Annotated in this window: 49 protein-coding genes, 1 tRNA gene, 1 pseudogene and 1 riboswitch (1 of these 52 running past the window's edge); of the genes and pseudogenes, 31 read left to right on the top strand and 20 right to left on the bottom strand. The window is 72.7% G+C overall.

Annotated elements, in window-relative coordinates:
* The 4 genes from DQ392_RS02275 to DQ392_RS02260 all read left to right on the top strand — a co-directional run.
* On the top strand, positions 1-124 hold the end of the coding sequence (locus tag DQ392_RS02275; protein WP_114013760.1) for a beta-N-acetylhexosaminidase. 1,502 nt of this gene lie to the left of the window's left edge; 124 of the gene's 1,626 nt are visible here — the last part of the coding sequence; its start codon lies off the left edge, out of view; its stop codon occupies positions 122-124.
* A gap of 345 nt (positions 125-469) precedes the next feature.
* The gene (locus DQ392_RS02270; protein WP_114013759.1) at positions 470-1,342 is read left to right on the top strand and encodes an FAD binding domain-containing protein; all 873 of its coding nucleotides are present in this window, start codon (positions 470-472) and stop codon (positions 1,340-1,342) included.
* Complete coding sequence (locus tag DQ392_RS34980) at positions 1,339-4,050, top strand: 2Fe-2S iron-sulfur cluster-binding protein (protein WP_245981079.1); 2,712 nt, start codon at positions 1,339-1,341, stop codon at positions 4,048-4,050. The genes DQ392_RS02270 and DQ392_RS34980 overlap by 4 nt, the downstream gene beginning before the upstream one ends.
* A 48-nt stretch (positions 4,051-4,098) precedes the next feature.
* Complete coding sequence (locus DQ392_RS02260) at positions 4,099-6,456, top strand: xanthine dehydrogenase family protein molybdopterin-binding subunit (protein ID WP_114013758.1); 2,358 nt, start codon at positions 4,099-4,101, stop codon at positions 6,454-6,456.
* Between the two features lie 83 nt (positions 6,457-6,539).
* On the opposite strand, the gene DQ392_RS02255 is transcribed toward DQ392_RS02260, so the two are convergent.
* The 6 genes and pseudogenes from DQ392_RS02255 to DQ392_RS02230 form a co-directional block, all read right to left on the bottom strand.
* The gene (locus tag DQ392_RS02255) at positions 6,540-7,649 is read right to left on the bottom strand and encodes a YeiH family protein (protein WP_114013757.1); all 1,110 of its coding nucleotides are present in this window, start codon (positions 7,647-7,649) and stop codon (positions 6,540-6,542) included.
* Positions 7,649-8,218 carry a cysteine dioxygenase family protein gene (locus DQ392_RS02250; protein ID WP_114013756.1) on the bottom strand — a complete coding sequence of 190 codons (570 nt, stop codon included), beginning with the start codon at positions 8,216-8,218 and terminating at the stop codon, positions 7,649-7,651. The genes DQ392_RS02255 and DQ392_RS02250 overlap by 1 nt, the downstream gene beginning before the upstream one ends.
* Positions 8,219-8,326: 108 nt before the next feature.
* Positions 8,327-9,232, bottom strand: coding sequence for a LysR family transcriptional regulator (locus DQ392_RS02245; RefSeq protein WP_114013755.1), 906 nt, complete (start codon positions 9,230-9,232; stop codon positions 8,327-8,329).
* A gap of 58 nt (positions 9,233-9,290) precedes the next feature.
* Positions 9,291-10,910 carry an MFS transporter gene (locus tag DQ392_RS02240; RefSeq protein WP_114013754.1) on the bottom strand — a complete coding sequence of 540 codons (1,620 nt, stop codon included), beginning with the start codon at positions 10,908-10,910 and terminating at the stop codon, positions 9,291-9,293.
* A gap of 356 nt (positions 10,911-11,266) precedes the next feature.
* Positions 11,267-12,385 (bottom strand): annotated as a pseudogene (locus tag DQ392_RS02235) (N-acetylmuramoyl-L-alanine amidase); the annotation flags it as partial.
* Between the two features lie 276 nt (positions 12,386-12,661).
* A complete protein-coding gene (locus DQ392_RS02230) occupies positions 12,662-14,128 on the bottom strand; it encodes an FG-GAP and VCBS repeat-containing protein (protein ID WP_245981077.1) in 1,467 nt (488 codons plus the stop codon).
* Between the two features lie 388 nt (positions 14,129-14,516).
* Between DQ392_RS02230 and DQ392_RS02225 the strand changes: the two genes are divergently transcribed.
* From DQ392_RS02225 to DQ392_RS02205, 5 genes are all read left to right on the top strand, one after another.
* Positions 14,517-15,002, top strand: coding sequence for an NUDIX domain-containing protein (locus DQ392_RS02225; protein WP_114013843.1), 486 nt, complete (start codon positions 14,517-14,519; stop codon positions 15,000-15,002).
* Between the two features lie 82 nt (positions 15,003-15,084).
* Positions 15,085-16,884 carry a DEAD/DEAH box helicase gene (locus DQ392_RS02220; RefSeq protein WP_114013842.1) on the top strand — a complete coding sequence of 600 codons (1,800 nt, stop codon included), beginning with the start codon at positions 15,085-15,087 and terminating at the stop codon, positions 16,882-16,884.
* A gap of 398 nt (positions 16,885-17,282) precedes the next feature.
* Positions 17,283-17,927: an IclR family transcriptional regulator gene (locus tag DQ392_RS02215; RefSeq protein WP_114013751.1), complete on the top strand. Its 645-nt coding sequence runs from the start codon at positions 17,283-17,285 to the stop codon at positions 17,925-17,927.
* Positions 17,928-18,102: 175 nt separating this feature from the next.
* A complete protein-coding gene (locus tag DQ392_RS02210; RefSeq protein ID WP_114013750.1) occupies positions 18,103-18,945 on the top strand; it encodes a S16 family serine protease in 843 nt (280 codons plus the stop codon).
* Between the two features lie 128 nt (positions 18,946-19,073).
* Entirely contained in the window at positions 19,074-20,021 is a 948-nt protein-coding gene (locus tag DQ392_RS02205; RefSeq protein WP_220182583.1) for a CPBP family intramembrane glutamic endopeptidase, read from the top strand.
* Positions 20,022-20,051: 30 nt separating this feature from the next.
* Here the strand turns inward: DQ392_RS02205 and DQ392_RS02200 are convergent, their stop codons facing one another.
* Positions 20,052-20,531: an Lrp/AsnC family transcriptional regulator gene (locus tag DQ392_RS02200; RefSeq protein WP_114013749.1), complete on the bottom strand. Its 480-nt coding sequence runs from the start codon at positions 20,529-20,531 to the stop codon at positions 20,052-20,054.
* 151 nt (positions 20,532-20,682) lie between these two features.
* On the opposite strand from DQ392_RS02200, the gene hppD reads away from it, so the two are divergent.
* On the top strand, positions 20,683-21,843 hold the full coding sequence (gene hppD, locus DQ392_RS02195; protein ID WP_114013748.1) for a 4-hydroxyphenylpyruvate dioxygenase: 1,161 nt from the start codon (positions 20,683-20,685) through the stop codon (positions 21,841-21,843).
* Between the two features lie 133 nt (positions 21,844-21,976).
* Positions 21,977-23,344, top strand: a complete 1,368-nt coding sequence (locus DQ392_RS02190) for an FAD-binding oxidoreductase (RefSeq protein ID WP_114013840.1) — start codon at positions 21,977-21,979, stop codon at positions 23,342-23,344.
* Positions 23,345-23,948: 604 nt separating this feature from the next.
* Here DQ392_RS02190 and DQ392_RS02185 read toward each other — a convergent pair.
* Positions 23,949-24,359 (bottom strand): SsgA family sporulation/cell division regulator, encoded by a 411-nt coding sequence (locus tag DQ392_RS02185; RefSeq protein WP_114013747.1) that lies wholly within the window; start codon positions 24,357-24,359, stop codon positions 23,949-23,951.
* 368 nt (positions 24,360-24,727) lie between these two features.
* Here DQ392_RS02185 and DQ392_RS02180 point away from each other — a divergent pair, with 368 nt between their 5' ends.
* The gene (locus tag DQ392_RS02180) at positions 24,728-26,707 is read left to right on the top strand and encodes an RDD family protein (RefSeq protein WP_114013746.1); all 1,980 of its coding nucleotides are present in this window, start codon (positions 24,728-24,730) and stop codon (positions 26,705-26,707) included.
* 309 nt (positions 26,708-27,016) lie between these two features.
* Complete coding sequence (locus tag DQ392_RS02175; protein WP_114013745.1) at positions 27,017-27,760, top strand: RDD family protein; 744 nt, start codon at positions 27,017-27,019, stop codon at positions 27,758-27,760.
* Between the two features lie 37 nt (positions 27,761-27,797).
* On the opposite strand, the gene DQ392_RS02170 is transcribed toward DQ392_RS02175, so the two are convergent.
* The gene (locus tag DQ392_RS02170; RefSeq protein ID WP_114013744.1) at positions 27,798-28,124 is read right to left on the bottom strand and encodes a hypothetical protein; all 327 of its coding nucleotides are present in this window, start codon (positions 28,122-28,124) and stop codon (positions 27,798-27,800) included.
* 910 nt (positions 28,125-29,034) lie between these two features.
* On the opposite strand from DQ392_RS02170, the gene DQ392_RS34975 reads away from it, so the two are divergent.
* Positions 29,035-29,301, top strand: coding sequence for a hypothetical protein (locus DQ392_RS34975; protein WP_245981112.1), 267 nt, complete (start codon positions 29,035-29,037; stop codon positions 29,299-29,301).
* Between the two features lie 140 nt (positions 29,302-29,441).
* On the opposite strand, the gene DQ392_RS02160 is transcribed toward DQ392_RS34975, so the two are convergent.
* Positions 29,442-30,035, bottom strand: coding sequence for an isochorismatase family protein (locus DQ392_RS02160; RefSeq protein WP_114013742.1), 594 nt, complete (start codon positions 30,033-30,035; stop codon positions 29,442-29,444).
* Positions 30,036-30,450: 415 nt separating this feature from the next.
* Positions 30,451-31,770 (bottom strand): nicotinate phosphoribosyltransferase, encoded by a 1,320-nt coding sequence (locus DQ392_RS02155; protein ID WP_114013839.1) that lies wholly within the window; start codon positions 31,768-31,770, stop codon positions 30,451-30,453.
* Between the two features lie 178 nt (positions 31,771-31,948).
* Between DQ392_RS02155 and clpS the strand changes: the two genes are divergently transcribed.
* From clpS to DQ392_RS02125, 7 genes are all read left to right on the top strand, one after another.
* Positions 31,949-32,263 (top strand): ATP-dependent Clp protease adapter ClpS, encoded by a 315-nt coding sequence (gene clpS / locus DQ392_RS02150; RefSeq protein WP_114013741.1) that lies wholly within the window; start codon positions 31,949-31,951, stop codon positions 32,261-32,263.
* The gene (locus DQ392_RS02145; protein WP_114013740.1) at positions 32,263-32,958 is read left to right on the top strand and encodes a DUF2017 domain-containing protein; all 696 of its coding nucleotides are present in this window, start codon (positions 32,263-32,265) and stop codon (positions 32,956-32,958) included. The genes clpS and DQ392_RS02145 overlap by 1 nt, the downstream gene beginning before the upstream one ends.
* A gap of 358 nt (positions 32,959-33,316) precedes the next feature.
* Positions 33,317-34,849: an amino acid permease gene (locus tag DQ392_RS02140; RefSeq protein WP_114013739.1), complete on the top strand. Its 1,533-nt coding sequence runs from the start codon at positions 33,317-33,319 to the stop codon at positions 34,847-34,849.
* 270 nt (positions 34,850-35,119) lie between these two features.
* On the top strand, positions 35,120-35,545 hold the full coding sequence (locus tag DQ392_RS02135) for a M67 family metallopeptidase (protein WP_114013738.1): 426 nt from the start codon (positions 35,120-35,122) through the stop codon (positions 35,543-35,545).
* A 90-nt stretch (positions 35,546-35,635) separates the two neighbouring features.
* Positions 35,636-35,746 (top strand): putative leader peptide, encoded by a 111-nt coding sequence (locus DQ392_RS35950; protein WP_341483251.1) that lies wholly within the window; start codon positions 35,636-35,638, stop codon positions 35,744-35,746.
* A 122-nt stretch (positions 35,747-35,868) separates the two neighbouring features.
* Positions 35,869-36,162 carry a MoaD/ThiS family protein gene (locus DQ392_RS02130; RefSeq protein WP_114013737.1) on the top strand — a complete coding sequence of 98 codons (294 nt, stop codon included), beginning with the start codon at positions 35,869-35,871 and terminating at the stop codon, positions 36,160-36,162.
* A complete protein-coding gene (locus tag DQ392_RS02125; protein WP_114013736.1) occupies positions 36,162-37,112 on the top strand; it encodes a PLP-dependent cysteine synthase family protein in 951 nt (316 codons plus the stop codon). The genes DQ392_RS02130 and DQ392_RS02125 overlap by 1 nt, the downstream gene beginning before the upstream one ends.
* A gap of 57 nt (positions 37,113-37,169) precedes the next feature.
* Here DQ392_RS02125 and DQ392_RS02120 read toward each other — a convergent pair whose 3' ends face one another.
* Positions 37,170-37,583, bottom strand: a complete 414-nt coding sequence (locus DQ392_RS02120) for a type II toxin-antitoxin system PemK/MazF family toxin (protein WP_114013735.1) — start codon at positions 37,581-37,583, stop codon at positions 37,170-37,172.
* 234 nt (positions 37,584-37,817) lie between these two features.
* Between DQ392_RS02120 and DQ392_RS02115 the strand changes: the two genes are divergently transcribed.
* Positions 37,818-38,579, top strand: a complete 762-nt coding sequence (locus tag DQ392_RS02115; RefSeq protein ID WP_114013734.1) for an MBL fold metallo-hydrolase — start codon at positions 37,818-37,820, stop codon at positions 38,577-38,579.
* 92 nt (positions 38,580-38,671) lie between these two features.
* Here DQ392_RS02115 and DQ392_RS02110 read toward each other — a convergent pair whose 3' ends face one another.
* Both DQ392_RS02110 and DQ392_RS02105 read right to left on the bottom strand, forming a co-directional pair.
* Positions 38,672-39,919, bottom strand: coding sequence for a PTS transporter subunit EIIC (locus DQ392_RS02110; protein WP_114013733.1), 1,248 nt, complete (start codon positions 39,917-39,919; stop codon positions 38,672-38,674).
* Between the two features lie 204 nt (positions 39,920-40,123).
* The gene (locus DQ392_RS02105; protein WP_114013732.1) at positions 40,124-41,437 is read right to left on the bottom strand and encodes a PTS transporter subunit EIIC; all 1,314 of its coding nucleotides are present in this window, start codon (positions 41,435-41,437) and stop codon (positions 40,124-40,126) included.
* Between the two features lie 280 nt (positions 41,438-41,717).
* On the opposite strand from DQ392_RS02105, the gene DQ392_RS02100 reads away from it, so the two are divergent.
* The 4 genes from DQ392_RS02100 (at position 41,718) to rdgB (ending at position 44,053) form a co-directional block, all read left to right on the top strand.
* Positions 41,718-41,951, top strand: coding sequence for a PTS sugar transporter subunit IIB (locus DQ392_RS02100; protein ID WP_114013731.1), 234 nt, complete (start codon positions 41,718-41,720; stop codon positions 41,949-41,951).
* Between the two features lie 122 nt (positions 41,952-42,073).
* On the top strand, positions 42,074-42,799 hold the full coding sequence (gene rph / locus DQ392_RS02095) for a ribonuclease PH (RefSeq protein WP_114013730.1): 726 nt from the start codon (positions 42,074-42,076) through the stop codon (positions 42,797-42,799).
* 147 nt (positions 42,800-42,946) lie between these two features.
* Positions 42,947-43,327, top strand: a complete 381-nt coding sequence (locus DQ392_RS02090; protein WP_114013729.1) for a hypothetical protein — start codon at positions 42,947-42,949, stop codon at positions 43,325-43,327.
* 111 nt (positions 43,328-43,438) lie between these two features.
* Positions 43,439-44,053 (top strand): RdgB/HAM1 family non-canonical purine NTP pyrophosphatase, encoded by a 615-nt coding sequence (gene rdgB, locus DQ392_RS02085; RefSeq protein WP_114013728.1) that lies wholly within the window; start codon positions 43,439-43,441, stop codon positions 44,051-44,053.
* 62 nt (positions 44,054-44,115) lie between these two features.
* On the opposite strand, the gene DQ392_RS02080 is transcribed toward rdgB, so the two are convergent.
* From DQ392_RS02080 to bcp, 3 genes are all read right to left on the bottom strand, one after another.
* Positions 44,116-44,197 (bottom strand) — tRNA-Leu (locus DQ392_RS02080).
* A 130-nt stretch (positions 44,198-44,327) separates the two neighbouring features.
* Positions 44,328-45,836 carry an MFS transporter gene (locus DQ392_RS02075; RefSeq protein ID WP_114013727.1) on the bottom strand — a complete coding sequence of 503 codons (1,509 nt, stop codon included), beginning with the start codon at positions 45,834-45,836 and terminating at the stop codon, positions 44,328-44,330.
* 62 nt (positions 45,837-45,898) lie between these two features.
* Positions 45,899-46,375: a thioredoxin-dependent thiol peroxidase gene (bcp, locus tag DQ392_RS02070; RefSeq protein ID WP_114013726.1), complete on the bottom strand. Its 477-nt coding sequence runs from the start codon at positions 46,373-46,375 to the stop codon at positions 45,899-45,901.
* Between the two features lie 226 nt (positions 46,376-46,601).
* Here bcp and DQ392_RS02065 point away from each other — a divergent pair, with 226 nt between their 5' ends.
* Positions 46,602-46,955, top strand: a complete 354-nt coding sequence (locus tag DQ392_RS02065) for a DUF3618 domain-containing protein (protein WP_114013725.1) — start codon at positions 46,602-46,604, stop codon at positions 46,953-46,955.
* A gap of 73 nt (positions 46,956-47,028) precedes the next feature.
* Positions 47,029-47,331 (top strand): GroES family chaperonin, encoded by a 303-nt coding sequence (locus DQ392_RS02060; protein ID WP_114013724.1) that lies wholly within the window; start codon positions 47,029-47,031, stop codon positions 47,329-47,331.
* Positions 47,332-47,388: 57 nt separating this feature from the next.
* Here the strand turns inward: DQ392_RS02060 and DQ392_RS02055 are convergent, their stop codons facing one another.
* Together DQ392_RS02055 and DQ392_RS02050 are read right to left on the bottom strand one after the other, a co-directional pair.
* Positions 47,389-47,709 (bottom strand): DMT family transporter, encoded by a 321-nt coding sequence (locus DQ392_RS02055; protein WP_114013723.1) that lies wholly within the window; start codon positions 47,707-47,709, stop codon positions 47,389-47,391.
* Between the two features lie 29 nt (positions 47,710-47,738).
* Positions 47,739-47,807, bottom strand: a riboswitch (guanidine-III (ykkC-III) riboswitch).
* Between the two features lie 59 nt (positions 47,808-47,866).
* Positions 47,867-51,373, bottom strand: a complete 3,507-nt coding sequence (locus DQ392_RS02050; protein WP_114013722.1) for a transglycosylase domain-containing protein — start codon at positions 51,371-51,373, stop codon at positions 47,867-47,869.
* A gap of 218 nt (positions 51,374-51,591) precedes the next feature.
* On the opposite strand from DQ392_RS02050, the gene DQ392_RS02045 reads away from it, so the two are divergent.
* The 3 genes from DQ392_RS02045 (at position 51,592) to DQ392_RS02035 (ending at position 54,324) form a co-directional block, all read left to right on the top strand.
* On the top strand, positions 51,592-52,398 hold the full coding sequence (locus tag DQ392_RS02045) for an ABC transporter permease (RefSeq protein WP_114013721.1): 807 nt from the start codon (positions 51,592-51,594) through the stop codon (positions 52,396-52,398).
* Between the two features lie 103 nt (positions 52,399-52,501).
* The gene (locus DQ392_RS02040) at positions 52,502-53,266 is read left to right on the top strand and encodes an ABC transporter permease (RefSeq protein ID WP_114013838.1); all 765 of its coding nucleotides are present in this window, start codon (positions 52,502-52,504) and stop codon (positions 53,264-53,266) included.
* A gap of 92 nt (positions 53,267-53,358) precedes the next feature.
* Complete coding sequence (locus DQ392_RS02035) at positions 53,359-54,324, top strand: ABC transporter ATP-binding protein (protein ID WP_114013837.1); 966 nt, start codon at positions 53,359-53,361, stop codon at positions 54,322-54,324.
* Between the two features lie 197 nt (positions 54,325-54,521).
* On the opposite strand, the gene DQ392_RS02030 is transcribed toward DQ392_RS02035, so the two are convergent.
* Positions 54,522-55,820, bottom strand: coding sequence for an SGNH/GDSL hydrolase family protein (locus DQ392_RS02030; RefSeq protein ID WP_114013836.1), 1,299 nt, complete (start codon positions 55,818-55,820; stop codon positions 54,522-54,524).
* Between the last annotated feature and the right edge of the window lie 1,017 nt (positions 55,821-56,837).

Here is a 56,837-nt window from a genome sequence, read left to right as displayed (position 1 = left end):
CGTCGAGAGGCTCGTGGGGGCGCACCTTCCCCGTCTGGACGCCGCCGGTGTCGAGTACCGCCCCCTGGACGGGCCCCGCCCCTGGCAGCGGCGGCCCGGCATCCCCGGCCGCCCCCTCGACTGAGAACAGCCGAAAACCCGCCCCCGTCACGGGGCTTCGCCCCGCCGGCCCTGCCCGTGCCGCCCAGGCCGCTCCCGTCCGTGACCCGGTTCCGTGGTTGCGGACGGAGCCGGGTGGAAAGGGAGAACGAGGAGAACTGGGCTCTTACCGCGCGAAAGGGCCCATTGCTGGCCCTCGTGTCGGCCACGGGCCGAGATATGCCAGAGTTGCCTCGTCCGGGCTGTGAGCACGTACCGTACGGCAGTGCAGCCGGGAAGCCCGGTAGGTCGGGGAAGGGGCAGCAGGTTGAGCACGCACGTACGGCATGCACCAGGCGGCGGCCGGGCCGCGCAGGCTGTGCCCCCTGTCATGCTGCCGACCACCCTGGACGAGGCCGTCTCGGCGCTGTCGACGGTCCCCGCCGCCGTCCCCGTCGCGGGCGGCACGGATCTGATGTGCGAGGTCAACTCGGGGCAGCTGCGCCCGGCCGCGCTCGTGGGACTCGGCCGGATCAGCGAGATCCGCGGCTGGTCGTACCAGGACGGGCACGCGGTGCTCGGCGCCGGCCTCACCCACGCCCGGATGGGCCGCCCGGACTTCGCCGCGCTGATCCCCGCGCTGGCCGCGGCCGCCCGCGCCGCGGGACCGCCGCAGATCCGGAACGCCGGAACGCTGGGCGGCAACATCGTCAGCGCGTCACCCACCGGCGACGCGCTGCCGGTGCTGGCAGCGCTGGAGGCGACCCTCTCCATCGCGGGCCCCGAGGGCGCCCGCCGTGAGCTGCCGGTCAGCCACCTGCTGGCCGGGATGGAGATGCTCCAGCCGAGTGAGGTCGTCGGCTACGTGAAGGTGCCGCTGCTGCACGCCCCGCAGACGTTCTTGAAGGCCACCAGCCGCACCGGGCCGAGCCGCGCGCTGGCCTCCGTCGCCGTCGTGCTCGACCCGATGCGGCGCAACGTGCGCTGCGCCGTGGGCGCCGTGGCGCCGATGCCGCTGCGCCCGCTGGAGGCGGAGAGCTGGATCGCCTCGCTCATCGACTGGGACGGCCGGCGGGCTCTGGCCCCCGAGGCGTTGAGCGCCTTCGGGGAGTACGTGGCGATGGCCTGCATCCCCGATCCGCCACCCGAGGAGGGGGAAGAGGGGGCCGCGGGCGCGGTGCCCCAGCTTCCGCCCGCTGCGCTGCACTTGCGGCGTACGGTGGCGACACTGGCCCGCCGAGGACTCGGGAGGGCTCTCGCATGAGCGGTACACCACAGGACAACGGGAACGGGGGCGCGGGGCCGCACGCGGGTGCGGACCCGCACGGACGACACGTGAACGCGCACACGGACGCAGACGAGGGCGGCAACGGCACCGGCGCCTGGGGCGACGACCCGTATGTCACACATGGCGGAAGTGCCCCGTACGGCCCCTACGGGGGTCAGGCCGCCGACCCGGCGTACGGGCAGCACGTGCCGCGCAGTTGGGGCGGCGGCGAGTACGACGCCGACGCGACCGCGTTCGTGCAACTGCCGCCCGGCGGCTTCCAGGACGACGTACCGCTGGCCGCTCCCGGCACGGGCCAGGGCGGTTACACCCCGCCCGCCATCGACCTGTCGCAGACCTCGGCCGACGCGCCGGCGGGCGGCACCGCCGGCGTGCCGCTGCCGCCCGCGGTCGGCACCGACCCCGCCTCCGCGGGGCACTGGGTGCTGCCGTTCGCCGGGCCCGAGTCCGGCTACCAGGACGAGGCGCCGGGCGCGGGCCAGCAGGGAGCGGGCCAGCAGAGTGCCGGGCACGGGTCCGTGTTCGGTGGCGAGCCCGCGTACGGCGGCGAGAGCCAGGCGGAGAGCCACGGCGCAGGCCACGTCCCCGGCGGCTCGGCGGCCGCCGCACTCGCCGGTTCGCACGAGGCCCGTACCGGCCGCCGCCCCCTCGGCACGGGCGTCGCCCGTGAGGACAGGGCACAGGACGCCCCCTCGGCGAGCGGCCCCGGCGACCACCCGGCCGCCCCCTCACCGTCACCGTCCCCGTCGCCCTCCGCGGCCCCTCCCGGCCCGCCGTCGGCCGAGGCCGCTGCCGCGGACCTGGGCGCCGGGGAGCGCTCCTGGGTGCCCTCGTCGCCCGCGCCGGCCCCGCACTGGGGCGAGCCGGGCCCGGGGCCCATGCCGTCCCAGGAGCCCGCCGGGCCGGCCGGCACCGCCGGAACCGCTGTTCCCGGCCTGCCGCAGGAGGGCGAGCCGGTGTCCGCGCACCCGGCGTCGCACTACGCGTTTCCCAGCGCTCCGTCGAGCGAGCGGGGCGGGTCCCAGGACCCCGGCGTGCCGGAAGACAGCGCACCGGGTCACCCGGGCGACGACGGCTCCGCGGCCGCGCCCGTGCCCGGCCTCTCGCCGACCATCCCCGCGCAGGCCGGTCCCGGCAGTGCCGAGGGGACGGCCGGATCCGACGGATCCGACGGGCCTCCCGCGCAGATCGTCGCGACCGAGCCGCCCGCGCCGCCCGCCGAGCCGGAGAGCCGCACCGACGCGGAGGTGACATCGCTGGGCGCGGCCGCCCCCGAGCCGCAGGCGCCCGGGCAGGCGCCTGAACCGGCGGTCGCCCAGCCGGTCCCGGCCGCCGGCACGGAGGGGCAGGAGTCCGGCGGGGACACCGCCGGCGGTGCCGCTCCGCAGACAGACGAGATCCCCGGGTCCCGCACGGACGGCGGGGAGAGCGAAGAGTCCGGGAAAATCGGGCAGGCCGGGGCCCGTGAGGCGCCGGAGTCCGAAGGGAGGACCGGCCCCGCCGGCACCGCGGCAGAACCGGGTGCCGAGGGCGGACCGGGCGCCGAGGGCGCACGTGCCGGCGGTGCGGGCGCCGGTGTGAGCGGTGCTGCCGAGACCGAGGCCGTCGTGGACGCCGTGCCCGAGGCCGTCGAGACGGAGGACGAGCACCCGCACGTCTCCTACGTCCTGCACGTCAACGGCGTGGACCGGCCCGTCGCCAGCGCCTGGATCGGCGAGTCGCTGCTGTACGTGCTGCGCGAACGGCTGGGCCTGGCCGGGGCCAAGGACGGCTGCGCGCAGGGCGAGTGCGGTGCCTGCTCGGTGCAGGTGGACGGGCGGCTGGTGGCCGCGTGCCTGGTGCCCGCCGCGACGGCGGCCGGCAGCGAGGTGCGGACCGTCGAAGGGCTGTCGGCCGACGGCGGGCCCTCCGACGTGCAGTGCGCACTCGCCGAGAGCGGTTCCGTGCAGTGTGGTTTCTGCGTGCCGGGGCTCGCGATGACGGTGCACGACCTGCTGGAGGGCAACCACGCGCCCACCGACCTGGAGACCCGCAAGGCGATCAGCGGCAACCTGTGCCGGTGTTCGGGCTACCGCGGGGTGCTGGACGCCGTCCACACGGTCGTCGAACAGCGCGCGGCCAAGGCGGAGCGCGAGGCCGCCGAGGCGGAGGCGGCGCACGCGGCGTCCCGCGAACAGACCGCGGCGCCGGGCCAGGACCCGCACGGACAGCACCCGCACGGACAGCACCCGCCGCACACCGCGTACGGGCAGGACGCGTTCCAGCAGGGGACGTACGCCCACGGCCCGCACGACCAGGGCTCGTACGGTCAGCAGCACGGCGACCCTGGCTCCCACCAGGACGGCCCCCAGCAGAACGGCCCCCAGCAGAACGGCCCCCAGCAGAACGGCTCCTACGGGCAGGACGCCTGGGGGCAGGGCGCGTACGAACAACAGCACGGCGCCTACGAGCAGGGCCCGCACGAGCAGGCCCCGTACGAGCAGGGCCCGCCCTACGAGCACGGCACCTACGGTGACGGCGGCCACCTCGCTCCCGAGTCGGGACAGCAGGGCGCCTACGGGTACGACGCCTACGGCCCACCGCAAACCGAGGGCTACGGGTACGATCCGGCGGCGCAGATCCCGCACCAGAACCGGCACCCCGGACACCCCGACCACCCCGCGCACGGTGGCGGCGGCTCGTGAGGCGGCGTGGGACCCGCACGCACGGAAAGGGCACAGGAAGGCGGCGGTATGACTCAGACGGCTGACGGCCACACCGGCGCCGGGCAGGGCGCGGGCGCCGGCGCCGCGACGGCGACGCCCCCCGGGGGAACTCCCCTGCCCCCGAGCGCGCGTTCGGAGCCCGAGCCGCACGGCTTGGGCGCCTCCGTGCTGCCCACCGACTCCTACGCCAAGGCGCAGGGCACCTTCCCGTACGCGGCCGACCTGTGGGCCGACGGGCTGCTGTGGGCCGCGGTGCACCGCTCGCCCCACCCGCACGCGCGCATCGTGGCGATCGACACGGAGGAGGCCGCCGGGATGCCCGGCGTCCAGGCCGTGGTCACGCACGCGGACGTCACCGGTGACGCCGCGCACGGGCGCAAGATCGCCGACCAGCCCGCGTTCGCCCGGGACGTGGTGCGCTACCACGGCGAGCCCATCGCCGCCGTCGCCGCCGACCACCCGGACACCGCACGGCTGGCCGCCGCCGCCATCGCCGTCGAGTACGAGGTGCTGGAGCCCGTCACCGACCCGGAGAAGTCGTTCGAGGCCGAACCGCTGCACCCGGACGGCAACCTGCTGCGCCACATCCCGCTGCGCTACGGCGATCCGGACGTGACCGGGGACGTCGTCGTGGAAGGGCTCTACCGGGTCGGCCGCCAGGATCCGGCGCCGATCGGGGCCGAGGCGGCGCTCGCGGTGCCCCGCCCGGACGGCGGCGTGGAGATCTACACCGCCACCACCGACCCGCACACCGACCGCGACCTGGCCGCCGCCTGCTTCGGGCTGCCGCCGGAGCAGGTCAAGGTCGTGGTGACCGGCGTGCCGGGGGCCATGGGCGACCGCGAGGACGCCGGGCTCCACGTGCCGCTGGGGCTGCTGGCGATGCGCACGGGCTGCCCGGTGAAGATCGCCCTCAACCGCGAGGAGTCCTTCCTCAGCCACACCCACCGCCACCCCACCCTCCTGCGCTACCGCCACCACGCGGACAGCGAGGGGAAGCTGGTGAAGGTCGAGGCGCAGATCCTGCTCGACGGCGGCGCGTACGCCGACACGTCCGCGGACGCGCTGGCCACCGCGGTCTCCTTCGCGTGCGGTCCCTACGTCGTGCCGCACGCGGTGATCGACGGCTGGGTGGTGCGCACCAACAACCCGCCGTCAGGACACGTACGCGGCGAGGGCTCACTCCAGGTGTGCGCCGCCTACGAGGGGCAGATGGACAAGCTCGCCGAACGGCTGGGGCTCGACCCGGCCGACGTGCGGGCCCGCAACGCGCTGGCCACCGGCGACCTGCTGCCCACGGGCCAGACGGTGACCTGCCCGGCCCCTGTGGCCGAACTGCTCGACGCCGTACGCGAGGCGCCGCTGCCGCCGCTGCCCAAGGACGCCCCCGAGGAGGACTGGCTCCTGCCCGGCGGGCCCGAGGGCGCGGGCGACCCCTCGGCCGTCCGCCGCGGCGTCGGCTACGCGCTCGGCATGGTGCACCTGCTCGGCGCGGAGGGGACCGACGAGGTCTCCACGGCGACGGTGAAGGTCAACGGGCCCGTCGCCACGGTGATGTGCGCCGCCGTCGAGGCCGGGCAGGGATTCGACACGCTGGCCCGGCAGATCGTGCAGGACGTCCTCGGTATCGACGAGGTCCACGTGGCCTCCGTCGACACCGACCAGCCACCGTCCGGCGCGGGCGGCCGCGGCCGGCACACCTGGGTGTCGGGCGGAGCCGTCGAACGGGCGGCGAAGATGGTGCGCACGCAGCTGCTCCAGCCGCTGGCCGCCAAGTTCGGCATGTCCACGGAACTGCTGAGCGTCGCGGACGGGAAAATCACCTCGTACGACGGTGTCCTCTCGACGACGGTCGCGGAGGTGCTGGAGGGCAAGGAACTGTGGGCCACCGCCCAGTGCCGCCCCCATCCGACCGAACCGCTGGACGCGTGGGGGCAGGGAGACGCGTTCGTCGGCCTCGCCTTCGCCGCCGTACGGGCCGTCGTCGACGTCGACATCGAACTCGGCTCCGTGCGGGTGGTGGAGGTCGCGCTCGCCCAGGACGTCGGAGCCGTCCTCAACCCCCGGCAGCTGCGGGCCAGGCTGGAGGCCGGGATCACGCAGGGCATCGGCGCGGCGCTCACCGAGCACCTGCGCGTCGCCAAGGGACAGGTGCGCCACCCCGACTTCACGGCCTACGCGCTGCCCACGGCGTTGGACGCACCCGACATCCGGATCGTGAAGCTGATCGAGGAGCGCGACGTCGTCGCGCCGTTCGGCGCGAAGGCCGCCTCGACCGTGCCGGTCGTCACGGCGCCGGCGGCGGTGGCCTCGGCGGTGCGGGCCGCCACGGGCCGGCCGGTCAACCGCCTGCCCATCCGGCCCCAGGCAGCCGTGAGCGGATAACTCCCGTCACCCGCTCACGGCGCGGCCCGTGGGCGGTCAGCTGGTGTGAGGAGGGCGCCGCTCACGGCGCGGCCCGTGGGGGCTCAGGTGGTGATCAGGACGCCGCCGTAGGAGGCGCCCGCGACGACGATCCAGGAGCACAGGCCCAGGGCGGCCACCCTGCCCCCGGTCCTGGCCAGCGTCGGCAGGTGCACCGCGCTGCCGAGCCCGAACAGCGCGGCGGCCAGCAGGACTTCCCTGAGCCACCCGGCACCGTCGACGGCGGCGTTCGGGAGCCACCCGGTGGTGCGCAGCGCCACCAGGGCGAGGAAGCCGACGACGAACAGCGGCACGAGCGGCGGCCGTTTCGCCCCCGCGGGTGTCCTCCTGCGCTGCCGCAGGGCGAGAGCCGTGGCGGCGACGAGCGGGGCCAGCATCATGACGCGGAGGAGCTTGACGAGGACGGCCTGGCCGAGCGCCGTGGGCCCTGCCGTCTGCGCGGTGGCGACGACCTGTCCGACGTCGTGGACCCCGGCACCGACCCAGCGCCCGAACTCGTCCGCGTCCAGGCCGAGCGGCGCCTGGAGCACGGGCAGGACGGCGATGGCGAGGGTGCCGCACAGGGTGACGAGGGCGACCGAGGTGGCGACGTCCTCCTCCTCGCTGCCGCGTACGTCGCCGACCGCGCCGATGGCGGAGGCGCCGCAGATCGAGTAGCCGGTCGCGACGAGGACGGGCTGGTCGCCGCGCAGGCCGAGCCTGCGGCCGAGCCAGACGGTGCCGGCGAAGGTCGCGGCGACGACGCACAGGACCATGGCGACGGTCGTCCAGCCGAGGCCGAGTACGTCACCGAGGCTCAGCTCCAGGCCGAGCAGCACGATGCCGAGCCGCATCAGGCGCTTGCCCGCGAGGGTGAGCCCCGGGCGCGCGGCGCCGCGCACGAGCCCGCGTACGCCGGGGAGGTGGGCGGCGGCGATGCCGAGGACGACCGCCGCGGTGAGCACCGGCACGGCGGGCAGCAGCAGGTGCACGGCCCAGGCGGCGACGACGCCGAGAGCCGCCAGGGCGAGCCCGGGCAGCCGGCTGGGCCCCCGGTTTTTGGCCGGGGACGCGGGAGACCGCGCCCCCGGTGACCCGGTCGGTTCCGATGACTCCGCCGATCCCGCCGACGCCGGGGAGGCGCCCGCGTCGGCGCGGTGGCCCAGCAGGGCCATCAGGCGTCGGCAGGCAGGTCGTAGACGCGGCGCACGCTGCTGCCGAGCCGCGAGATGTCCGCGCCGTAGACGTGCAGGGAGACGGCGAGCCCGTCGCAGCCGTTCCACACCCGGTGGATGTCGCCGGGCGGCGCGAACCCGCACACGGAGCCGAGCGGGTTGACGACGTCCTCGGTGGCGACGAGGCGGGCGCTGCCGCCCGCCGCCTCGGCGGGCAGCAGCCGGTAGCGGCGCTCGTGCTCCTCGCCCTGGTGGACGCCGGTCACGCACCAGGAGACGTGGTCGTGGACGGCGGTGCCCTGCCCCGGCAGCCACACGAGGGCGACGAGCGAGAAGCTGCCGTCGCCCTCGGCGTGCAGCACGTGCTGGCGGTAGTGGGCGGGGTCGGGCTCGCACTGGGCGGGTGTCAGCAGACCCTCGGCGCCGAGGTGGGGCGCGAGTTTCTCCCCGACCAGGTAGGCGGTCACGTCCGGCGGCAGTCCCCGGCCGACGGCCTCGCGCACGTCCGCGATGAGGGCGCGCAGGCGCTCCGTCGTGGGGGTGGGTGTCTCGGTCGTCGTCGCTGTCATACGGGCAGCGTCGTGCCGGGTTTCCCCGGCGTCCAACGACGGTTCTTTGGGGTTTCCCTCAGCGGCGCTTATGGGTGGGGCGGTGCCACGGGGGCCCGGCGCCGGGGCTCAGCAGCCCACGCGCCGGTCAGCCGCCCGGCGGAGGGCGTCCAGCACGCGTGCGGTCGCCGGGACGCGGAGGTGTTCGCGCAGCACGTAGGCGGAGACCTGGCGCCGGGACGCGGGGTCGAGGGCGCGCCCTGTGACCTTCTCGTGGACGAGGAAGGAGAGGACGAGCCCCGGCACCATGGCGATGCCCAGACCCTCGGCTACCAGGCTCTGCACCACGAGGTTGTCGTCGGTGGTGAACGCGATCTTCGGCGCGAAGCCGAGTTCGGCGCACTCGTGCAGGAAGTTGGTCCGGCAGCGCAGGCACCCCGCGATCCACCGCTCGTCGGCCAGCGCGTCGAGTTTCACGGCGCGGCGCCGGGCCAGGGGGTGCCAGGCCGGGAGCAGGACGGTGAGCTGGTCCTCCAGGAGGGGGATCTCGACGAGCTCCTCGGGCACCTGTTCGCGCAGCCCGGGGTAGGTGAAGGCGAGGGTGATGTCGCACTCGCCGCGTACGACGCGCAGCAGCGACTCGGGGGGCTCTTCCTCCCGCAGCTCGACCCGTATGCCGGGGTGCTCGGCGGCCAGTGCGGCGAGGGCCTCGGGGACGAGCGTGGCGCCGGCGCTGGGGAAGGAGCAGACGGTGACCTTGCCGGCGCGCAGCCGGGTGAGGGACTCCATCTGCTGCTGGGCCGTGCTGATGCTCTCCAGGATCACCTCGGAGTGCCGGGCGAGCGTCTCGCCGGCTTCGGTGAGCCGCATCGTCCGCCCGACGCGGAGGAACAGCGGGGTGCCCACGGACCGCTCCAGCGCCTTCATCTGCTGGGTGATCGCGGGCTGGGTGTAGCCCAGGGCGCGGGCGGCGGCGGAGTAGGAGCCCGCGCGCACGACTTCGTGGAAGGTCTGGATGTGCCGCGAGTCGAACATGACCGCACCATAAGCGGAATTTGGGTACGGGGGTCGGGCCGGGTTCCGGGCTTTGGGTTCAGCCGTTCGGTTCGAGGGGGACGGCGGTCGGCGCGGCCGCGCCGTCGGACGGCCGTTCCCCGGACGCCGCCTGACGCGGCTGGGCACCGGCTCCGGCCCCGCCCCCGCCCCCGCCGTCGGCGGCGGGGGCGGGGGCGGCGGTCTCGCGGGGGCGGAGCCGTCCCGCCACCCACACCCCGGCCAGGGCGACGAGCGCCGAGACGGCGTACACGGCGGCGAACGCACCGGGCTCGCCGGCCGTCGCGGCCTCCGACCCGCCGTGCGGTCCCGACGCGCCGACGGTGACGGAGCCGCCGCCGAGCGCGGCGAAGAGGGCGCCGGTCACCGCGAGCAGCAGCACGTTGGACAGGCCGTCGGAGAGCTGGAGCGCGGCGGAGTTGCGGCCGGCCTCCTCGGGGGCGGAAAGACGCAGCATCAGCACGCTCAGCGAGGAGATCGTCAGTCCCATGCCGAAGCAGCCCACTCCCATGGCGACGGCGAGGGTCCACACGGGCACCGAGTGGACGAGCACGAGCGGTGTGTACCCGATGCCGACGACGACCAGGGCCATGCCGAGCCGTACGAGGCGGCGCCGGTGGGGTTCCATCCGGGGCCGCGACTGGGCGAAGGAGCCCAGGGCCCACAGGGCGCCGCCGGCGGCGAGGGTGAGCCCCGCCATCGTCACGGACAGGCCGCGCTGGGTGACCAGCATCAGGGGGACGAAGCTCTCGGCGACGACGTAGGACCCCGCGGCCACGCCGCGCAGCAGGATGACGGCGGGCAGACCGCGCGCCGCGCGGGCGGTCCCGCGCGGCAGCAGCACCCGCAGGGAGGGCACCAGCAGGGCGACACCCGCGGCGGCGGGCACCGCGGCGATCCAGCTGCGGTCCTGGCCCGCGTACTGGAGCAGCCCCGCGCCCAGTGCGACGGCGAGGGCGAGCCGGATGCGCCGCGCGTCGCCGTCGACGGGCTTGCCGGCTCCGGCGGCCGCCGGACGCGCCGCGGCGCCCCCGGGCGGCCCCGAGGCCCGGCGCCTGAGCGGCGGCAGCATCACCAGCAGCGGCACCACGACGAGCGCCGGGATGCCCAGGAACACCCAGCGCCAGCCGAGGTGCTGGGTGACGGTTCCCGAGATCAGCGGGCCGACGACGGAGGGCACCACCCAGGAGGCGGCGAAGGACGCCATCACGGTGGGGCGCAGGTGTTCGGGGTAGGCGCGGCTGACGGTCACGTAGAGCGCGACGATCACGAGTCCGCCGCCGACGCCCTGCACGGCGCGGCCGAGCACGAAGGTCCACATGGCGGCGGCCGTACCGGAGAGCACCAGGCCCGCGGCGAACAGCACGATGCCGGTGGCCAGCGGGGGCAGCGGCCCGCGCCGGTCGCACCACTGCCCCGAGGTGACCATGCCGACTATGGAGGTCGTGAAGAACGCGGAGAACGCGTACGCGTACAGGGAGATGCCGTCCAGTTCGTCGGCGGCCGGCGGCATCGCCGTCCCCACGGCGGTCGCCTCGAAGGCGATGAGGAGGACGACGGAGACGATGCCGAGTGTCAGCGGCCGGTGCGCGGCGCTGAGTACGGACTCCTTGGGGAGGGCGGCCGGGCCTGCGGCCTGCGGGGTCTCGGACGCTGACATGCGCCCTACGGTAGGCGCCCGGCCCGTCGCCCGGCACCTGCCGATGGGTCGACGCCCGCTCGTTCCCCGGTCCTAGGTCGTGTCGTCAAAGTCCCGCCTGCCTGGCGGTGTCTGGCACGCACGCTCGCGGCGTTGTCGTCGGTCGCCGCTTCCCCCAGGGCTCGGCTTCGCTCGCCCCGGGAGGTGCCCCCACGCAGGGACTCCCTCCTCCGCCTTGCGAGCGCACGCACCAGACACCGCCAGGCCCGCCCTCCGGGCGGACGCCGCTACTGGGAAGACACTCCCTAGGGCGCTGGCGCCGGCGCCGGGTCGAGCGCCGCGGGGACCCGGCACGAGCCGGGTCCCCGCGGTTCTCAGCCCTTGACCAGTTTCATGTAGGCGTCCCAGTCCCAGTACTTGCCCGGGTCGGTGTGGTCGTTGCCGGGCGCTTCGCTGTGGCCGATGATGTGCTCCCGGTCCAGCGGGATGCCGTGCTTGTCGGCGAGGTGGCGGGTCAGCTTCGCGGAGGAGCGGTACATGGCGTCGGTGAACCAGGACGGATCGTCGACGTAGCCCTCGTGCTCGATGCCCAGCGCGGAGGCGTTGGCGCTCCTGGCGTGGTAGGCGGTGTCCGCGTCGCGCACCATCTGGGTGACGTCGCCGTCGGAGGAGCGCACGACGTAGTGGGCGCTGACCTTGGCCTCGGGGTTCTGGAACCAGCTGATGGAGCCCGCGTAGGAGCCCTGGGTCACGTGAATGACGATCTTGTCGAGCGTCTCGGCGCGGCCCGCGCGGTAGTTGGCGGGGTCGGCGGGGGTCCAGGTGGCGTCGGGGTAGTCGGGGCTCTTCGCCGCGGGCGCCGACGCGCCGGCGGTGCCCTTGTCGGGGTGGACGTCGCGAGCCGCCACCGTGATCTTCTCGCCGCCGGGGCCTGTGCCGCGCACGCCGTCTTCCAGCAGGTCGTAGACGGTGTCGGCGTACAGCTTCGCGGTCGCGCCCGAGGCGCCGCCGTAGCGGGCGACGGCCGGGTACCAGGCGTCCACGTCGTGGCGTTCCTTGGCGCTCATGTCCAGCTTGTCGGCGTAGGCGCGCAGCACGGCGGCGCCGCCGTGGATGTTGGCGTCGGTGTCCTCGCGGAGCTCGGAGACGGGCTCGCCCGTGAGCTGCGCGGCCTTCTCCAGCGTGTGTCTGGTGGGGTTGCTGACCAGGTGCATCACGCCGTACCCGCCCGCCTGGCTGGGCTTGCCGTCGTGGCCGTCGAAGTGGGTCTCGCCGTAGCCGACGGCGGCCAGCAGGTCGCGCGGGACGCCGTACTCCTCGGCGGCGTCGGTGAACGACTCGTTCATGGAGGGGCCGCTGCCGTCGGATGGTCTGGCGGTGGCCGACTGGCCGCCGACCCCGGTGACCAGGAGGGCCGCGGCGGCGGCGACGGAGAGGGCGGCGACGCTCAGCCGGCCGCGCCGTCGGACATGAAGGTGAGGGGACTGAGGGGACATGGCTGCTCCTGTTGTGGGGGGAGGGAGCTGAGGCGCCTGAGCCCGTCACAGTACCGACGTGGTTGGGACATGACAACGACTTCGCGGTGCGCCGCCGCGACCTCACCCGTAAGGTGACGCCACCTCAGTAACTCCCGCGCCACGCGCAGTTGAACGCGGAAAAAGCCGGGGCCCGACCTCGAGGAGGTCGGGCCCCGGCACCCGGGTGTCCCGCCTACGGGGACACCCGAGCCGTCTCGGAGGGGCGTGGTGCCCGGTGCCGAGCGATACCCGCGGTCAGCGGGAGAAGGCGGAACCCAGCCCGGAGCCCTTCTCGGGGCCACCGAGCGTCTTCGGACCGTAGGAGACGACGCCGTCGGCCGTCAGGCCGCCGTCGGCGCCCCGCAGCACCCACACCGCGCCCGCGTCGGTGGCCGAGGCGTCGCCGTCCTCGCCCGGGGCGCCGATCGCGAGGTCGTCACGGCCGTCGTTGTCGGTGTCGCCGAAGCCCAGCGCCGCGCCGAAGCGGTCCCCGGCCTCCACGGCACCGGGCACGCCCGCGCTGCCCTGGTCCCAGTTCTTCGCGCCGGTGCCCGTCAGGCCGTTCTTGCCGCCCAGCAGCTGGACGACCGCGCCGGTGTCCTTGCCCGCCGCGCCGCTGCCGATGTCCTCACCGGGCACGCCGACGGCGATGTCCGCGTACCCGTCACCGTTGACGTCGCCCGCGGCCAGCGCCTTGCCGAACTCGTCGCCCTCCTCGTTGGCGCCGGGCACGCCCGGGCTGTTCTGGGTGAGGGTGGTGGTCTTCTCGGTGCTCGGGCCCTGCGCGGAGCCGTAGAGGACCTTGACGGTGCCGTGGTCGTGCGGCAGGTCCTCCACCACGCCGCCGGGGACGGTACGGATCACCAGGTCGCCGAAGCCGTCCTTGTTCACGTCGGCGATCACGGCGGTCTCCGCGTCGTCCACGTCCTTCGCCTTGTCGACGAGGCCGTCCTTGGAGCCCGTGTAGAACTCGCTGGACTCGGACATCTCCTCGAACGCGTGCGTGGTGACGAGGTCGTCCGCGCCGTCTCCGGTGACGTCACCCGCCGTCAGCGAGGTGGGCGCGAAGGTGTGGCCGGTCTTCACCTGGCCGGTCCTGGCGGGCTTGCCCTCCCGGGTGAAGCCGCCGTAGAGCACCTCCACCGTGTCGTCGAACTGTCCGCCCGCCAGGGCCAGGTCCGGCTTCTTGTCGCCGTCGAAGTCGCCGGCGGCCAGCTGGGCGCCGCCGTCGGCGGAGACCTTGGTGCCGCCGGTCAGGCCCTTGCCCTTCTCGCCCCACAGGATGACGGCGCCCCCGCCGCCCGCGACGGCCAGGTCGGTGACGCCGTCCCCGTCGAAGTCGCGGGCGGCGGTCTGGCCGCCGAAGTTCCCGTAGTCCTCCACGCTGCCGGGCACGGCCTCGCTGTTGGCGCTGAAGAGCTGCCGCTTCGTGGTGCTCGTGCCCTTGGCCGAGCCGTAGGTCACGGTGAGATAGCCCGCGTACTGCTTGCCCCCGACGGTCGCCTTCGGGGCGCCGCTGACGGTGTCCGCGTATCCGTCCCCGTCGAAGTCCGCCTTCGGCGCGGCGGCCCCGGACGCGGCCGCGGCGCTGTCGTCGGCCGCCGCGGCGGGTGCCGCGTAGGCCGGTACCGCCACGGCGGTGGTGCCTGCCAGCAGCACGGCCGTCACCCCGATGGCGCGGGCGACGGTGGCCGTGGCTGTGGCTTTGCTGCGGTGGAGCACGTGTCCTCCTTGGTCGGACGCTCCGAACCCCCGGCGCAGTAAGCGGGTGTTGCCTGCGGGGACGGGCCGGGACCGGTGCGATGGTCGTTCATACATGAGACACACGAGGCGGCCGCAGGGTTGCCCCTCCTTCACCAACTCCCCCCGGAACCGCACACAACCGCGCGCGCACGAACGCGAGGCGGGGGGTGACGGGGGCCGGCCCCGGTCACCCCGGCTCCGCCCGGTCCCTCCGGCCCCGCCCGGGGCAGTCCGGTTTCCGGGACAATCACTCACCGAGGAGCGCGGCGCCCGCCGCCCCGGGACACCGGACACCGAGCACCGGAGGAAAGGACACCCCGTGGCACTCCCCGCCCGACCGGAAGGACTGGAACCCGCCCTGGGGGCCATGACGTTGCTGGCCGCTGCCGTCGTCGTGCACGACCGTGCCGCCGGACGTGTCCTCCTGCTCGAACGCGGCCCCGCGGCGAAGTTCGGGCAGGGCCTGTGGGACCTGCCCACCGGCAAGAGCGAACCGGGCGAACCGGTGACCCGCACCGCCGTGCGCGAACTGTGGGAGGAGACCGGGCTCACGGTGGCGCCGGAAGACCTGAGTCTCGCCCACGTCGTCCACGGACCGTGGGGCGTGGAGGCCCCGAACGGCTACCTCGTCGTCGTCTTCGAGGCGCACCGCTGGCGCGGCGAACCGTGCAACCGGGAGCCGGACAAGCACGCGGCGGTCCGCTGGGTGTCCACCGGCGAGCTCCCCGGCACCATGGTGCCCAGCAGCGGGGCGGCGCTCAGGCGCTGCCTGGCGGAGGGCCCCGGGGTGTGGCTGGCGGGACGTTGGTCACAGCCCCCGGCAGCCGGCCAGGACACCCCGCGCCCCCGGTAGGGTTGCGGACGGCCACGCCCCGCCGGCCGCCGAGCCGGCGGCCGCCGTGCCGCCCGTACCCGCACCCGTCGCCCCGGAGACCGTGACTACCACCCCCACCACCCCCAGCAACAACACGCACCTGTCACCCGCCTTCCCGGGCCGGGCCCCCTGGGGCACGGCCAACAAGCTGCGGGCCTGGCAGCAGGCGGCGATGGACGCGTACCTGGAGCGGCAGCCGCGCGACTTCCTGGCGGTCGCGACCCCGGGCGCGGGCAAGACCACGTTCGCGCTGACGCTCGCCTCCTGGCTGCTGCACCACCACGTCGTGCAGCAGGTGACCGTCGTCGCGCCGACCGAGCACCTGAAGAAGCAGTGGGCCGAGGCGGCGGCGCGCGTGGGGATCAAGCTGGACCCCGACTACAGCGCGGGGCCGCTGAGCAAGGAGTACCACGGGGTCGCCGTCACCTACGCGGGCGTCGGAGTGCGGCCCATGCTGCACCGCAACCGCGTCGAACAGCGCAAGACCCTCGTCATCCTCGACGAGATCCACCACGCCGGTGACAGCCGCTCCTGGGGCGAGGCGTGCCTGGAGGCGTTCGAGCCGGCGACCCGGCGCCTGGCACTGACCGGCACGCCCTTCCGCTCGGACACCAACCCGATCCCGTTCGTCGAGTACGCCGAGGACGGCGACGGGGTGCGCCGCTCGGTGGCCGACTACACCTACGGCTACGGCGACGCGCTCGCCAACGGCGTCGTACGGCCGGTCATCTTCCTCTCCTACAGCGGCAACATGCGCTGGCGCACCAAGGCGGGGGACGAGATCGAGGCGCGGCTCGGCGAGCCGATGACCAAGGACGCCGTCTCCCAGGCCTGGCGCACCGCGCTCGACCCGCGCGGCGAGTGGATGCCCGCGGTGCTGCGCGCGGCCGACCACCGGCTGAGCGAGGTCCGCAAGGCGGTGCCCGACGCCGGCGGCCTGGTCATCGCCTCCGACCAGGACCAGGCCCGCGCCTACGCCAAGCTGCTGCGCGAGATCACCGGAAGCCGGCCCACCGTCGTCCTGTCCGACGACACGGGGGCTTCGCAACGCATCGAGGACTTCCGGCACTCCACGGACCAGTGGATGGTCGCCGTCCGCATGGTCTCCGAGGGCGTCGACGTGCCACGCCTCGCGGTCGGGGTGTACGCGACGACCGTCTCCACGCCGCTGTTCTTCGCGCAGGCCGTCGGCCGCTTCGTCCGCTCCCGGCGGCGCGGCGAGACCGCCTCGGTCTTCGTGCCGACGATCCCCACGCTGCTGACCTTCGCGAACGAGATGGAGGTCGAGCGCGACCACGTCCTCGACAAGCCCAAGAAGGACACCGAGGACGACCCCTACGCCGAAGAGGCCGACCTGCTCAAGGAGGCCGAGCAGGAGAAGGACGAGGACACCGGGGAGCAGGACCAGCTGCCCTTCGAGGCGCTGGAGTCCGACGCCGTCTTCGACCGGGTGATGTACGACGGCGCCGAGTTCGGCATGCAGGCGCACCCGGGCAGCGAGGAGGAGCAGGACTACCTCGGCATCCCCGGACTGCTGGAGCCCGACCAGGTGCAGATGCTGCTCCAGAAGCGGCAGGCGCGGCAGATCGCGCACAGCAGGAAGAAGCCGGACAGCGAGGCCGACCTGCTGGAGAAGCCCGCGGAGCAGCGCCCCGTCGTCACGCACAAGGAACTGCTGGAGAAGCGGAAACAGCTCAACACCCTCGTCGGCGCCTACGTCCACCAGAGCGGCAAGCCGCACGGTGTCGTCCACACCGAGCTGCGCCGCGTCTGCGGCGGGCCGCCCAGCGCTGAGGCGACGGCCGGGCAGATCGAGGCCCGGATAGCCAAGGTCCGCGAGTGGGCGACGCGCATGAAGTAGCGTGCCCTGCCCGATCGGGCCCGCGCTTTCTCCCGAAAGCCCGTTTCCGTACCTCCCGAGAGCCCGTTCCCGCACGCCGCGAGGGCGGCTTTTTCGGGATGTTCACGGCGAACGCGGGCACCCGAGGACCGGATTCTGGACAGACTCTTCCGGTCAGCGGTGCGCCTCGCTACATTCCCCGGACACACGACCCGTGGCGGTGCCGCCACGGGCGGCCGGTTACTCGTTGACACTCAGCTTGCCCAGCTTGTGACGGAACAGCTCTTGCAAGTGCCACCGCGACCGGCGGCCTCCAGCGCTGCGCTCGGGGTGCCGACCCAGGCCGGGGGGCCGGGGAGGAGGCCCCTCACGCGTCGGCATCCGCGGCTGCCGTCACTCACCCGAGGGAGGGGGGCGTCGTGACCGCGGAGACCTCTCAGACGCTCGACCGAGGGCTGCGTGTCCTCAAATTACTGGCCGACACCGACCACGGCCTCACCGTCACCGAGCTGTCCAACAAGCTCGGCGTCAACCGCACGGTGGTCTACCGGCTGCTCGCCACCTTGGAACAACACGCCCTGGTCCGCCGCGACCTGGGCGGCAGGGCCCGCGTCGGACTCGGTGTGCTCCGCCTCGGACGACAGGTCCACCCGCTGGTCAGAGAGGCGGCACTGCCCGCGCTCCGCGCGCTGGCCGAGGAGGTCGGCGCCACCGCGCACCTCACCCTGGTCGACGGCACCGAGGCACTGGCGGTCGCGGTCGTCGAGCCGAGCTGGACGGACTACCACGTGGCCTACCGCACCGGCTTCCGCCACCCCCTCGACAAGGGGGCCGCGGGCCGGGCGATCCTCGACGGGCGCAGACCCGACGACGAACGGGAGCCCGGGTTCGTCCTCACCCACGGCGAACTGGAGGCGGGCGCCAGCGGTGCCGCCGCCCCCGTGCTCGGGGTCGGCGGCATCGAGGGCAGCGTGGGCGTGGTCATGCTCTGCGAGACGGTGCCCGAACGCATCGGGCACCGCGTCGTCCGCGCCGCCAACCAGGTGGCGGACGCGCTGCGCTGACGGGCTGCGCTGCTCGGCTGTGCGAGTCGCTGTGCTTCACGGCTGTGCCGAGTCGCGGCGCCGCGCTGCGTCACCGGGGGTCCTTCCCTCCGTGCCGCGCGCCGCGTCGCCGGGGGCAGGGCACCGTGCCGCCCCGCGCGCGCTCCGCCCCTGCCGGAGTCGGTAGATTGCGGGGGTGTCCGAATCCAGCCCCCGCACCCAGGGCCCCGGCAGCCCGCGCCCGCGGCTGACCCGTGGCCGCGTCCTCGCGCTGTGCGCGCTGCCCGTCGTCCTGCTGTTCATCGTGGTGCTGTGCGCACCGCTGCCGTACTCGCTCGCCCAGCCGGGGGAGACCGCGAACGTGCTCGGCAAGCGCGGCGGCAAGCCCGTCATCTCCGTCGAGGGCACGCGGCCGGGGGGCGAGGACGGCAACGACAAGGGGCGGCTGCTGTCGGTGACCATCGCCGCCACCCAGCCCGAGGCCACCGTGCGCCTCCCCGACGTGGTGCGCTCCTGGTTCCGCGACGACCGGGCCGTGATGCCCCGGGAGGCCGTCTACCCCGGCGGCGGCGACACCCGGGACGCCGAGCGGCGCATCGCCCAGGAGATGAAGAACTCCCAGGACGAGGCCGTCACCGCCGCCCTGCGGCAGCTGAACAGGTCCCCGGACGACGTCGATGTCACGCTGCGCCTCGGCGATGTGGGCGGGCCCAGCGCCGGCCTGTTCTTCGCGCTCGGCATCGTCGACAAACTGGACGGCGACGGTACCGGCACCGGAGGGCTCACCGGTGGCCGCACCATCGCGGGCACGGGCACCATCGACGGGAAGGGCGAGGTCGGCCCGGTCGGCGGCATCCCGCTCAAGACCCAGGCCGCACGGCGCGACGGAGCCACCTACTTCCTGGTACCCAAGTCGCAGTGCGGCGAGGCGGGCGCCCAGCTGCCCGCGGGGCTGCGGCTGGTACCGGTGAGCACACTGGACGGCGCGCTCGACGCGCTCAAAAAGATCCGCACGGACGGGAAGATCCCGCACTGCTGAGTGCGTGGGCGGCCGTCCGGGCCCCCGTCCAGTAGGCAGGGCCTCGCGCGGACGGGGTGCTACGTACACCGCCGACAGGCGCCCCAGCCGGATTCGTCGCCGGTGCGCCGCTCCATAGCCTCGGCGTCATGACGCTCTCAACCGGGCCCTCGTCAACCGGGTCCTTACCGCTCGTTGTCCGCCGGCGCGGCCTGCTGGTCTACCTCGGCGTCGCCTACGCCGGCATGTGGGCGGCCATGTCACCCCTCCTGGCCACTGCTTACCGGCGTGGCGACGCACGCGAGGAGACCGGCGCGCTGGAGGAGGTGTGTATCGCGGCCGCGATGGTGGCCCCTGCCCTGGCGGCGATCCTCGTCGTCCGCTGCGTCGAGCGCAGCGCACGGGTGCGGGACACCCTCGCCCTGCGGTGGCCGAAGCCCTGGGGGCGTACCGCACGGGCATGCCTGGTGGCCTTCGCCGTCCCCGCGGTCCTCACCGCCGCCGCCCTTGCCCTCGGTGCGCTCGCCGGCCGCTACCCGTTCGGGGGAGTGCACTGGGGCGGGTCCGGCGCGTGGGCCGCCGGAGCCGTGCTGAACATGCTGGTGTCGCTGCCACTGTTCTTCGGCGAGGAACTGGGCTGGCAGGGCTATCTTTTCCCGCGCCTCGCCGGGGACGGCGGTCGCCGGAGTCTGATACGGGCCTACGTACTCACCGGCACGGCCTTCGCCCTGTGGCACATGCCCACGCTGCTGATGGGCGGCCAGTACCCGGGCCATCCCTGGTACGTGTCGGTGCCCGCCATGCTGGCGAGCTGCCTGCTCATACTGCCGGTCTTCACCTGGCTGCGGCTGCGCTCCGGCTCGGTCGTACCCGCCGTCATCGGCCACGCGTTCGTGAGTTCGGTGAGCGTCGGCATGGTCAAGCAGTTCGCTGATCCGCAGGCAGCGCTGGACCCCCTGCACATGGGTGTCGCGGGCTGGCCCGGCTGGATCGTCACCGGCGCGTTCGTCACCTTCCTGGCCCTGACCGGCCGACTGGATCCGTCCTTCTACGGAGCCGGCAGCACCGCCCGCCGCGTACCGGCCCGCAGCCGGTGAGCGCACCCGCTCCGGCCCGTGCGGGCCTCCTCACCGGTGCTCGCTGTCGTCGGCGGCCTGGCGGACGAGGGGGACGATGCGCGGGGGCACCGGGTTCTCCATGACGATGGCGGTGGACGCGCGGACGATGCCCTGGATGCCGACGACCAGGTCGATCACCCGTTGCAGGTCGGCGTTCGAGCGGGCCACCAGCCGGCAGAGCATGTCGCCGCTGCCGGTCGTGGTGTGCAGCTCCAGCACCTCGGGCACCGTCGCCAGGTGCGCCCGTACGCCGGCGCCCTGGCCCTGTTTGATCTCCAGGGTGGCGAACGCGGTGACCGGATAGCCGAGGGCGGCCGGGTCGACCTCGGGGCCGAAGCCGCGGATGACCCCGCCCGAGGTCAGCCGGTCGAGCCGTGCCTGCGCCGTCCCGCGGGCCACACCGAGTCGGCGGGACAGCTCCAGCACGCCGATTCTGGGCTCCTCGGCGAGCAGTTCCAGCATGCGCGCGTCCAGCCGGTCGATGCCCATGGCGTCCTCTCCCTGCGGCGTGGGCGTTCGGGCGGAGCGAGGGTGCACAGATTGCGCACATCGTCCGCCCGAACCCGGGTCCTGCTGAACAAGGTGCCCAGTGAAAACGCAAACTATTGCGCACCTTGCGGACCGGCGGGACGCTTCCGCCATGACTGCATCCCCGGGAACACCCACCAGCGCAGCAGCCCCGCAGACCGCACGGCAGGCAGACCCCTTCCCGGTCAAGGGGATGGACGCGGTCGTCTTCGCCGTCGGCAACGCCAAGCAGGCAGCGCACTACTACTCCACCGCCTTCGGCATGCGGACCGTCGCCTACTCAGGTCCCGAGAACGGCAGCCGGGAGACGGCGAGTTACGTCCTGGAATCCGGCTCGGCCCGGTTCGTCTTCACCTCCGTCATCCGCCCCGCCACCGACTGGGGCCGCTTCCTCGCCGAGCACGTCGCCGCCCACGGGGACGGCGTCATCGACCTGGCCATCGAGGTCCCGGACGCCCGCGCGGCGTACGCGTACGCCGTCGAACACGGTGCTCGCGGCATCGAGGAGCCCTACGAGACCAAGGACGAGCACGGCACCGTCGTCCGCGCCGCCATCGCCACCTACGGCGAGACCCGCCACACGCTCGTCGAACGCACCGGCTACGACGGCCCCTACCTGCCCGGCTTCGCCACCGTGGAGCCGATGGTCGCGCCGCCGGAGAAGAGGGTCTTCCAGGCCGTCGACCACTGCGTCGGCAACGTCGAACTCGGCCGGATGAACGAGTGGGTCGCCTTCTACAACAAGGTCATGGGCTTCACGAACATGAAGGAGTTCATCGGCGACGACATCGCCACCGAGTACTCCGCGCTCATGTCGAAGGTCGTCGCCGACGGCACGCTCAAGGTCAAGTTCCCCATCAACGAGCCCGCCGTCGCCCAGAAGAAGTCCCAGATCGACGAGTACCTGGAGTTCTACGGCGGCGCCGGCGTCCAGCACATCGCGCTCGCCACGAACGACATCGTCTCCTCGGTGCGGGCCATGCGGGCCGCGGGTGTCCAGTTCCTCGACACCCCCGACACGTACTACGACACGCTGGGGGAGTGGGCGGGCGAGACCCGCGTGCCCGTGGAGACCCTCCGCGAGCTGAAGATCCTCGTCGACCGGGACGAGGACGGCTACCTGCTGCAAATCTTCACCAAGCCGGTCCAGGACCGTCCGACCGTCTTCTTCGAAATGATCGAGCGGCACGGCTCCATGGGCTTCGGCAAGGGCAACTTCAAGGCGCTGTTCGAAGCCATCGAGCGGGAGCAGGACCGGCGCGGCAACCTGTAGGAGGGGAGCCTGGGCCCCGCCCTCCCACCGCCCGTGACAGCGGTCAGGTGACAGGGCGGTGCCCAGACCGGAACAGCGGGAACAGCAGGTCCGGGGCCTTCCCGTGCCGTCCGCCGACTGCCAGGCTGGGGGCATGAGCGAGCTGATCGAACGGCTGGCCGAAGGCCTCCCCGAGGACGCGCTGCTGACCGACCCCGACGTCCTCGCCTCCTACGCGAAGGACATGGCCGGCTTCTGCCCCGCCGGCGCCCCGGCGGCCGTCGTCGTACCGCGCACCGTCGAACAGGTCCAGCACACCATGCGCACCGCGAACGGCCTGCGGACCCCCGTCGTCGCGCAGGGCGCCCGCACGGGCTTGTCCGGGGCGGCGAACGCCACCGACGGATGCGTACTGCTGTCCCTCGTACGGATGGACCGCATCCTGGAGATCAACCCGGTCGACCGGATCGCGGTCGTCGAGCCGGGCGTCGTCAACGCCACGCTCTCCCGCGCCGTGAACGAGCACGGACTCTTCTACCCTCCCGACCCCTCCAGTTGGGAGATGTGCACGATCGGCGGCAACATCGGCACCGGATCCGGCGGGCTGTGCTGCGTCAAGTACGGGGTGACGGCCGAATACGTGCTCGGGCTCGACGTCGTCCTCGCGGACGGCCGGCTGCTGACCACCGGACGCCGCACCGCCAAGGGCGTGGCCGGATACGACCTCACCCGGCTGATCGTCGGCTCGGAGGGCAGCCTGGGCATCGTCGTCCGGGCCACCCTCGCACTGAAGGCCGAACCCTCACGGCAGCTCGCGCTCGCCGCCGAGTTCCCCTCCACGGACGCGGCCTGCGACGCGGTCTGCCGGATCATGGAGGCCGGTCACACGCCCGCACTGCTGGAGCTGATGGACCGCACGACGGTGCGGGCCGTCAACGACATGACGAAGATGGGACTCCCCGAGACCACCGAAGCCCTGCTGCTCGCGGCCTTCGACACGCCGGACCCCGCACCGCAGCTGCGCGCGGTCGGCGACCTGTGCGCGGCGGCCGGGGCCAGCGAGGTGGTGCCGGCCGAGGACCCGGCCGAGTCCGAGATGCTGCTTCAGGCGCGGCGGGCCGCGCTCACCGCCCTCGAGGCCGTCAAGGGCACCTCGATGATCGACGACGTCTGCGTCCCGCGCACCCGCCTCGCGGACCTGCTGGGCGGCACCGCCGAGATCGCCGAGCGGCACGGCCTGACCATCGGGGTCTGCGCCCACGCAGGGGACGGCAACACCCACCCCACGGTCTGCTTCGACGCCACCGACGAGGACGAGTCCCGCCGCGCCCGGATCTCCTTCGACGAGATCATGGAACTGGGGCTGCGGCTGGGCGGCACCATCACCGGCGAGCACGGGGTCGGCCTGCTGAAGAAGACCTGGCTGGCCGAGGAACTGGGCCCGGTCAGCCTGGATCTGCACCGCGCCGTCAAGAGCGCCTTCGACCCGCACGGCATCCTCAACCCGGGCAAGCTGTTCTGAGCCCTTGAGCCCTTGAGCCCTTGAGCCCGAGCCCTTGAGTGCCCGAGAGCGAGGGTGACGTGAGCGAATGCGGCCGGAGGCGACCGGACGTGAAGCGGGCCGGATCGGCGACGGGGGCGCCGACCCGGCCCGCTGACCACCGGCGCGTCAACCGTGGAACGCCGACCGGTACGTGAGGTGAGATGGCGGGCACCGGGCAAAAGTTCACGGTGCTGTGGAGAAACAGATCACCGGAGCGGGGAGCGACAGGTCACGGGGCGGGGCCTGCTCGCAGCGGCGGCGCTCCCCCACTCCGGACTCGGTCGGCGTCCGCAGCCGGATGGGCCGGGAGGAGAGGACGGCGCGAGGGAGGCCGAGGCCCCGTCTTTGGACCGGTGCCCAGGGAAACCACCGGCCCGGCGCCCACGGACACCGGCGGGCCGGCGGGCCACCCGAACGAGTGTCGGGGCACGTCCGGAGGGCCTCCGTGCGGTGCTCTTTCGCGGGACGGGGCCCCGCCGGTCCGAACGGGCCCCGCCGGTCCGAACGCGCCCCGCGCCGCCCCGCGATTCGACCCGACTGGAACCGACGGCACTCGGGGCCGGCCGGCCCCGAGTGCCTCGCCTCATGGCCGCAGCAGCTCGCTCAACTGGGCGTCCAGGCCCATCGCGTTCTGCTCGTCGCCCTCCGGGACCGCGTGCAGCGTCCGTTCGAGCCAGGCCGCCAGCACCGGGGCGGGCGCCTCCAGCAACGCGTCCCCGTGCGGCGAGCTGAGGGCCATGCACACCACCTTCCGGCCCACCACGCTGGTCGGCCACACCCGCACGTCACCGTCCCCGCACGGCTGGGCGACGCCCTGGACCAGCAGTTGCCGCGCGAACGTCCAGCGGACCGGGGTCATGGAGTGGATGTGGAAGGTCACGTGGACGGCGAAGGGATCGTCCGTGCGGTAGCTGAGCCGAGCCGGGACGGCCACGCTGCGCTCCGGCGCGAGGACGAGCCTCATCTCGACTTCACGTTCGACGACGGTGTGCATAGCCTGCGCCCTTTCCTCTGTCGCTGTGCGAGCCGCTGCGCGAGGCCCGCACAGAGTTAGAGGCCGTCCCCCGCGGTTCGTTACACGGGTTCCGGGACTTTCCCGGGACTTTTTTCCCAGGACTCCTCGCCGGGCCGTGCGACACCGGGTACGGGCAGGTGACGAGCGGGTGACGAGCGCGGCCGCGAGCCGTTCGAGGTTCGCTCGAAGGCGGGCTTCACACCCGTCTGCTTCCTCCCCGGGCGGTCTTCTTCGTTACTGTCCTCCTTGGACAGGCGGAGGTTCCCGCCGCGCCGCCGGTGGCGGCCCAGCACAGGGCGCCGCCGGGGACAGGTCAAAGGTGTCGTTGGTGAGGGGAGTTGGAGGCAGTGGGGCCCTCCGGTGCTCATGGTGAGGTACCCCGTGCGGGGTACTACCCGGATCCGTCCATCCCCGGGTACATCCGCTACTGGAACGGCACGTCGTGGGTGCCCGGCACCAGTCGTCCGGAGCCGCGCGAGGGCGAACCCATGCCCGCGCCCCCGCCCGTGGCGTCCTCTCCCGCCACCGCCCCCACGCCGCCTGCCACGGCAGGCCAGGAGGGCCCCGCCGGGCCGCCCGCCAGACCGCGCCGCTCACCGTCCGACGAGACAGGACCGGTCTTCCTCGACGCAGACGCAGACGCAGACGCAGACACGGGTGCGGGCGCGGGTAGCGTGGCGGACGCGGGCGCCGGTACCGGAAGCAACGCGGCGGCAGCCCCCGCAGACGCCGGTCCTGGCACCGGTCCCGCCGGGGGCGGCCGCGCGGACGTGCCGGCCCAGGCGGGCTTCGGCCCGCCTGCGGACCCGCGCGGCGGCTGGGGCACGGACGCTCCCTCCTTGGGCGCGACGGCGCCCGACCCGGCAGCCACGCCCACGCCCGAGGGCGTGAACCCCGCGGCGTCGGGCGGCCGCGAACACACGGTCGGCCTCCGCCGCTCCGAGGTGCTGGGCCCCGACCGCCGTACCGGCACACCCGCCACACCCGACGCGCCCGACGCGGACAGTGCCGCGGAGCGCACGGCTGACAGCGCCGGACAGGGCAGCGCCGAAGCCCTCCCGGGCCGGCGCCCCGGAGAGCCCCGGCAGTCCCGGCAGGAAGCACCCGCGAAGCCGCCCCGGACCGAGCTGGCATCTCAGGGGTCCAGGCACGGCGCTGCGGCACCGGGACGCACGGTGCCGGAGCAGTCGGACGGCCGCGTGCCGGGTCAGGCGGGCCCCGGCCGTGCGGACCCGGCACAGGCCGGGCCCGGTCCGGCGGGGCCGACCGTCACAAGTGGTTCGGCCTCCAGGCGTGCCGACGCGAGCGAGCAGGGAGCGCCCGCGCGCAGCGGAGCGGCTCCGGGCGTTCCTCCGGTGGGACGTGGGCCTGCCTCTCCCGCCTCTGCCGCACCGGCGGCCGAGATGCCGGCACCGGCGCAAGCCCAGGCCGAGGCCCAAGCGCAGGACCATCCGCGACGCCAGGCACAACAGCAACCCCAGGCCCAGGCACAACCGCAAGCCCACGCCCCCGGGCAGCTGCTGCCCCGACAGGAACAGGCACCGGCCCTGCCGGGGCAGCGGGAGGCGTCGGGCGCTCCGGGGCAGGGGCCTGGGCACGGCGCGCCCGCGCAGGCCGCGGCGATGTCACCCGTGCGGGCGGACGGTGCGGCGGCGCAGGGGGCGGTCGCGCCCTCCTGGTCGCACCCCGCGCCCTCGGGTCCCCCGGCTCACCAGCAGGTCGCGGGCCTGCCCGCGCAGCCGCAGTCGGGCGGACCCGACGCCGTGACGCCGTGGCGGCCGCCCGTCGACGACCCGTTCTCCCGGGTGGCGGCGCAGGAGGCGCGTCCCGCGGCGCTGGGCAGGCGGCTCGGTGCCAGGCTCGTCGACCTGGTGCTCACCCTCGCGGTGGGCGCGGCCGCCGCGTTCCCGTTCGTGGGCAAGGCCGTCGACCACATCGAGGCCAAGATCGACGCCGTCGAGCAGGCGGGCGTGACGCGGCAGGTGTGGCTGGTGGACGGCACCACCGGCGGCTATCTCGGGCTCGTCCTCGGCGTGCTCGTCGTCTTCGGACTCCTCTACGAGGTGCTGCCGACGGCCCGTTGGGGGCGCACACTCGGCAAGAAGCTGTTCGGGATCTGCGTGGTCAACATCGAGGGGTACGGCAAGCCGGGGTTCGCGAAGTCGCTGCTGCGGTGGCTGGTCCACGGAGCCCTCGGTGTCCTGGTGATCGGCGTGGTCGACGTGGCGTGGTGTCTGTTCGACCGTCCCTGGCGGCAGTGCTGGCACGACAAGGTGGCGGGCACGTTCGTCGCCAAGGGCGGCACGAGCGCCGAACTCCGCCTCTAGGTCGTGTCTTCAAAGTCCCGCCTGCCTGGCGGCGCCTGGCACGCACGCTCGCGGCGTTGTCGTCGGTCGCCGCTTCCCCCAGGGCTCGGCTTCGTTCGCCCCGGGAGGTGCCCCCACGCAGGGACTCCCTCCTCCGCCTTGCGAGCGCACGCACCAGACACCGCCAGGCCCGCCCTCCGGGCGGACGCCGCTACTTCGAAGACACTCCCTAGCGGCGACGGCCCCGGCGGGCGGCCGCGGTGCCTGCCTGTTCCCCCGAACGGCCCGCTTAAGGATGCGGCCGGCGGCGCGGGGCTGTGCACTCGGGCCATGAGCACGGAGCAGCCCGACAACGATCCGTTCCGTAATCCGCAGCGACCGCAGCAGCCGCCCTCGGACCCCGGCGGGTCCCAGCAGCCCCCCGGACGGGAGCCGTCGGGCCAGGGGGCTGAACCGCCTCCGCCCCCGCCGCCGGACGGCACAGGCGGTACCGGCGGCCCCTACGGCAATCCGCCACCCCCGGGCGGCGGCGGCTACGGGGGCGCTGGCGGTTACGGGGGCGGCGGAGGCTACGGCAGCCCGTACGACAACCCGTACGGCGGCCCGGCGGGCGCCGCCGACCCCCTCGCGGGGATGCCCCCGCTGGCGTCCCGGGGCAAGCGCCTGCTGGCCCGCATCATCGACGCGCTCCTCATCGGCATCCCCATCGGCATCATCGCCGGGCTGGTCGAGGGCGGCTACTCGTACGACAACGGCTACGACGGATACGCCTACTGGCCGCAGTTGGCCTACACCGTCGTCTACCTGGTGTACGAGGGCCTGATGCTGACGACGTCGGGGCAGACGGTCGGCAAGAAGCTGATGCGCATCCGGGTCGCGATACTGCAAAACGGTGCCGTGCCGGCGGGCTCGCCGGGGTGGCTGCGGGCCGCCGTCTACCAGATCCCGCCGCTGGTGCCGTGCATCGGTTTCCTGTTCTGGCTGGTGAACGTGTTGTTCTGCACGTGGGACAAGCCGTACCAGCAGTGTCTGCACGACAAGGCGGCCAAGACGGTCGTGGTCGCGGCGGACTGAGCCGGACCGCGGGAGGCGTGGCGGGCGGCGGCCGGCGTCAGTGGCGGACCCCCATACCCGCGGGCGTCGCGGATGCGGCGGGGGCGGCGGTGGCATGCGAGGCCGTGAGGGCGTCGGGCCGACCGTGCCGGGCCGGCTGGGCGGGGGAGGGGGCCGTCACCCGCCCGACCGAGGCACGTCGCCTGAGCCTGGCGTGCGCCGACGGGGCAGTCAGTGCCACCAGCAGGCCAAGTGCGAGTGCCGTGACGGCGATCGCGGCTGTCCAGACGACCGAACGCGTCTGGGAGAGCAGCAGCATGGCGAGGGTGGAGCAGATGACGGTGGCCGAGCCGTAGAGGAGTTGGGCGGGGTTCGGACGCGGCATGGCGGATCCGTCCTCGGGGGAGTGGACACGGTCTGGACGTGAACGGGTCGTTGCGCGCTACTCGTTGACTCGGTACGAACGGGGCGCCATCGAACGACTCTACGGTCCGGGATGCCCTGGCGGAAAGCGCCGCAAGCGTGAGCTGACCCACGCCCCTGTTGCACGGGGGGCGCACGGACGCACGACGGCCAAGGCGTCCCAACTGGCGGACGGGCCGGGGCTCTTGGGAAGCGCCCGTGGGCCCTGTCGTGGTCTCCCGCGCGCTGGGACGGTACGTGCTCCCTCCGAAGCCCCCTGCACCGGTGTTCGCACCCGTTATCTGATGGGGAGTTGGACGTTCCGCTTCCGCAACTGCCCGCCGCGTTCCGGGGGGTCGTCAGCGGTCCGGCCAATGGAGGTGCGGGAGATGGTCGCCGGTTCAACTACTGCGGACAAGAGGGGTAAAAGCTGGCAAAAAGGGCGCACAGGTGGGCTGATTACCCGCTGTAAAGGGGGCGTGAAGATGCCAGAATGGGCGGTTCCGGGAACGGGTGATCGACGGTCGTGCAACCCAGGAATGAATTTGTTTGCATCGTTGCAGGTCAAAACATGATCATCCGTTACCCCCTGGCGATCGGCGCGCGATCGCGTTTAGATGCCTGGTGGGGCTGCTCCTCGGCGGCCCCGGACAGGACGTACCCGAACGAGTCTCACGGGGGAGATGGTGATCATGTCAGGAGGCGGATTCGTCAGGCTGCCGGACGGCAGCGTGATCGTCGCGCTGACGCTTCCGGTGCCGCGCGAGCCGCACGGCGCGGCGCCCGCTGCCCCGAGCGCGCGGAGCGCCGAGGGGGGTGGCGGCACGGCCCGCCGCTCAGGGCTGCTGCCCGCCTCGCGCCGCTGGTCGGCGTTTGCCGACGAACCGCACACGGTGCGGGAGGCGACCGTGCGCAGACCCGGCGAGGAGCAGCGGGTCCGGGTGCTGGTGCACGCGGCCAACCGGCCCCGTGCCCTCACCCGCCTGCGCAATCTCGGCCTGCGGGCGATCTACCTGCGGGGCAACACCGAGCCACCCACCGCGGACGAGGTCACCGCGGTGCTGCACCACCCCGAGGGCCTGGTGTGGCGCGCCGTTCCCGACGACGCGCACCACTCCTGGCGCCCCATCGCCGCTCTCCTGCGGGCGACCCCGGCGTAGGGCCCGTCCTGCGGGCCCTGTGCCGGGAGGCGCAGGACGGGGGCGGCACGGGAGGCCGCCGGCCGCCGCGTGCGGTCCGGGGTGGTCGTGGCTGGGCGGGGCCGCCACAGGCGGGGTCGCCACCCGCAGGGGCGGCGGCGTCAGGCCGGTGTGACGACCGGCTTGCCGGTCAGCTCGACGCCGGCGTCGCGGAGCTCCTCAAGGGCGCGCTGGACGGTCTCCTCGCTGACGCCCGCCGTCAGGTCCAGCAGCACCTGGGTGCGGAAGCCCTCGCCGGCGGCGTCCAGCGCGGTCTCGCGTACGCAGTGGTCGGTGGCGATGCCGACGATGTCGACCTCGGCGACGTTCCGCTCGCGCAGCCAGGCGGCGAGGGAGAGGCCGTTCTCGTCGGCGCCCTCGAAGCCGCTGTAGGCGGCGGTGTAGGCGCCCTTGTCGAAGACGGCTTCGATGGATCCCGAGGCGACGGCGGGGGTGAAGTTGGGATGGAAGCCGACGCCCTCGGTGCCTGCCACGCAGTGCGGCGGCCAGGAGTGGACGAAGTCGGGGGTGTCGGAGAAGTGGTCGCCGGGGTCGATGTGCGTGTCCCGGGTGGCGACGACGTGGCGGTAGCCGGCGGACGCGTCCCCGATCAGGTCGGTGATGGCGGCCGCCACGTCGGCGCCGCCGGTGACGGCGAGGCTGCCGCCCTCGCAGAAGTCGTTCTGGACATCCACGACGATCAGTGCCCGGTGCATGGTGCACACCTTTCGGCTGGTGGGTCGACTGGGTGGGGGACGGACCGGGGATGGCGGCCGTGGCGGGTTGCCCGGGGCAACGCGGTGCTGGTGCTGCGGGGTGCCGGGCCGCCGCCCGTCGCTTTCGAGACTAGACACTCGCGGGCCCCCGCGGCAGTGCGCGGGCGCCTTCGCGCGGCCGGCCGGCCCCTGGGGGCGGCGGCTGGTGCACGACGGGGCCCGCTCCCCCCCGCCCCGCTGAGACGACCGCCCGTCCTGACGATGCCGCACGGCGGTCTCAGCGGTGTCCCACCGGCGTCCCGGTGGTGTCCCACGGCCGCCTGATCTGCGCCGCACGAGCCGCCTGAGCGGTGCCGAACGGTCCGTTTGAGCGGCACCGCACGGGCCCCCGCCTCAGCGGCGCCGCACGGCCGTCTCAGCGGTGTTCGACCGGCAGGACGGGCTCTCCGCGTGAGAGCTGCATCGCGGACATGGGGAGCCGGGCGAGGGAGGCCCGGTGGCGTTCGCGTGCGGCTTCGAGCGGTTCCCGGCCGACGACGGTCCCGTTCTCGACGAGCGGGACCTGGAGCTGGTGGGCGGCGAGCTCCTCCGGCACGGGGCCGCTGCCGACGATCTCGGCCTCGGCCACGCCGTCGGCGTCCAGCGGCCGGGCGGCCCACTTGGCGCCGCCGAGGGAGGTTTTGCCGCCGAGGGAGCGTTTGGCGACGGGCCGCAGCGGGGCCGCGGGGTCGTCGCTGTCGGCGCGGGCGACCAGTTTGTAGACCATGGACGCCGTGGGGTGGCCGCTGCCGGTGACGAGCTGGGTGCCGACGCCGTAGGCGTCGACGGGCGCGGCGGCCAGGGAGGCGATGGCGTACTCGTCGAGGTCGCTGGTGACGACGATCCTCGTCCTGGTGGCGCCGAGCTCGTCGAGCTGCTGGCGTACGCGGTGGGCGACGAGCAGCAGGTCGCCGGAGTCGATGCGGACGGCGCCGAGCTCGGGGCCCGCCACCTCGACGGCGGTGCGGACGGCTTCGGCGACGTCGTAGGTGTCGACGAGCAGCGTGGTGCCGCTGCCGAGGGAGTCGACCTGGGCGCGGAAGGCGTCGCGTTCGGTGTCGTGGAGGAGGGTGAAGGCGTGGGCGCTGGTGCCGACGGTGGGGATGCCGTAGCGGAATCCCGCGGCGAGGTCGGAGGTGGTGTCGAAGCCGCCGACGTAGGCGGAGCGGGAGGCGGCGACGGCGCCGAGTTCGTGGGTGCGGCGGGCGCCCATCTCGATCAGGGGGCGGCCGCCGGCGGCGACGGCCATGCGGGAGGCCGCGGCGGCGACGGCGGAGTCGTGGTTGAGGATGGAGAGGATCACCGTCTCCAGGAGTACGCACTCGGCGAAGGTGCCTTCGACGCGCAGCAGGGGCGAGCCGGGGAAGTAGACCTCGCCCTCGGGGTAGCCGAGGATGTCGCCGCGGAAGCGGTAGTCGGCGAGCCACTCCAGGGTGGGCTCGTCGACGACGTCGGTCTCGCCGAGGAACTGGAGCATCTGGTCGTCGAAGCGGAAGTTCTCGACGGCGTCGAGGACGCGTCCGGTGCCGGCGACGACCCCGTAGCGGCGGCCTTCGGGCAGCCTGCGGGTGAAGACCTCGAAGACGGAGCGGCGCTCGGCGGTTCCGGCGTGCAGCGCGGCCTGGAGCATCGTCAGCTCGTACTGGTCGGTGAAGAGCGCCGTCGAGGGGACGGACACCGGCAGCCCCGTCTCCATCCGCCGGGCGTGTTCCTGCCGGTTCTCGTGCGGGGGCTGTCCCTGGGGGGATTCCAGCACTGCTGCTCACCTCGTGTGTTCGGGTAGGTCGCTGCGAGCGTACCCCGGATTTCGTCAGGCTGACGATATACGGTCGTCGTGGCCGCCGTTTGGGCGCCCGTGGGTGCCGGGTGGCAGCATGGGACCTGTGAGTGTCGCCACCCCGATGGAGATCGAGCGCCCGGAGACCAGCGAGGAGCCCGTGGAGGTTCCTGAGCCGGATGTGCCCTGGGTGACCGTCGTGCACAACGACCCGGTCAATCTCATGAGCTATGTGACCTACGTGTTCCAGGCGTACTTCGGCTATTCGAAGGAGAAGGCGAAGAAACTGATGCTCGACGTCCACCACAAGGGGCGCGCCATCGTCTCCAGCGGCACCCGCGAGGAGATGGAGCGCGACGTGCAGGCCATGCACAGCTACGGGCTGTGGGCGACGCTCACCCAGGACCGCTGATGGCCGGGCAGTTCGAGCCGGCCGAGGCCGGCGGCGCGGCCATCGCGCTGGACGAGGTGGAGATCTCCATTCTGCGGAGCCTCACGGTGCAGCTGCTGGAGCTGATCGGCCCCGGCACCGAGCCCGCCGAGCCGCCGAGGCCGGAGACCCCGCCGGGCGAGGGCGCCAAGGGCGACAGCATGGAGGAGGAGCTGGCGGGTATCGAGGCCGTCTCCTGGCCGTCGTTCGCCGACGGGCCCAGCGAGCCGCCCTCTGACCCGGTGCTGGCCCGGCTCTTCCCCGACGCCTACGGTCCAGGCCCTGGCCCCGGGCCCTCCCCCGAGGCGGAGCCGGGCAGCGACGAGGCCGCGCGGGCCCGGCACGACCGTGGCGCCTCGGCCGAGTTCCGCCGCTACACGGAGAACGACCTGCGGGCGCGCAAGCGGGAGGACGGGCTGGCCGTCGTCCGGTCGCTGGACGCGCTGACGCCGGGTGACCGCGGCGCCGTGCTGACGCTCGGGCCCGAGGAGTCCCGGCGGTGGCTGGGCACGCTCAACGACCTGCGGCTGGCGCTCGGCACCCGCCTGGAGGTGTCCGACGACAGCGACGACGAGCTGTACTCGCTGCCCGACTCCGACGAGCGGAAGCCGCTGGTGATGGCGTACCTGTGGCTCGGCAGCCTCCAGGAGACACTGGTCGAGACACTGACGCCCTGAACGTCTGCTTCTCCCGGCCCCCGTCACCGGAGCCCGGGCCCCTCGGATTGCCCCTGTTCGTCCTGGTTTTCCCCCCTCCATTGTTCGTTAAATGAAGAGCAAAGACCGGTTAACGAACGGATCACGGCGGGGATTTTTCCGGGTGCGATGTCCGTCTCTGCCCCTTCTATCTGTGGTCTGTACCACTCGTCGTGGACAGTCCTGCGTGGTACACCTGCACGATCCGCTGTCTCGCGGGCACCACCCCTGCCCGCACAGTGGCGCACACGCCGGCCGATCGCCGGCACGCACAACTCCATCCGGGGGGATCGGAACCCGATCCGGACAGGCCGGGTCGGTATGGAGAAAGGCGCACCACATGACCTCCGAGCAGGTCGCGGACGGCAGGGGAGAACCCGGATCCGCAAGCACGGGCGGCAGCGGCGACGGAGCCGGGCCTTCCGACGAGGGCTACCAGCGAGGGCTGGGCAGTCGCCAGGTCCAGATGATCGCCATCGGCGGTGCGATCGGTGTCGGCCTGTTCATGGGGGCCGGTGCGAACATCGCCAAGGCGGGACCCAGCATCATCCTGATGTACGCCCTGGCGGGCGTCGTCATCTTCTTCATCATGCGGGCGCTGGGCGAGCTGCTGATGTACCGGCCCGTCTCCGGCAGCTTCGCGGAGTACGCCCGCGAGTTCCTCGGGCCGTTCTTCGGCTTCGTGACGGGCTGGACGTACTGGCTGCTGTGGGTCGTGACCGGCATGGCCGAGCTGACCGCGGCGGCGATCTACATCCACTACTGGTTCCCGGACATTCCGCAGTGGGTCAGCGCGCTGGTCTTCCTGGTGGTGCTGTTCGGGGTGAACCTGATCTCGGTGAAGGTCTTCGGCGAGGTCGAGTTCTGGTTCTCGATGATCAAGGTCACCGCGATCATCGGCATGATCGTGATCGGTCTCGGCGTGCTCACCCTGGGCTTCTCCCAGGCCGGTGACACCGCCGCCGTCAGCAACCTGTGGGCCCACGACGGCTTCTTCCCGACCGGCATCGGCTCCAGCCTGATGACGCTCCAGGGCGTGATGTTCGCCTACATCGCGGTCGAACTGGTCGGTATCACGGCCGGCGAGAGCCAGGACCCCAAGACGACGCTGCCCAAGGCGATCAACACGCTGCCGTGGCGCATCATCATCTTCTACGTCGGCTCGCTGGTCGTGATCCTCTCGGTGGTCAAGTGGACCGAGTTCTCCGACGGCGTGAGCCCCTTCGTGGCGGCCTTCGGCAAGATCGGCATTCCGCTCGGCGCCGGCATCGTCAACTTCGTCGTGCTGACCGCGGCGCTCTCCTCCTGCAACTCCGGCATGTACTCCACCGGCCGCATGCTGCGTGACCTGGCGGAGAACCGGGAGGCGCCGACGTACTTCGGCAAGCTGAACGCGCGGCACTCCCCGGCCGCGGGCATCACCCTCTCGGTGCTGCTGATGGGCATCGGTGTGGTGCTCAACTACGTGGTGCCGGAGAAGGCGTTCGCCTACGTCACCTCGGTCGCCACCGCGTGCGGTATCTGGACCTGGATGATGATCCTCATCAGCCACCTGCTCTACCGGCGCGCGGTCGTCGCCGGGCGGCTGCCGAAGTCCAGCTTCCCCGCTCCGGGCGGCAGCGTCTTCAGCTGGGTCGCGCTGCTCTTCCTCTCCATGGTGCTGGTGATCGTCGCGCTCGACCCGACGGCGCGGATCTCGCTGTACGTCGGTGCGGGATGGGCCGTGGTGCTGGGCGCCTACTGGCTGCTGCACGCCCGCCACACCGCGCACGCGCACCGCACCTCGCGGAGCGTGGGAACGGCCCCGGTGATCGCCGACGCGGCCCCGGGCGCCGGCACGCTCGCGCCGGAGGCCGCCACCGGCCAGGACTGAGGCCGGGCGCCCCGACCACAGGTCGGGGGCGCCGCGCCGCACAGCGTCCAGGGGCCGGACCGTACCGCACACCGGTACGGTCCGGCCCCTCGCACGCGGAGGCGGCGCCTGGGCATGCGGAGGCGGCCCCTGGCACCCGGGACGCGCCCCCTCGCGCGGGGAGAAGGCGCCCCCTCGCGCAGGGGCCGCCGTCCGCCGAGTGCGGCTCCGCGCGGTCCGCGTCCGGGCAGGGCCGGACGTGTGTGCGGAGGCGTGCATATCCTTGCCCCCATGCTGACCATCACGCAGGAGCTGCACGACCGGATCGTCGCCCACGCCCGCCAGGACCACCCCGACGAGGCCTGCGGCGTGATCGCGGGGCCGGTCGGTGGGGGCCGCCCCGAACGGTTCATCCCGATGCTGAACGCGGCCCGCTCGCCCACCTTCTACGAGTTCGACTCCGGCGATCTGCTCAAGCTCTACCGCGAGATGGACGACCGCGACGAGGAGCCGGCGGTGATCTACCACTCGCACACCGCCACCGAGGCCTACCCCTCGCGTACCGACATCTCCTACGCCAACGAGCCCGGCGCCCACTACGTCCTGGTCTCCACCGCCGAGTGCGGGAACGACGAAGGTCCGTTCTCCTTCCGTTCGTTCCGCATCGTGGACGGCGAGGTGACCGAGGAGGAAGTGAAGATCGTCGAGAGCTACTGACGGACGCTTCTCCCACAATGGTGAGACGGATCCGTCCGCATGATGAAACCGAGCTCCGATTCCCTGTCCGGGAATCGTTACGATGAGCCCATGGTTGTCCACGACGTGAGCGCTTTCGACAAGACCCCGGGCATGCTGCTCGTGGCGCGCCTGCACGTCGACCTGTGCCGCCTCGCCAGCGCGATCTGTCGGCCGGCCTGACCCGCGCCCCCGCGGCGCGGTGTCCCCGATGCCCCCGCCCCGCAGTAAGCGCGTGTGCACCCCCGCCTGCCCACAGCAGAAGCCAGCACAAGCCACTCTTCCTCTCCGACAGGAGCACTCTCATGGCCATCGAGGTCCGCATTCCGACCATCCTCCGCACCTACACCGACGGCCAGAAGGCGGTCGAGGGCACGGGCGCCACCGTCGGCGAGCTGTTCGCCGACCTGGAGAGCAGGCACGCCGGGATCAAGGACCGTCTGGTGGACGGCGGTGAGCTGCGCCGCTTCGTCAACGTCTACCTCAACGACGAGGACGTGCGCTTCTTGGACGGCATCTCCACCCAGCTCAGCGACGGCGACAGCGTCACCATCCTGCCCGCCGTGGCCGGAGGGTCGCTCCCTGTGGGTATGCGCTGATGCGCTACGACTCCCCGCTCGACGCCGTCGGCAACACGCCGCTCGTCCGGCTGCCGAGGCTCTCGCCCTCCGAGGACGTACGGATCTGGGCGAAGCTGGAGGACCGCAACCCGACCGGTTCCGTGAAGGACCGCCCCGCCCTGCACATGGTCGAACAGGCCGAGAAGGAAGGGCGGTTGCAGCCGGGCTGCACCATTCTGGAGCCCACCTCGGGCAACACCGGCATCTCGCTGGCGATGGCGGCCAAGCTCAAGGGCTACCGGATCGTCTGCGTCATGCCGGAGAACACCAGCGAGGAGCGCCGCCAGCTGCTCGCCATGTGGGGCGCCGAGATCATCTCCTCCCCGGCGGCGGGCGGCTCCAACACGGCGGTACGGGTGGCCAAGGAGCTGGCGGCCGAGCACCCGGACTGGGTGATGCTCTACCAGTACGGCAACCCGGACAACGCGGGCGCCCACTACGCGACGACGGGCCCCGAGATCCTCGCCGACCTGCCGTCGGTCACCCACTTCGTCGCGGGCCTGGGCACCACGGGCACGCTGATGGGCGCGGGCCGCTACCTGCGTGAGCAGCGTCCCGGCATCCGGATCGTCGCCGCCGAGCCGCGCTACGACGACCTGGTGTACGGGCTGCGCAACCTGGACGAGGGCTTCGTGCCCGAGCTGTACGACGAGTCGGTGCTCACCACCCGCTTCTCGGTCGGCTCCGAGGACGCGGTCACCCGTACCAGGGAACTCCTCGCGCAGGAGGGCATCTTCGCCGGCGTCTCCACGGGGGCGGCGCTGCACGCCGCGATCGGGGTGGGCCGCAAGGCGCTGCGCGCGGGGGAGAGCGCCGATGTGGTCTTCATCGTCGCGGACGGCGGCTGGAAGTACCTGTCGACGGGCCTCTACACCGCCGCCACGGACGAGGAGGCGGTCGCCACCGTGCAGGGCCAGCTCTGGGCGTAGAACCGCTCGTTCGGGTCCGGGTTCCGCCGGCTCGGGGTGCAACGGCCCCGGGCCGGGTCACTCGGCCAGGTGCCTGACCCGCTCCCAGGCGTCGGCGTCCACCTCGCCGTGGCGGCCGCGCAGCCGGGCGAGACCGACTTCGGCGACCGTGCCGGGCTCCAGGTAGGCGGGGCCCTCGGCGGCGTCGGCGGGCAGGACGCGCAGCGGCGAGGGCTCGGAGGTCAACCGCGCCAGCCGGGCGCCGTCGGTGCGGACGGTGAGGACGAGGAAGAGCGGCTCGGTGCCGTCCGGCAGGCTGGTGCGCCAGATCTCACCGGGCCGGGGGAGGGGCGCCTGACCCCGGCGGGCGGCACGGGCCTCGCGGGCGGCGCCCCGGCGCCGGGGACCGAGGCGTCCGCGCCCGTCCACCAGCGCCGCCACGAAGGCGAGCAGCATCACGACGCCGAGCGCCAGCCACCAGGTGGTGTCCACAGCGTGCCTCCCGTCGCCCGTCGATCCTCGCCGTGTGGCGGGTGCCGCCGCACCGCGCTCCGCGGTGTTTGTGCCGTCAGCCACCGGGGAACGACGCTACCCCGGGCTGGTGATTCCGCCCACACCGACGCCGCACCGAGGACGCACCGGGACCCGCGCGGCTTACGCTCGGAATTCCCCTCGTCCACGACACGGGGACTTCTCCCGCATGCCGTCAACGGAGGTTCCCACTCCATGAAGCTCACCGTCGTCGGCTGTTCCGGGTCGTTTCCGTCAACGGAATCGGCCTGTTCGAGCTATCTGGTCGAGGACGACGGCTTCCGGCTGCTCCTGGACATGGGCAACGGCGCGCTCGGTGAGCTCCAACGCCACTGCGGCCTCTACGACCTCGACGCCATCGCGCTCAGCCACCTCCACGCCGACCACTGCATCGACATGTGCGGCTACTTCGTCGCCCGCTACTACCGCCACGAGGGCGGCCGTTGCGGCCCGATCCCGGTGCACGGCCCGCCCGGCACCGAGCAGCGGCTCACCACCGCCTACGCCGACACCCCGTCCGACTCGTCGATGAGCGAGGTCTTCGCCTTCCACGAGCTGACCGCGGGCGGCACGTTCGAGGCAGGGCCCTTCCGGGTCAGCAGCGAGCTGGTCGACCACCCGGTGGAGGCGTACGCCTTCCGGGTCGAGCACCGGGCGAGCGGCAAGGTCCTCACCTACTCCGGTGACACCGGGCCGTGTCCGAACCTGGAGCGTGCCGCGCGAGGCGCGGACCTGTTCCTGTGCGAGGCGTCCTTCACGGACGGCAAGGAACAGATCCCGGGCCTCCACCTCAACGGCAGGCAGGCCGGGCAGGTCGCCGCCGGGGCCGGCGTCTCGCAGCTGGTGCTCACCCATGTGCCGCCGTGGACGGACCCGCAGGTCAACCTGCGGGACGCGAAGACCTCCTTCGACGGGCCTGTGGAGATGGCACGCCCCGGAGCCGTCTACGAGCTGTGAGGCCGCACCAGCCCTTGCCCTTCCCCTCTCTGTAGCAGGGGCGGACACAGCAACGGGCCGCACCGCTGTGTGCGGTACGGCCCGTCGGCCGGCTACTTCGTGAGGTCCTCGACCTCTTCGTCCGGCTCGCGCCCTGGCGTCTTGATGTCCAGCTTCACGATGAGGAAGCGGAAGAGGGAGTAGTAGATCACCGCGAAGCACAGCCCGATCGGGATGATCAGCCACGGTTTGCTCGCCAGGCTCCAGTTGATGGCGTAGTCGATGAAGCCGGCGGAGAAACTGAAGCCGTGGTGCACCCCGAACACCCAGGTCACCGCCATCGACACGGCCGTCAGCAGCGCGTGGACCACGTACAGGACGGGCGCGATGAACATGAAGGTGAACTCGATCGGTTCGGTGATGCCGGTCACGAACGAGGTCAGGGCCAGCGAGACCATCATGCCCATCACGGCTTTGCGGCGGTGCGGCTTGGCGCAGTGGGCGATGGCGATGGCGGCGGCGGGCAGGCCGAACATCATGATGGGGAAGAAGCCCGACATGAACTGGCCCGCGCTCGGGTCGCCGGCGAAGAAGCGGGCGATGTCGCCGTGGACGACGTCCCCCGCGGCGTTCTTGTAGTCGCCGAGCTGGAACCAGGCCACGGTGTTGAGGAACTGGTGCATCCCGACGGGGATCAGCGCCCGGTTGATCAGGCCGAAGATGCCCGCTCCGGTGGCGCCCAGGCCCGTCATCCACTCGCCGAAGGAGGTGATGGCGTCGCCGATCGGGCCCCAGATGAGGGTGAAGACCACGCCGACGGCCAGTCCGACGAAGGCCATCAGGATCGGTACCAGGCGGCGGCCGTTGAAGAAGCCGAGCCAGTCGACCAGCTTTGTCTTGTGGAAGCGCTGCCAGACGATCGCCGACAGGAGTCCCATCAGGACGCCGCCGAGGACACCGGGATCGTTGTAGACGGGCGGCGTGTCCTCGCCCGCCTTGACGACCGCCTCGTGAACCGGAAAGGCCTCCAGCACGTTCTTGTAGACGAGGAAGCCGACGAGCGCGGCCAGCGCGGTGGAGCCGTCGGACTTCTTGGCGAAGCCGATGGCGACGCCTATGCAGAACAGCAGCGGCAGGTTGTCGAAGATGGCACCGCCGGCGCCCGAGAACGCGGCGGCGACGTCGTGCCACTTCAGGCCCTCGTCGCCGAAGACGTCGGGCTGGCCGAGCCGGTTGAGTATGCCGGCCGCGGGCAGGACGGCGATCGGCAGTTGCAGGCTGCGGCCGACCTTTTGCAGTCCTTGGAACAGGCCGGAGCCCCGCTTCTTCTTCTTCGCGGGCGCAGCGGTGTCCGTGCTCATGGGGGTGTGTCCTCCGGGTGGAGGCGGGCGCCGCACGGCTGAAAAAGGGGGTGAGGGCCCGCTGGTGGTCTAGTCCACGAAGTGGTGTAGACCATTAGTAGCACGGGCGCGCGCGCGACGGAACGGGTCGTTCCGGGCGATGTGGGCCACACCCCGGCCACACCCCGGCCACGCTCCCGCCGCGTGGGGCGTGGCCGAGGTGTGCTAAGCCCTCGTGTTGTCCTGCTCGATCTCGTCCGCGACCTCCTCCGGCTCCCTGCCGGGGGTCTTCAGGTCGAACTTGGCGATCATGAAGCGGAAGAGGACGTAGTAGACCACCGCGAAGCACAGGCCGATCGGGATGATCAGCCACGGTCTGGTGGCCAGACTCCAGTTGATGACGTAGTCGATCAGGCCGGCCGAGAAGCTGAACCCGTCGTGCACGCCCAAGGCCCAGGTCAGCGCCATCGAGACGCCGGTGAGCACGACGTGGATGACGTACAGGGCCGGGGCGACGAACAGGAACGAGAACTCGATCGGCTCCGTCACCCCCGTGACGAACGACGTCAGCGCCGTGGAGAGCATCAGGCCCCCCACCACCTTGCGGCGCTCGGGGCGGGCGGCGTGGGTGATGGCGAGCGCGGCGGCGGGCAGCGCGAACATCATGATCGGGAAGAAGCCTGAGGTGAACTGGCCCGCGCTCGGATCGCCCGCCAGGAAGCGGTTGATGTCACCGTGCACGACCTCGCCGTCCGGCTTCTTGAAGCTGCCGAACTGGAACCACATGAAGGTGTTCAGGAACTGGTGCATGCCGATCGGAATGAGGGCGCGGTTGGCGACGCCGAAGATGCCCGCGCCCCAGGCGCCCAGGTCGGTCATCCACTTGGAGAAGGTGGTGAGCCCGTCGCCGATCGGCGGCCACACCCACTGGCAGAGCACCGCGAAGACCAGCGCGACGAACGCCATGATGATCGGTACCAGGCGGCGGCCGTTGAAGAAGCCGAGCCAGTCCACCAGCTTCACCCGGTGGAAGCGCTGCCAGAACCAGGCCGCGAGCAGCCCGACGACGATGCCGCCGAACACCCCCGGGTTCTGGTACGTGGCCGCCCCCGACGCCGACCCGTCCTTGCCGACGCACGTCCCCATCTCCGTGTCGAACCCCGACCCCGGAGGGCAGGTGGGGAACTGCTGGAGGATGTTGTAGTAGACGAGGAAGCCCGCGACGGCGGCCAGCGCCGTCGAGCCGTCGGCCTTGCGTGCCATGCCGATGGCCACGCCGACGCAGAAGAGCAGCGGCAGCCCGAGCGCCGAGTCCAGCAGGGCACTGCCCGCCCCTTCGAACACCTTGGCGACGTCCGTCCAGCCCAGGCCCTCGTCGCCGAAGATGTCCGGCTGGCCGAGCCGGTTGAGGATGCCCGCTGCCGGGAGCACCGCGATGGGCAGCTGGAGGCTGCGGCCCATCTTCTGGAGGCCCTGGAAGAAGACGGACGCCCACTTCCTGCGCGGGCTGCCCGGCTCGGCTGCGGCGTTGGCGCTCACGAGCCTCCTCCTGACTGGTCGGCCCCCGACCTGGTCGGCCCCTCGTCCGCCCGCCGGACGGCTGGCGCATACTGGTGTAGACCTCTAGCGCCCGTGGCGGCCCGACCGTGGTGACGGCGGGGCGCCTCGTGGCGCCGGTAATCGCCATCATTCGCCAGAAAACGGATGGATGCCCGCTGAGGTGGGCTGATCGTGGACTAACGTGACAACCACGCAATCCACGCCGCCTCGCGCCTCGCGTCCATCAGGCCGGAAAGCAGCCGGAACACAGGAGTAGGACATGGCCACCAAGGCTGAGAAGATCATCGCCGGACTCGGCGGGCTCGACAACATCGAAGAGGTCGAGGGCTGCATCACCCGCCTCCGCACCGAGGTCGGCGACCCTTCCCTCGTCGACGAGACCGCGCTGAAGGCCGCAGGCGCGCACGGCGTCGTCAAGATGGGCTCCGCGATCCAGGTCGTCGTCGGCACCGACGCCGACCCCATCGCCGAGGAGATCAACGACCAGCTGTGAGCTCCGCCCCCGGCCCGGGGCCGGGGGTCCGAGGCCGGAGTCACGCGCTGTCCGGGCGGGGCAGGCCGGACCGGGGTTCCCGCGTTCGGCCCACACCGCAGGGCGGGGATACGCTCGCACGCATGTCACGTATCGACGGCCGTACGGCCGAGGAGCTGCGCCCCGTCACGATCGAGCGCGGCTGGAGCAAGCACGCCGAGGGCTCGGTCCTCGTCTCGTTCGGCGACACCCGGGTGCTGTGCACCGCCAGCCTGACCGAAGGAGTGCCCCGCTGGCGCAAGGGCAGCGGAGAGGGCTGGGTCACCGCCGAGTACGCCATGCTGCCGCGCTCCACCAACACCCGCGGCGACCGCGAGTCGGTGCGCGGCAGGATCGGCGGCCGCACCCACGAGATCTCACGCCTCATCGGGCGCTCCCTGCGCGCCGTCGTGGACTACAAGGCGCTCGGTGAGAACACCATCGTGCTCGACTGCGACGTCCTCCAGGCCGACGGCGGCACCCGGACGGCGGCGATCACCGGCGCCTACGTGGCGCTGGCCGACGCGGTCGCCTGGGCGCAGGAGCGCAAGCTGATCAAGTCCAAGGCGCAGCCGCTGTCCGGAGGCGTCAGCGCCGTCAGCGTCGGCATCGTCGACGGCACCCCGATGCTGGACCTGCGCTACGAGGAGGACGTGCGCGCTCAGACCGACATGAACGTCGTCTGCACCTTTGACGGACGCTTCGTCGAGGTGCAGGGCACGGCCGAGGGGGCGCCGTTCGCCCGCGAGGAGCTGAACGGCCTGCTCGACCTCGCCGTCGCGGGCTGCGCCCAACTGGACGGGGCACAGCGCACCGCGCTCGGCCGCTGAGAGGTTCGGCGGGGCTTCGGCCGCTCAGCCGCTCGAGAACTTCCCCGGGGCGGGGGAACTTTGCCGCCGCTTTACGCGTCTGACCGGGTGCGGGCCGCACGTGTCGAACCGTGCGGCCCGACCAGTCTTGGGGGAGGGACGCAGCAGGTGCTCCGTTGGAATGTCGTGGCCGCGGCAGCGGTCCTCGCGCTCGCCGTGCCGGTCACCGCCGGCTGCTCCGCCGTGGACCGGGCGCTGGACTGCGCCACCACCGCGTCCGCCATCGCCCGGTCCGTCGACGACCTCCAGCAGGCGATCTCCGACGCAGGCGAGGACCCCACCCAGGCCCGGGAGTCCCTCGACTCCATAGAGAAGAACCTCACCAAGATCGAGGACGAGACGGACGACGGCGACGTCGGCAAGGCCGTCTCCCAGCTGCGCGGCGCCGTCGACAGCGTGCGCGCGGACGTCGAGGCGGGCCGTGCCCCCGAGGCGAAGCCCGTCACCGACGCGGCCGACGAACTGACGAAGGTCTGCTCCCCGGGCTGAGCCACCCGCCCGGCACCGGGGTGCGGGCACCGTCGCACCGCCGTCCCGGTGGGCCGCACGTGCGCGCTCCCCGCCGCCCGTCAGGACAGCGGCCGGCGCGATACTGGGTCCATGAGCACCCAGCGCCTGATCCTGGCCACCCGCAACGCCCACAAGGTCACCGAACTCCAGGCGATCCTCGCCGACGCGGGACTCGACCTGGAGCTGGTGGGCGCCGACGCCTACCCCGAGATCCCGGACGTCAAGGAGACCGGCGTGACGTTCGCCGAGAACGCTCTCCTCAAGGCGCACACGCTCGCCCAGGCCACCGGACTCCCCGCCGTCGCCGACGACTCGGGCCTGTGTGTGGACGTGCTCGGCGGGGCGCCCGGCATCTTCTCCGCACGCTGGGCGGGCCGCCACGGCGACGACGCCGCCAACCTGGACCTGCTGCTCGCCCAGCTCTCCGACATCGAAGCGCCGCACCGCGCGGCCCACTTCGAGTGCGCCGCCGCGCTCGCCCTGCCCGACGGCACCGAGAAGGTCGTGGCCGGCCGGCTGCGCGGCACCCTGCGGCACACCCCGGCGGGCAGCGGCGGCTTCGGGTACGACCCGATCCTGGAGCCTGACGGGGAGAAGCGGACGTGCGCCGAACTCAGCGCCGAGGAGAAGAACGCGATCAGCCACCGCGGCAAGGCGTTCCGTGCGCTGGCCCCCCTCGTACGGGAGGCGCTGCCCCTGGGCTGAGCCACCGGGGCCGAGCCGACAGGGCCTGAGCCGTGGGGGCCGTGCGCCCCGTGGGGTCGCGGTGCGCGAGGGGGGACTCGAACCCCCACGTCCGAAGACACCGGCACCTAAAGCCGTCCCGTCTACCAATTCCGGCACTCGCGCGCGCACGTATCGTACTGCGCGCGCTGGGAGCCGGTACCGGCCGGGGGACGGCGAGGGCCCGTGCCGTCGCCGGCACGGGCCCTGGCGTGTGTGTGTCGTCGTGCTCCGTGCGGGCCGCTGCCCGCGCCGCTCAGAAGGTGGGCTCGTTGGTCTCGGCCCTGGCCAGGGCGATGGCCTCCTCGTGGGTGCTGACGGAGGGCGGCGAGCCCGCCAGCGGCTTGCGTGCCGTCTCCTTCATGCACATGACGGCGATGATGCCGATGACGGCCGCGCCCGAGGCGTAGTAGGCCGGGGCGAGGTTGTCGCCCGTGCTGTCGACCAGGTAGGTCATGACGCCGGGCGCCGTACCGCCGAAGACCGCCGTGGCCACGTTGTAGCCGATGGACAGCGACCCGTAGCGCACGTCGGTGGGGAAGAGCGCGGGCAGCGTCGCCGACATGGTGCCCAGCAGGCACACCAGGCAGGCGCCCAGCACCAGCAGCCCGATGAGCACGGCCACAAAGCTGCCCTGCTGGAAGAGGGCGAAGGCGGGGATCGTCAGCAGGACGAAACCGACCATGCCCGCCATCAGGACGGGCTTGCGGCCGAAGCGGTCGTTGAGGCGCCCGACGCGCTGGATCACCAGCGCCATCGCCACCATCGCGATGATGGCCGCGACCAGTTCCATCGAGTTCTCGTACCCGAGGGCGTCGGTCAGGTAGGCGGGCATGTACGACAGGAGCATGTAGTCGGTGACGTTGTAGGCGGCGACCAGGCCGATGCACAGCAGCAGCGTGCGCCACTGCTGGGCGAAGATCGTCTTGAGCTCCTTCTGCGGCACGTTCTCCGACAGCCTCGGCTCGCTCGTCTCCGTCGTGGAGGCCTCGGGGGAGTGCGACATCTGCGCTGCCTGCTTCTGGAAGGCCGGGGTCTCATCCAGCTTCATCCGCAGGTACAGACCGACCACGCCGATCGGCCCGCCCACCAGGAACGGGATACGCCAGCCCCACTGGAGCATGGCGTCGTCGCCGAGCGCGGTGTTCAGGATGAGGACCAGGCCGGCCGCGCCGGTGTAGCCGGTGAGCGTGCCCAGTTCCAGGAAGCTGCCGAAGAAGCCGCGCCGCTTGTCGGGGGCGTACTCGGCGATGAAGGTGGCCGCGCCGCCGTACTCGCCGCCCGTGGAGAAGCCCTGCACCAGGCGGCAGATGAGCAGCAGGACGGGCGAGGCGATGCCGATGGACTCGTAGGACGGGATCAGGCCGATGAAGAAGGTGCCCGCCGCCATCATGACCATCGTCAGGCCGAGCACCTTCTTGCGCCCGATGCGGTCGCCGAGCGGCCCGAAGAACAGGCCGCCCAGTGGCCGCACCAGGAAGGAGGCGGCGAAGGCCGTGAACGAGGCCAGGAGCTGGGTGCTGCCGCCGGGGAAGAAGACCTTGCCGATGGTGACCGCGAGATAGGCGTAGATCCCGAAGTCGAACCACTCCATGGCATTACCGACGGCCGCGGCCTTCGTGGCCCGCTTGACCGTGGCTTCGTCCGTGATCGTGATGTCGCTACGGCGGACTTTTGGCTTCCGGCTGCGTCTGACAGCGCGGAAGAGGTGCCGGTGCCGCCTGAGGGCAGCCGGGTCGGCGGGCTGATCCTCTTCGTGGTTCATCCCTCATGAGTACCGCACCTGGCGTACTCGAACGCAACACGGCCCCCTCGCGCCGGGTGCAATTACCCCGAAACCAGCCCGAGATCCTTGATCAGCTTCGCCACGTGGCCGGTCGCCTTCACGTTGTAGAGCGCGCGTTCGACCTTGCCCTCCTCGTCCACGATCACCGTGGAGCGGATGACGCCGGTGACGGTCTTGCCGTACAGCTTCTTCTCGCCGAAGGCGCCGTACGCCTCCATCGTCTCCTTGTCCGGGTCGCCGACCAGCGTGACCCGCAGCGACTCCTTCTCCCTGAACTTCGCCAGCTTCTCCGGCTTGTCAGGGGAGACGCCGATGACGTCGTACCCCTGGCCCGCCAGCAGCTCCAGGTTGTCGGTGAAGTCGCACGCCTGCTTCGTGCAGCCGGGGGTCAGGGCCGCAGGGTAGAAGTAGACGATCACCTTGCGGCCCCTGCGGTCGGCCAGCGAGACGTCCTTGCCGTCGGCGTCGGGCAGCGTGAAGCCGGGGGCGGTGTCGCCGGGCTCGAGTCGCTGACTCATCGAAAGCTCCTTCACTGCGGTACGTTCACTCGTGGTTTCCCCTGCCTCCCGCGGCGGTACTCACCAGTAGTGCGGTACCTCTCAGCGGGTCGGCGGCGGCCTTGGCCTGCCTGAGCGTAGCCGGAAGCCGCCGTTCGGGGGTGCCGTGGGGCATCGGCCCCGGTGAGCTGACAGGATGGCCGCTGACACGGTAGGACGCAGGACTGACAGCGACGGAGGCAACTCGGTGCCGGAAGCCAGGACCCCCGCGGACATCGAGGCGGACATCGTCCGCAGGCGGCAGGACCTCGCCGCAGCGCTCGACGAGATCGCCGTGCGCGTTCACCCGAAGACGATCATGGGCGACGTCAAGGCCAAGGCCGCGGCCGCGGTGGACCGCACCGCGGGACGCGCCTACGTCGTCGCCAACCGCACGGTCACCGACGTGCGCTCCCAGTTCGTCACCGAAGAGGGCAACCTCCGCCTCGAGCGGGTCGTGCCCGTCGCCGTGCTGGCCGTCGCCGCGATCGGCGGCACCTACGCGCTCACCTCCCGCCGCAAGCCCGCCGGCCGGGCAAAGGCTCGCCGCCGACACCGCTGAGACGCTGAGATACGGTCTTCCGGTGAGCCCAAAGACCCCTGCCCCCGCCCACGATGACAAGCTGCCGATCCGCATGCTGCACGACCGTGTGCTGGTGCGGACCGACACCAGCGAGGGCGAACGCCGCTCCTCCGGCGGCATCGTGATCCCCGCGACGGCGGCCGTCGGACGCAAACTCGACTGGGCCGAGGTCGTCGCCGTCGGCCAGAACGTGCGCACGGTCGAGCCCGGGGACCGGGTGCTGTACGACCCGGAGGACCGGGCCGAGGTCGAGGTGCGCGGGGTCGCGTACGTCCTGATGCGCGAACGCGACCTCCACGCCGTGGCCGCCGAACGCCTCCAGGACAGCGACGGCTCGACGGGCCTCTACCTCTGAGCGCACCGGCCGCGGTCCGTCTGAGCACCCCGGACCCCGGGCCGTACCCCCGGCCGGTCAGTGGCCCGAGGTCAGTTTCAGGCCCACCACGGACACCAGCAGCAGGGCAATGAAGAAGAGGCGGCCCGCGGTCACGGGTTCGCCCAGCATCAGCATGCCGACCACCGCGGCTCCGGCCGCGCCGATGCCGACCCACACGCCGTAGGCGGTCCCGATGGGCAGGCTCTTGGCGGCCAGCGACAGCAGGATCATGCTGGTGGCGAAGCCCACGACCGTGAAGACGCTGGGCCACAGTTTGGTGAAACCCTCGGTGAACTTGAGGCCGATCGCCCAGGTGACCTCGACGAGACCGGCGACGACAAGCATGATCCAGGCCATGACGGCACCTCCGTAAAAACGCTTGCGGGGGTGCGTCGTCTTGTCGGGCCCGGTACGGCGCGTCTCGTCGGGACCGGCCCCGCCTACCCGGGGACCGGTCCCTGGACCGTAGCAAACAGCACGGCCGGGCGGGGTGGCTCAGATCACCAGGCCCCGCTCACCGCTCGCGGACTCCCGGGGCGCCGCCGCCCCCGGGATCGCCGTTGCCGCCGACGGCGCCGTCTCCTCCGGGGCCGCCGCCAGGATCTCCGTTGCCCCCGTCACCGCCGGGGCCGCCGCCCGGATCACCGCCGTCGGCCCCGCCGGTCTCCGGGATGCTCGGCCCCGGGCTCGTCGGCGGTCCGGTCGTCGGGGGCTCGGGTGTCGACGGATCGTCAGTCGGCTCCTGCGGCTGCGAGGGTTCGTCGGACGGCCCCTGGGAGGTCGGCGGCCCGGACGGCGGCTGGGACGTGCCGGGCGACCGGGTGCTCGGCACGCTCCCGCCGCCCGTGGTGTCCAGGTCGAACTTCGTGGCCGGGCGGCCCTCCAGAGCCTCCTTCGTGTAGGCGCCCCAGATCTCGGCGGGGAAGCCGCCACCGTTGACACGCGGTTGCCCACCGGCCCCGTACAGCGGCTTCTGCGCGCCGTTGGCCGGGTCCTTGCCCATCACGCCGACGACGGTCGCCAGATCGGGGGTGTAGCCCGCGAACCAGGCGGCCTTGTCCTCTTCGGCGGTACCGGTCTTGCCCGCCGCAGGGCGCCCCGCGGCCTGTGCCGCCGTACCGGTGCCGCCCTCGACGACGCTGCGCAGCGAGGCCGTCGTGGTGTCGGCGGCGGCCCGGGAGACGGTCCGCTTGGAGTCGTGGTCGGGCAGGTCGACGACCTCTCCACCGCGGGTGATCTTGCTGGCCATGCTGTAGTGACCGTGCTTGCCGTGGTTGGCGAGCGTGGCGTACGCCTCGGCCATGTCCAGCGGCGACGCCGTGGCGACACCGAGGGCGATGGACCCGTCCTCGGTCAGGTTCGGCGTCGTCTTGGGCAGCCCCAGATCGACGGCGGTCTGCTTGACCTTCTTGGGTCCGACGTCGATACCCATCTGCGCGAAGACGCTGTTCACCGACTTGTCCATGGCCGTGGTGACCGGGATCTGCCCGTAGGAGCGGTCGTCCTCGTTGGCGGGCGCGTAGTCGGTGCCCTGCCCGTCGCTGACGACCTCGCGCTTGTTCGTGCCGTCATAGACCGTGTTCAGCTTGATCGGCCGGCCGTCCTGCGTCGTGGACTTGTTCTGCACCGCCGAGGTGAACACGAACGGCTTGAAGGTGGAACCGACCTGGTACTCACGCGAGGTCGCGGCGTTGGTGTACTGCTCGGTGAACCCGATGCCGCCGTACATGGCGACGACCTTGCCGGTCTTGGGGTCCACGGACGCGCCGCCCGCGCGGACGTACTTGTCGATCTTCCGGTTCTTCTTGTCGAGCTTCGACATGAGCTTGTCGTCGACGGCGTCCCGCATGGCCTTCTGCTTCTCGGGCTGAAAGGTCGTGGTGATCCGGAAGCCCCCGGCCCGCAGCCGCTGCTCGTCGATGATGTGGTTGCTGGTCAGGTAGTTCTTGACCGCCTCCACCAGGTAGCCGCGCTCACCGGACATGTTCCGCGGCGGCTTGGGCTCGTCCGGCTCGGGGAACTCCATCCCCTTCCGGTCGCTCTTCTTGAGCCACCCCTCCTCGACCATGCCGTCCAGCACGTAGTTCCAGCGCGCCACCGCCCGCTTCTTGTTCTCCGGGTGCGCGCGGGTGTCGTACGCGTTGGGCGAGTTGACCAGCGCCGCCAGATAGGCGCTCTCCTCCGTGGTGAGCTCGCCGGCCTCCTTGCCGAAATAGGAGTGGGCCGCCGATTGGATCCCGTAGGCGTTGCGGCCGAAGTAGCTCGTGTTGAGATAGCCCTGTAGGACCTCGTTCTTGCTGACCTCGTTGTCCAGCTTCAGCGCGATGAAGAACTCCTTGGCCTTGCGCGTGACCGTCTGGTCCTGGCTCAGGTAGTAGTTCTTCACGTACTGCTGGGTGATCGTCGAGCCGGACTGGCGACCGCCCCCGGTGAGCATGTTCCAGCCCGCGCGGGCCATGGCCTGCGGGTCCACCGCTGACTCGTGGTAGAAGTCGCGGTCCTCGGCGGCCAGCACCGCGTGCTGCGTCTTCTTGGGGACCTTGCTGAGCGGGACGCTCTCGCGGTTTATGTCCCCGTCGCGGGCGATCTGGCTGCCGTCCGCGTACAGGTAGACGTTGGTCTGCGCCGCGGCCGCCTCGTTCGGTGCCGGGATGCTCACCAGCAGGTAGCCGGCGACCAGCGCGCCGGAGATGAGCAGGACGATCAGCAGGAGGCCGCCCAGGACCATCCGCCAGGTCGGCAGAAGCCGCCGCCAGCCGGTGCGGCGACGCTTCTCCCTGCCTTTCTTGCCCTTCTCCTTCTTGCCCTTCTTCTCCATCATTCCCGCCTCGTCGCTCGCGGCGGGCGGCGTCTGCGCGGCGCCCGGTCCTTCCGGATCACCGGAACCGCCCGGGGCACCGGGGCCGCCGGATCCTGCGGCGGCCTGACCCATGATGGCCGTCCCGGCGGGCGAGGTCGGGTCCACACCGGCCGTCCCGGCGGCCGTGTCGCCACCACCGGCCGAGTCCGCACCGGTGGCCGGGCCGCTGCCGCCCGATCCGGCGGGCGACGGGGTCCCGTGGGTGGCCGCTTCCGCGGCGGCCGCGGCGGCCCCCCAACTGGTGGTCCGTATGGCTCGCGTCGCACCGCTTTCCGGCGCGGCGCCACCCACCGCGCCGTTTTCCGCTGTGCCGTTTTCCGCTGTGCCGCTTTCCGGCGCATCGCCTTCCGGCGTGCTGCCTTCCGCGTCGGGGCGCGGCTGTGCCGCTGCGGTGCCCTTCGGAGGGTGCGAAGGGCCACCGGTGCCGGGGTCGGTGCCGGGGGCGGCGGTGCCGGGGTCGGCAGAGCTCGCGTCGTCTGCGGCGGAGCCGTCCGAGGGGTCGTCCTTCGGCGGACCGGCCTTGGCGGGCGTGCTGCTGGTGGTGGGGATGCCGCTTGTGCCGGGGGTGCTGCTCGTCATCGGGATGCGGCTCTTCCCCGGCGCACCGCCCGCGCCGGGCACACCGGTGTCGGGCTCTCCGCTGTCCGGCCCTTCGCCGCCAGAGCCGTCGCCGTCGGCGGCTCCGCCCTTGCCCGAGGCCGGCTCGTCGCCGGACGCGGCGCCACCGCGGGAAGCGCGCGAGCCGGAGGCACCCGAACTGGGCGTGCCCTCGCCGGAGGCTGCTTCCCCGTCCAAGGTGTTCTCGTCGAAGGCGCCCTGTGCGGACGTGCGCGCGTCGGGGCCGCCCTCGCCGGACGGGCCTCGGTCGGAGGCGCCCGAGGCGTTCGAGGCGGCCTCGTCACGGGTGGGTCTGTCGCCTGGGGTGGTGCTGGCGCTGGAGTCCCCCGCGTTCGCGCGGGCGCCCGGCGCGGGCGCGGGGCTTCGGGGGCCGGGCTTCGCGCCGCGGGCGGTCCGCTTCGGGGCGGGGTTCGCCGCGGGGCCGGCCGGCTTGCCCGGCTGCTCCCTCTTGGCCGGAGCGTCCCCCTGGGCCGGGCTCTTCTCGGGCGGGCCGTCCGACTCCGGCTCTCGGCCTTCGGCGTCGCTGTTCGGCTCGTCACTCATGTTCGCAGGGACTCCTCGTCCAATGGCGGGCGATGCGTCGTACGCCCCGTAGAGCACTTTCGCAGCTTCCGTACCGCGGGCCGAGCCCAGGGTGTGGTCGTGCCCTGCGGATATTCGATGGCTGTCCACCGGTCCGTCGGGCTAGGCTCCTTCGCTGCGCCCACGCTCGGTTCTCGCACGGAAGTGCTACTTGAAAGACGGTGGAGGAGCTCGAAAGGATGCATCTGCTCCGTCTCAATCTCGCCGTGGCCGCGAGCGGCTTCCGGCGGTACGCCACCTACCGCGTCGCCACGGTGGCCGGCGTCTTCACCAACACCGTCTTCGGCTTCATTCTCGCTTATACGTTCATCGCTCTGTGGTACGAGCGTCCGCAGCTGGGCGGTTACGACCAGTCGCAGGCGCTGACCTTCGTGTGGATCGGGCAGGCGATGCTGGCCACCGCCGCGCTGATGGGCGGCGGCTTCCAGGACGAGTTCCACGAACGCGTCAGGAACGGCGACGTCGCCATCGACCTCTACCGGCCCGTCGACCTCCAGCTGTGGTGGTTCGCCTCCGACCTGGGGCGGGCCGCCTTCCAGCTGCTGGGCCGCGGCCTGGTGCCGATGGCCGTCGGCGCTTTCGCCTTCGAGCTGACGCTGCCGTCCTCCCCCACAGTCTGGCTGCTGTTCCTGTGCGCCGTGTTCTTGGCGGTGGTGGTCAGCTTCGCACTGCGCTACCTGTTCGCGCTGTGCGGCTTCTGGCTGCTGGACGCGGCGGGGCTGGGCGCCCTGTCCACCCTGATGAGCGTCTTCTTCTCGGGGATGCTGCTGCCGCTGACGGTCTTCCCCGGCGCGTTCGGCGAGGTGGTGCTCTGGCTGCCGTGGGCCGCCACGCTCCAGGTGCCCGCCGACGTCCTGCTGGGGGAGAGCGGGGGCGGCGGTCTGGCGGGGCTCGGTTTCCAGCTGGCGTGGGCGGTGGTGCTGCTGGTCGCGGGCCGGCTGCTCCAGGCGGCCGCGACCAGCAAGGTGGTGGTCCAAGGTGGCTGAGACGGGCGCGGTGGAGCGCGGGGCGCCGGGGCGCCGGCTGTCGGCGCGCCGGGCGCTGGGCCGGGTGGCCTGGGGTCTGCGTGCGTACGGCTTCATCGCGGCGATGTGGGTCCGCTCGACGATGGCGTACCGCGCGTCGTTCGCGATGATGCTGGTGGCGAACTTCGCGACGACGTTCCTCGACTTCGCCGCAATCATGATCATGTTCTCGCAGGTGGACGCGCTGGGCGGTTTCGCGCTGCCGGAGGTGGCCTTTCTCTACGGCACCTCCTGCGTCGCCTTCGGCCTGTCCGACCTGCTGCTGGGGGAGGCGGAGCGGATCGGACGGCGGGTACGCGACGGCACCATGGACATCCTGCTGATGCGGCCCGTGCCCGTCCTCAGCCAGATCGCGGCGGACAGGTTCGCGCTGCGCAGGCTGGGGCGGATCATCCAGGGTTCGCTCGTCCTGGGCTGGTCGCTGACGCGGCTTCAGCTGGACTGGACGGCGGGCGAGGTACTGCTGACCGTGTCGATGGTGCTGAGCGGCGGCCTCATCTTCGGCTGCCTGTTCGTACTCGGCGGCGCCTTCCAGTTCTGGGCGCAGGACGCCTCCGAGGTGCAGAACGCCTTCACCTACGGCGGCACCACGCTGCTGCAGTATCCGCCCACCGTCTTCGGCAAGGAACTGGTGCGCGGGGCGACGTTCGTGGTGCCGCTGGCCTTCGTCAACTGGCTTCCGGCGCTGCGGGTGCTCGGGCATGACGATCCGCTGGGGCTGCCGGGCTGGGTGGACTTCGCCGCGCCCGCCGTGGCGCTGCTGTGCTGCGCGGGCACGGCGCTGGTGTGGCGGGCGGGGCTGCGCTCCTACCGCAGTACGGGGAGCTGACGAGCCGGCGGGAGGGCTGACGCACTGCCGGGGACGACCTGACGAGCCAGAAGGAGGGGCGGGAAGCCGTGCAGGAGGACGCGGGCGGGGCCGTGCGGGACACGGACGGCGCTTTCATCGACGTGACGGACCTGAGGAAGACCTTCAGCGTGCGGCGCAGGAGCGGGCTGCTGCGCCGCACCAGCACCGAGGTGCACGCGGTCGACGGGATCTCCTTCACGCTGCGGCGCGGCGAGATGACCGGGTTCATCGGGCCCAACGGAGCCGGCAAGTCGACGACGATCAAGATGCTCACCGGCATCCTGTCGCCCAGCGGCGGGCGGCTGCGGGTCGCCGGGGTGGATCCAGCGCGGGACCGCACCCGCCTGGTGCGCCGTATCGGTGTCGTCTTCGGGCAGCGCACCACCTTGTGGTGGGACCTGCCGCTGCGCGACTCCTACGGCCTGGTGCGCCGGATGTACCGCATCCCGCGGGCCCGCTACGAGGAGAACCTGGCGCGCTGCGTGGAACTGCTGGAGCTGGGCGGGCTGCTGGACGTTCCCGTACGGCAGCTCTCGCTGGGGCAGCGGATGCGCGGCGACATCACCGCCGCGCTGCTGCACGACCCTGACGTGCTGTATCTGGACGAGCCGACGATCGGGCTGGACGTCGTCAGCAAGGCGCGGGTGCGGGAGTTCCTGCTGCACCTCAACGCGGAGCGTGGCACGACCGTGCTGCTGACGACGCACGACCTGAGCGACATCGAGCACCTGTGCGAGCGAGTCGTGGTCATCGACCACGGCCGCCTGATGTACGACGGTGCCCTCGCGGGGCTGCACGAGGTCGGCCGCGGCGAGCGCACCCTGGTGGTGGACCTGGAGCGGGAGCTTCCGCCGATCGAGGGCATCGCGGGGGCCCGTACGGTACGCACCGAGGGCCCGCGCCAGTGGCTCACCTTCCCGGCCACGGCCAGCGCGGCGCCGCTGGTCTCCCGGATCGCGGCCGACTACCCGCTGGTGGACCTGTCCCTGCGCGAGCCGGCCATCGAGGACGTGATCGCCAGAATGTACGCGGCCTGAGGCGCCCCGGCAGAGGGTCGCAGGGGGTCGTAGGGGTTCGTAGGGGCGAAGCCCCTGCACCTCGACCGGCCGCCACGGCGGTCGACCACGACGGCGAGGGGCCGGCCGCATCACCGGCGGCCGGCGGCGCGCCGTCGAGGGCCGCCCCGCGCCAACGGCTGCCGCACCCCCGACGGCTGCCGCGACACCGGCAGCCGTCACAGCTTCGCGGGCCGCGCCCCCTTCAACAGTTGCAGGTCGAGCGCCTGGGCCATCGCCCGGTAACCGTTGTCGCTCGGGTGCAGGTGATCACCCGAGTCGTACGCCGCGCGGAGCCGCTCGGGGTGCGCGGGGTCCCGCAGCGCCGCGTCGAAGTCGACGACCGCGTCGAACACCTTGCCGGCCCTGATCTCCTCGTTGACCGCCCGGCGCACGGCGTCCATCCGGGGGGTGTAACCGCGGTGTCCGCCGAACGGCGTCAGCGTGGCGCCCACGACCCGCAGCCCGCGGGTGTGCGCCTGGCGCACGAGATCCCGCAGCCCGTTCAAGATCTTGGCCGGATCGCGCTGCCGCGGCGGCTTGATGATGTCGTTGAGCCCCATCTCCACGACGACGACCTTCACGCCCGTACGGGAGAGCACGTCGCGGTTGACCCGGGTCAGCCCGCTCGGCCCGTTGTTCGGCGAGAACTTGCTGCCGTCGACCAGGACCCGGTTTCCGCTGATGCCCGCGTTCAGCACGCTGAGCCGGGGCGCGCCCCGCTCGGTGCGCAGCCGCTCGGCCAGAAAGTCGGTCCAGCGGTGGTTGGCGCCGGGGCTGGAGGTGATGCCGTCGGTGATCGAGTCCCCCAGCACCGCCACGGCACCGTCGGTCTCGTTGCTCCACACGTCGACGGCGGACAGGTACCGCCAGTAGGGGCTCTGCTGGTTGAAGGCGGTGCCGGAGGTGTCCTCGGTGCGGTCGCCCCCGGCCACGTAGCTGGTCTGCCGGGCGTAGGGGTGGTAGGTCACAGGCCCCGAGGGGGTGGGCGAGTACGTGGTGACCAGCAGGTCGGCGGCGTGCGGCACGTTGAGCCGCACCGCGTCGCTGGTGACCTCGCCGCCGGCCGGGATGGTGACCGAGGGCTTGTTCCCGAAGCTGAGGCGGCGCATGCTGCCGGCCGCGGCCGTCGGGTTGCTGGGGGCCGCGGCCAGGGCGACGGTCGCGTGGGAGACCGTCAGCGGGCGGTTGCCGAACAGGTTGGAGAGCTGGATGCGCGCCTGGGTGCCGCCCACGGCGGTGTGCACCACGTTCCTTATCGACATGTTCGCGAATCCGTCGCGGCTGCGCGGCTCGGCCGCGGCCGGAGCCGCGGACCAGGTGCCGACCCACTGGCCCGAGGAGGCCGGGGCCGCCGGGTTGCGGGACTGCGGTGAGTCCTCACCCAGCCCCCCTTCGCCGCTGCCCGCCCCGATGAATATCGCGGTCGACACGAGGACCACGATCGCCGCAAGTCCGGCGAGCAGGGCATAGCCCATGTTCCTGGTCACGCGCGCTGGTTCTCCTCGAACTGGACGGAGCCCCGGCTCCGGACGGTCGGCGGTGCCATGATCCCACGAAAGGGGCACGGATCCCTTCCGGGGGCCGTGCGCTCCGGGGGCCGGGGTACCTCCCGGCCGGGGGCCGGGGAGGGTCGTCGCGACGCGGCACCGGGTCGTAGTTGATGTTGTTTCAATGCTGCCGATCAGACAGACGCGGGAGAGCCGTCGTCCGTTCCACTCGGTTCCGGGCGAGGGAGAATGACACTCCGCGAACCGGCCCGAGGGCCGGGGGCGGGGTGGCGATCAGGGGCGTCCACGGGGACGGTGGGAGCGGATGGAACGGACAAATGAGGGCGAGCTGCTTGGTTATGATGATGCCCACGTGAAAGCCGTCACACGCGGCCGTCCCGCTTCCGGGGGACCCGGACGCCTCGCGGCCTTCGGGGACCCCGCGGGCCCCGGAGAGCCCGCGGGCCCCGGAGAGCCCGCGGGCCCCGGAGAGCCTGCGGGCCCCGGGGGGCCTGCGGCTCCCGGGCGGAGGGGACACGGCACGTTGAGCCGACCGGGTGCCCCCGGCCCCTTCCCGGACGCGAGAGGTCCGGCGGACGGCGACAGCGAGGCGGCAGGCCGCCTCGGCGGTACCGGCGGCCCTCACGGCTCCGGCCGGCCCGACGGCCCGGGCGCCCCCGGCGGCCTCGGTGGCTCCGACGGTCCCGGCGGCTCGGGCGGCCCCGGCCCCGGCCGTCCCGGTGGCACTGGCGGCGGAAGCGCCGCAGACACGTCCGGCGGGTCGCGTGGGTCCGATGTGGCCGGTGGGTCGGGTGGTTCCGGTGGCGCGCCTGGGGGGTCCGATGCCGGATCAGGCGGATCCGGCCGCCCGCCCGGTGACGGCTCGGGCGGCGGGCCCCGCGGCGGGCTCGTCGGCCCCGGGGGCTTTGGAGGCGGACCTGCGGGCGCGGGTGGCGGTCCCGGCGGCTCCGTGAACGGGCCCGCGGGTTCGGGTGGCGGGTCCGG

The sequence above is a fragment of the Streptomyces reniochalinae genome (assembly GCF_003323735.1).
In the GTDB taxonomy this organism is placed as follows: domain Bacteria; phylum Actinomycetota; class Actinomycetes; order Streptomycetales; family Streptomycetaceae; genus Streptomyces; species Streptomyces reniochalinae.
Note: the sequence above shows the minus strand (reverse complement) of the source record. Positions and strands in the feature narration are given on the sequence as shown.

Bases quoted from the DNA above. Each gene is read 5' to 3' on its own strand.
- DQ392_RS02110 (WP_114013733.1), bottom strand. From the start codon at position 39,919: ATGAGCACGGACACCGCTGCGCCCGCGAAGAAGAAGAAGCGGGGCTCC.
- DQ392_RS02185 (WP_114013747.1), bottom strand. From the start codon at position 24,359: ATGCACACCGTCGTCGAACGTGAAGTCGAGATGAGGCTCGTCCTCGCG.
- DQ392_RS02190 (WP_114013840.1), top strand. From the start codon at position 21,977: ATGAGCGAGCTGATCGAACGGCTGGCCGAAGGCCTCCCCGAGGACGCG.
- DQ392_RS02225 (WP_114013843.1), top strand. From the start codon at position 14,517: ATGACGTTGCTGGCCGCTGCCGTCGTCGTGCACGACCGTGCCGCCGGA.
- DQ392_RS02200 (WP_114013749.1), bottom strand. From the start codon at position 20,531: ATGGGCATCGACCGGCTGGACGCGCGCATGCTGGAACTGCTCGCCGAG.
- DQ392_RS02125 (WP_114013736.1), top strand. From the start codon at position 36,162: ATGCGCTACGACTCCCCGCTCGACGCCGTCGGCAACACGCCGCTCGTC.
- DQ392_RS02040 (WP_114013838.1), top strand. From the start codon at position 52,502: ATGTGGGTCCGCTCGACGATGGCGTACCGCGCGTCGTTCGCGATGATG.
- DQ392_RS02115 (WP_114013734.1), top strand. From the start codon at position 37,818: ATGAAGCTCACCGTCGTCGGCTGTTCCGGGTCGTTTCCGTCAACGGAA.
- DQ392_RS02175 (WP_114013745.1), top strand. From the start codon at position 27,017: ATGAGCACGGAGCAGCCCGACAACGATCCGTTCCGTAATCCGCAGCGA.
- DQ392_RS02135 (WP_114013738.1), top strand. From the start codon at position 35,120: ATGCTGACCATCACGCAGGAGCTGCACGACCGGATCGTCGCCCACGCC.
- DQ392_RS02245 (WP_114013755.1), bottom strand. From the start codon at position 9,232: ATGTTCGACTCGCGGCACATCCAGACCTTCCACGAAGTCGTGCGCGCG.
- DQ392_RS02255 (WP_114013757.1), bottom strand. From the start codon at position 7,649: ATGGCCCTGCTGGGCCACCGCGCCGACGCGGGCGCCTCCCCGGCGTCG.
- DQ392_RS34980 (WP_245981079.1), top strand. From the start codon at position 1,339: ATGAGCGGTACACCACAGGACAACGGGAACGGGGGCGCGGGGCCGCAC.
- DQ392_RS02155 (WP_114013839.1), bottom strand. From the start codon at position 31,770: ATGGAGACGGGGCTGCCGGTGTCCGTCCCCTCGACGGCGCTCTTCACC.
- DQ392_RS02060 (WP_114013724.1), top strand. From the start codon at position 47,029: ATGCTGCACGACCGTGTGCTGGTGCGGACCGACACCAGCGAGGGCGAA.
- DQ392_RS02240 (WP_114013754.1), bottom strand. From the start codon at position 10,910: ATGTCAGCGTCCGAGACCCCGCAGGCCGCAGGCCCGGCCGCCCTCCCC.
- DQ392_RS02205 (WP_220182583.1), top strand. From the start codon at position 19,074: ATGACGCTCTCAACCGGGCCCTCGTCAACCGGGTCCTTACCGCTCGTT.
- DQ392_RS02170 (WP_114013744.1), bottom strand. From the start codon at position 28,124: ATGCCGCGTCCGAACCCCGCCCAACTCCTCTACGGCTCGGCCACCGTC.
- DQ392_RS02250 (WP_114013756.1), bottom strand. From the start codon at position 8,218: ATGACAGCGACGACGACCGAGACACCCACCCCCACGACGGAGCGCCTG.
- DQ392_RS02140 (WP_114013739.1), top strand. From the start codon at position 33,317: ATGACCTCCGAGCAGGTCGCGGACGGCAGGGGAGAACCCGGATCCGCA.
- DQ392_RS02270 (WP_114013759.1), top strand. From the start codon at position 470: ATGCTGCCGACCACCCTGGACGAGGCCGTCTCGGCGCTGTCGACGGTC.
- DQ392_RS35950 (WP_341483251.1), top strand. From the start codon at position 35,636: ATGGTTGTCCACGACGTGAGCGCTTTCGACAAGACCCCGGGCATGCTG.
- clpS (WP_114013741.1), top strand. From the start codon at position 31,949: ATGGGACCTGTGAGTGTCGCCACCCCGATGGAGATCGAGCGCCCGGAG.
- hppD (WP_114013748.1), top strand. From the start codon at position 20,683: ATGACTGCATCCCCGGGAACACCCACCAGCGCAGCAGCCCCGCAGACC.
- DQ392_RS02050 (WP_114013722.1), bottom strand. From the start codon at position 51,373: ATGAGTGACGAGCCGAACAGCGACGCCGAAGGCCGAGAGCCGGAGTCG.
- DQ392_RS02055 (WP_114013723.1), bottom strand. From the start codon at position 47,709: ATGGCCTGGATCATGCTTGTCGTCGCCGGTCTCGTCGAGGTCACCTGG.
- rph (WP_114013730.1), top strand. From the start codon at position 42,074: ATGTCACGTATCGACGGCCGTACGGCCGAGGAGCTGCGCCCCGTCACG.
- DQ392_RS02045 (WP_114013721.1), top strand. From the start codon at position 51,592: ATGCATCTGCTCCGTCTCAATCTCGCCGTGGCCGCGAGCGGCTTCCGG.
- rdgB (WP_114013728.1), top strand. From the start codon at position 43,439: ATGAGCACCCAGCGCCTGATCCTGGCCACCCGCAACGCCCACAAGGTC.
- DQ392_RS02075 (WP_114013727.1), bottom strand. From the start codon at position 45,836: ATGAACCACGAAGAGGATCAGCCCGCCGACCCGGCTGCCCTCAGGCGG.
- DQ392_RS02100 (WP_114013731.1), top strand. From the start codon at position 41,718: ATGGCCACCAAGGCTGAGAAGATCATCGCCGGACTCGGCGGGCTCGAC.
- DQ392_RS02145 (WP_114013740.1), top strand. From the start codon at position 32,263: ATGGCCGGGCAGTTCGAGCCGGCCGAGGCCGGCGGCGCGGCCATCGCG.
- bcp (WP_114013726.1), bottom strand. From the start codon at position 46,375: ATGAGTCAGCGACTCGAGCCCGGCGACACCGCCCCCGGCTTCACGCTG.
- DQ392_RS02260 (WP_114013758.1), top strand. From the start codon at position 4,099: ATGACTCAGACGGCTGACGGCCACACCGGCGCCGGGCAGGGCGCGGGC.
- DQ392_RS02160 (WP_114013742.1), bottom strand. From the start codon at position 30,035: ATGCACCGGGCACTGATCGTCGTGGATGTCCAGAACGACTTCTGCGAG.
- DQ392_RS02030 (WP_114013836.1), bottom strand. From the start codon at position 55,820: ATGGGCTATGCCCTGCTCGCCGGACTTGCGGCGATCGTGGTCCTCGTG.
- DQ392_RS02130 (WP_114013737.1), top strand. From the start codon at position 35,869: ATGGCCATCGAGGTCCGCATTCCGACCATCCTCCGCACCTACACCGAC.